A 55947-nucleotide genomic window follows, 5' to 3' on the forward strand; every position below is an offset into this window, starting at 1 on the left:
AAATGCCCCGACCGGAGGTCAGAGCGCCGAGATCTCCGCCACCAGGTCGTCGAGTCCCAGCGACCCGAGCGACAGGGCCGCCATGTGCCACGCCTTGGCGTCGAAGGCGTCACCGTGCGCCGCGCGAGCGGTCTCGCGGCCGGTGAGCCAGGCACGCTCGCCGAGCTTGTAGCCGATGGCCTGGCCGGGCATGCCGAGGTAGCGGATGAGCTCGCTGTCGACGAAGTCGGCGGGCCGGCCGCTGTGGAGGCCGAAGAACTCGCGGGCCAGCTCGGGCGTCCAGCGCTCGCCCGGGTGGAAGGGCGAGTCGGCGGGGATGTCCAGTTCGAGGTGCATGCCGATGTCGACGATGACGCGGTTGGCCCGCATCATCTGGGCGTCCAGGTACCCCAGGCGCCGCTCGGGGTCGGTGAGGAAGCCCAGCTCGTCCATGAGGCGCTCGGCGTACAGCGCCCAGCCCTCCGCGTTGGCGCTGACCATGCCGACGGTGGCCTGGTAGCGGGACAGGCTCTCGGCGACGTGCACCCACTGCGCGATCTGGAGGTGATGGCCCGGCACACCCTCGTGGTACCAGGTGGAGACCAGGTCGAAGATCGGGAAACGGGTCTTGCCCATCGTCGGCAGCCACGTACGGCCGGGACGGCTGAAGTCCTCCGAAGGACCGGTGTAGTACGGGGCCGCCGCGCCGCCGGGGGGCGCGATCCGGGACTCGACGCGCTTGACCCGGTCGGCCAGCTCGAAGTGCGTACCGTCCAGCGCCTGGATCGCCTCGTCCATCAGGCCCTGGAGCCAGTCGCGTACCTCGTCCACGCCCTCGATGGCGGTGCCGTGCTGGTCCAGGTGGGCCAGCACCTCCCAGGGGGACTTGTCGGGCAGGATCTTCGCGGCCTCGGCGACCATCTCGGCGTGGATGCGGTGGTATTCGGACCAGCCGTACGCGTACGCCTCGTCCAGGTCGAGGTCCGTGCCGTTCCACAGCCGGCACCAGCGGGCGTAGCGCTCGCGGCCCACGGTGTCGGACGTGCCCTCGGCGGCGGGGGCGTACGTGTCGCGCAGCCAGTCGCGCAGGGCCGCGTAGGCGGCGGTGGTCTCGGCGGCGGCGGCGTCCAGCTCGGCGCGCAGCTCCTGCGGCCCCTCGGCGACGAGCGCGGTGAACCAGCTCTCCCCGCCGTCGTCGCCGATCCACTCACCGATCTGGCCGATGACCGTCGACACCTGGCGCGGGCCCGCGTACAGCTTGCGGGACAGGCCCTCGGCGAGCGCGGCGCGGTAACTGTCGAGCGCGGCCGGGACGGCGCGCAGCCGGGCGGCGAGATCGGCGTAGTCCGCCGCGGAGTCGGTCGGCATGAGGGTGAACGCGTCCCGGACGCTGTGCGCGGGGGAGCTGAGGTTGCTCACCGCGCGCAGGTGCTCGTCGGCCGCGTGCACGGCGAGTTCCGCGCTCAGCCGCTCGCGCAGCAGCCGCGCGCACCGCCGCTCGGCGTCGCTCTCGCCACCGGGCCGCGCCTCCGCCTCGGTCAACCGGTCCAGCGTGGCACGGGCCAGCGCGGCCAGCGCGTCGGCGCCGGCCGGTGAGAAGTCCGGCAGGCGGCGGGCGCTGCCGGGGGCGCCGAGGTAGGTGCCGAGGACCGGGTCGAGAGCGAGGAGATCGTCGACGTAGGTGTCGGCGACCTGGCGGGGCAGAGGGCTGCTGGTGATATTGGACATGGCGCCATCCTGGTACGAGACCGGCCCTCGCGTCACCACCATTGTGTGCGTGGTGCCTTACGCCTGGCGCGTACGCCGCAGCTGGGGGCGTGTTCCCCCGCCCTCGCGCCCCGCGGAACAGCCCCGCCGGGCCCGTACGGATCGGACCGTCCGGGTCACGGCGTGGGCGGCAGCAGCGGGCCGCACGCCCACTGCTGGAAGATCAGCCGCGTCTCGACCCGCGCGACCTCCCTCCGTGAGGTGAACTCGTCGATCACCAGCCGCTGGAGATCGGTGGCACCGGTCACCGCGACATGCACCAGATAGTCGTCGGGCCCGGTGAGGTGGAACAGGGCGCGGGACTCCGGCAGCGCGCGGACGCGGTCCACGAACGGTGTGATCAACTCCCTGCGGTGCGGCCGTACCTGCACCAGAAGAAGCGCCTCCAGACCGCGGCCCAGCTTCGCCGGGTCCAGCCGCAGCTCGTGCCCGAGGATCACGCCGCCGCGCCGCAGCCGGGCCACCCGGTCGAGGCAGGTCGACGGCGCCACACCGACGGCCGCCGCGAGGTCGCGGTACGTGGTCCGGGCATCGTTCTGCAGCAGCCGGAGAATCTCCAGATCCACCGGATCCAGCGCGACGGAATCAGACATCGGGCGAACGTAGCACGGGCGTTCTTCCACGGCGCCCGGCGAGCGTTCAGCCTGGAGCACATGGAGACGACAGCAGCAACGACACCGTCCCGGCCCCGCCTGACCCTGGCCACCGAGGCCGTGCACGCCGGGCGCGAAGACCTCGCGGCCCTCGGCGTGCACGCCGTGCCGCTCGACCTGTCCACCACCTACCCGTCGTACGACAGCCGCGCCGAGGCCCGGCGGATCGACGCCTTCGCCGCCACCGGCGAACAGCTCGAAGGCCCGCCCGTCTACGCCCGGCTGGACAATCCGACCACCGCCCGCTTCGAGACCGCGCTGGCCCGGCTGGAGGGCACCGAGGCCGCGGTGGCCTTCGCCAGCGGGATGGCCGCGCTGACCGCCTGCCTGCTGGCGCGCGCCGCCGACGGGCTGCGCCATGTCGTCGCCGTCCGACCGCTGTACGGATGCAGCGACCACCTGCTGACCGGCGGACTGCTCGGTACCGAGGTGACCTGGACCGACCCGGCGGGCATCGCGGACGCGATGCGGCCCGACACCGGTCTCGTCATCGTCGAGACGCCCGCCAACCCGACGCTCGCGGAGGTCGACCTGCGGGCCGTCGCCCACTCCTGCGGCACCGTGCCGCTGCTGGTCGACAACACCTTCGCCACGCCCGTACTCCAGCGGCCCGCCGAATCCGGCGCCCGGATCGTGCTGCACAGCGCGACCAAGTACCTGGGCGGCCACGGCGACGTGCTCGGCGGCGCCGTGGCCTGCGACGAGGACTTCGCGCGGCGCCTGCGCAAGGTGCGGTTCGCCACCGGAGGAGTCCTGCACCCGCTCGCCGGCTACCTCCTGCTGCGCGGGCTCTCCACCCTTCCGGTACGCATGCGGGCGGCCTCCGCGACCGCCGCGGAACTGGCCCGGCGCCTCACCGCCGATCCCCGCGTCGGCGCCGTCCACTACCCGCGGATCGGCGGCGCCATGATCGCCTTCGAAGTCCTCGGCGACCCCCACGCCGTCATCGGCGGCGTCCGCCTCATCACCCCGGCCGTCAGCCTCGGCAGCGTCGACACCCTCATCCAGCACCCCGCCTCCATCAGCCACCGCATCGTCCCCGAGGCCGATCGCTCCCGCTCCGGCGTCAGCGAACGGCTCCTCCGCCTTTCGGTCGGCCTCGAAGACGTCGACGACCTCTGGTCCGACCTGACGCTCGCGCTCGCGTCCTCCACTACCTCGGCCGCACCCGGCGTACGTCGCATCGACGTCTGACCGCGTTCTCCGCTGACGCAGGAGGGTAGGCCGTGTTTTTAGGCGCGGGGAACCTGCGCGCTCAGCCACGATGGTGGCGGGCCTTGAAATACCGGCCCCGGAGGGGCAGTTGCTGTCGTTCTCGGGCTGACAGCCCGGTGGGGGCGGGCCGCGCAGTTCCCCGCGCCCCTGAAAAACAGGGCCCTGCGCGACGGCAGCGCGCCCTTCCCGCGCCCCTTCGGGGCGTGACCCGAGGCGTCAGGTGCGGTCCTGGGTGGTGCGGGGGAGGGGGGAAGGGGCGTCGGCAGACGCCAGGGTGGCGGTGATGACGAGGGTGCCGTCCTCGACCTGGTAGTCGAGCGGCAGCGCAAGCTCGCGCATGGCGGCGACCATGCCGGTGTTGGTCGACTGCGTGACAGCGTAAACGCTGTCACGCCCGGCCTCGGCGGCCATGGCGACCAGCTTGCGCAGCATGGCCGCACCGATGCCGCGCCGCTGCCAGCCGTCCTCGACGAGGAGGGCGACCTCGTTCTCGTCGCCGTCCCAGAGAAGGTGGCCGAGGGCGACCAGGCGGCCGGAGGCGGTCTCGACGGCGAGGGACTGGCCGAAGCGGGGGCTGAGCAGGTGGGCGAGGTAGCGGTCGGCGTCGCCCACGGGGCCGTGGTAGCGCAGGGCGAGAGTGCCGGGGGAGCAGCGCTCGTGCATGGCCAGGGCGGCTTCGCGGTCCTCGGGCCCGGCGCGGCGGATCGTGATCTCGTTGCCCTCGGGGAGCGTCAGGACGTCCTTGGCGTCGGGCGTCCTGGCCCCGAGGCGCGCGCCGAGCCGCGCGTCGAGTTCCAGCAGGGCCCGCGCCCTGGCGAACTCGGTGGGCGTGAAGGGGAGATGGTCGCGCTGGACGGTGATCGTGCCGCCCGACGGGTCGCGCAGCCGCATCACGGTGCCGTCGAGCGCGTCCTCGGCGTGAGCGGGGGCGTCGGCGGGCGCGGGCGTCGAGCGGATGGTGCAACGGCCGAACAACTGCCGCAGCGCGAGCGGCAGTTCCGCCGCGTCGAGCGCCGTACGGGTGGCCAGGGTGAGCATGCGGGTCGGGGTGTCCACCAGGTCGTGGGCGTCCGCCCGCTCCGTCCATGTGTCGGTGCCGCCCGCGGCGGTGACGGTCCGGGCGAGCGCCGTGGCGGGCAGCGCCGCAGGGGCCCGCAGCAGGAACTCGTCCACCGTGCCGTCGGCCAGCGGGTGCGTCTGAAGGGTGACGATGTCGACGCGGCTGCCCGCGAGCGCCGTGCACACCGCGCCCAGGCTGCCGGGGGCGTCGCGCACGGTCGTCCGCAGCCGCCACAGCGTCGTCTCGCCGTCGGTACGGTCGCCCGCGCGCTCGGCGCCTGCCTCGTCGGCGGATGCGTCGGCGCGTCCGTCCTCGCCCGGCCGCGGCGCGGCGGCCGGTGGCGCGTGGCCGCGCCCGCGTGCCCACCAGGTGTGGAAGCCCGCGACCGCGAGCAGCGCCGCCGCCGACATGACCAGCAGCACCCGGCCGTCGGGTCCGTGCCCCACCGTCTCGGCGATCAGGTCGGCGGTGGCCATCGCCGTGAACAGCGCGGCCACTTCGACGAATTCGCGGCGCCAGTGATGCTGACGGGATCCGGGATGGGCAGGAGTCGACTGAGACATACGTCTACCATGCCTAAGATGTGTTGCGTGATCACGAACGTTCCGTGACCGGCCGGTAAAGGACGGATCTTTTCGGTTAACTTACGTTTTCAACGTTTTTGCCGAATGCGCCCCTCTCGCGCCGGAGTGCGGCATCCATGGCCCCATGGTCAACGAGCCCCCGCGCCGCCTACGATGGCCCGACTTCACCCCGCCGCGGACCACCCGAGCCGCCCTACCCGCGCCGAAGCAGCTACCCCCACCGGCGCAGCGACGATGACTGCAGAACAGACACCGCACACCTTCCAGGTCGATCTGCGTGGCCTGGTGGATCTCCTCTCCCACCACCTCTACTCCAGCCCGAAGGTCTACCTGCGGGAACTTCTGCAGAACGGCGTCGACGCGATCACCGCCCGCCGCGCGCAGGACCAGGACGCGCCCGCCCGCGTCCTGCTGCACACCGAACCCGGCGCGCTGCGCGTCGAGGACAGCGGGATCGGCCTCACCGAGGCCGACGTGCACAATCTGCTGGCCACCATCGGACGCAGCTCCAAGCGCGACGCGCTGGAGAACGGCATCGCTTCCGCCCGCACCGAATTCCTCGGCCAGTTCGGCATCGGCCTGCTGGCCTGCTTCGTCGTCGCCGACACCATCCGCGTGGTCAGCCGCTCCGCCCGCACCCCGGACGCGCCGCCGGTCGAATGGTCCGCGCGCGACGACGGCTCGTACACCGTACGCACGCTGCCGGACGACGCCAGGACCGAACCCGGCACCACCGTGCACCTCACCGCGCGGCCCGGCGCCGCCGACTGGTTCACGCCCGAGCGGGTCACCGCCGTCACCCGCGACTTCGGCTCGCTGCTGCCGTACGACATCCGGGTGGACGACACGCCCGTCACCGACCGGCCGCCGGTCTGGGAGCGCCGCCACGCCAGTGCCGGGGCCCGCCGGGTGGAGTTGGCCAGGCACTGCCAGGAGCAGTTCGGCTTCCTGCCGCTGGACGCCATCGACCTCGACGTGCCGGTCGCCGGAGTGCGCGGCATCGCGTACGTCCTGCCCTCCGCCGTCAGCCCGGCCCAGCGCGCGGGCCACCGCGTGCACCTCAAGGGCATGCTGCTCACCGACCGCGCCGACGAACTCCTCCCGGACTGGGCCTTCTTCGTCCGCTGCGTCATCGACACCGACAGCCTGCGGCCGACCGCGTCCCGCGAACACCTCTACGCCGACGAGACGCTCGCCGCCGTCCGCGACGCGCTGGGCGAGCGGATCAAGGAGTGGCTGACGACGCTGGCCGCGGGCGAGCCGGAACGCCTCGGACACTTCCTGTCCGTGCACCACCTCGGCGTGAAGACGCTCGCTCGGCACGACCCCGACCTGCTGCGGGTGATGCTGCCCTGGCTGCCGTTCGAGACCACCGACGGGCAGCAGTCGCTCGACGAATTCGCCCGCCGCCACCCGACCGTGCACTTCACCCGTACCGTCGAGGAATTCCGCCAGGTCGCCGCCATCGCCGCCGCCCAGGGCATGGGCGTGGTCAACGGCGGTTACACGTACGACGCCGACCTGGTCGGGATGCTCCCGCGGGTACGGCCGGGCACCCCGGTCGCGGAACTGGACGCCGACACCGTCACCGCCCACCTCGACACGGTCGACCCGGCCGAGGAACTGGCGCTGTCGGGCTTCCTGGCCGTCGCCCGCGCCGCACTCGACCCGCTGGGGTGCGACGTCGTCCTGCGCACGTTCCACCCGCTGACCGTCCCCGCGCTGCACCTCGACGACCGGTCGGCCCGGCACGAGCGCGCCCGCGAGGAGGAAGAGGAACAGGCCGACGACCTGTGGGCGGGCATCCTCGGATCGCTGCGCGGCACCGCGCCCAGGGCCCGGCTGGTCCTGAACCACCTCAACCCGCTGGTGCGCAGGATCGGCGCGCTCGGCGCCCGCGACCTGGTGGCCAGCTCCGTCGAAGCGCTGTACGGGCAGGCGCTGTTGATGGCGCAGCGGCCGTTGCGGCCCGCCGACACCGCGCTGCTCAACCGGGCCTTCCTCGACCTGCTCCAGTGGGCCACCGACCACCCGGCCGGGCAGGAGGAGGGCCGATGAGGACGACGTGTCCGACCGGGCCACGGCGCGGCGTCCCGGGGAGCCCACGATGACCGGCGAGCCCACGACCGCGGCGGATCTGCGCCGGGCCATCCAGGAGAACGCGGCGGAGCCGGAGGGCGCGGCCCGCAACGCCCGCGCCGAGCGCATCGCCGAGGAGGCCGACCGCACCGGTGACCGGCCGCTGATCATCGAGGCGCTGTTCAATCTGCTCACCGCGTACAACTACAGCTCCGAGTCCGACAAGAGATTCGTGCCCTTCGCGAAGGCGCTGCGGATGTGGGACGAACAGCCGGGCGACTTCGACGAGTTCAGCGCCAAGAGCCTGCACTGGTACTTCAAGTGGGTCTCCAGCGGGATGCTCGACCAGCCGCACATCCCGCTGGCCGCCATCGAGAAGTGGCAGGCCGAGATGGAACACCGCTACCGGCTCGCCGGATACTCCGAACGCGCCGTACGGCAGGGCCAGTTCAGGATCGCCCGGCACATCGGCGACCTGCCGCGCGCCGAGGCCGCCTTCGCCGCGTGGCTGGCCGCCGACCGCGACGTGATGAGCGACTGCCACGCCTGCGAACTGCACGCCCAGGGCGGCTGGCGGGTGCGCCTCGGCGACGACCGGCGGGCGCTGGAGAGCTGGCAGCCGGTACTGGCGGGCGAGTTGACGTGTGCGCACGAGCCGCACGGGGTGCTGGCCTCCTCGCTGCTGCCGCTGCTCAGGACCGGCAGCGCCGACCTGGCCCGCGCCAACCACCTGCGCGGCTACCGGATGGTCCGGTCGATGGAGAGCATGCGGTCCGCCGTCGCCCAGCACATCGAATTCTGCGCGCTCACCGGCAACGAGGCGCGCGGCCTGGAGATCCTGGCCGCACACCCCGCGCACTTCACCGCCGCGGGCGACCCCGACAGCCTCATGGACCACCACGCCGTCACCGCGCTGCTCACCGCACGGCTCACCGCGCTCGGCCACGCCGACCGCCCGGTGCCGGGACCGGCGGGACGCGACTGGACCGCCGCCGACCTGCACACCCATGCCCGCACCCGCGCCCTGGAGTTGGCGCACAGCTTCGACGCCCGCAACGGCACACGGGCCGTCTCCGAGGCCGTACGGGAGCGGATGGCGCGCCAACCCCTGCTGGAACGGCTGCCGTTGGGAATTCGGGCGGCGCGGCTCGGCGAGGCGGCGGCCACGGAGGCGGGACCGGCCCTTCCCCCGCCGCGGGCCGACTCCGTACCGGCAGAACCCGGCGCCGACGACCTGCCGGACATGGTCGCCGAGGCGCGGCGGCTCAGCGGCGGCGGCGACCCGCGGGCCCACCAGGCGTGGGCGGACGTGGCCGCCGCCGTGGAACGGACCGGCGCCGAAGTGGACGCCGCGGCGCGCGCGGAGATCACCGACAACGCCGCGATGGCCGCGATCGGCGAACCCGTACGGTCCCGCGAGCTGTTCCTGCGCGCCGCGCGGCAGTTCGAGGACGCGCGGGAGCCGGGGGAGGCCGCGGCGAGCCGGGCCCGCGCCGCCTACGCGCTCGCGCTCACCGGCGAGGCGGACGAGGCGCTGCGGGCGGTCGAGGAGCAGTGCGCGGTGCTGCGCGACCTGCACGGCGAGGAGCGGGCCACCGCCCGCCAGGTCAGCGGCGCGGGGCTGCTGCGCTGCCGTGTCCTGCTGGCCGCCGCGGCGGGCGGCGACGACGAGGCCCGGCGGGCCGCGCTCGCGGAGGCCGCCCAACAGGCCGCCGACGTGGCCGAGTTCAGCGAGGAGCACCAGGCCGAGCCGGGGATGACCGGACGCCTCGCGGACGCCACCGTCATGCTCGGACGGCTCGCCGCGGGCCGCGGCGACGGCGAGCGGGCGGTCCGACTCCTCACCCGAGGAGCCGAGTTGCACCACGCGGCGGAACAGCCCTGGTACGCGGCCGAGCCCGAGGCGGCCCTCGCCGACCTGACACTGCGCGGCGGCGACCCCGAGACCGCGGCCGACTGCGCGCGCGCCGCGCTCGACCACGGCGCCGACGTACTCGAACCGCCGCACCGCGCCCATCTGCACCTGCTCATCGCCCAGGCGCGCGCCGCGCTCGGCGACGACGAACAGGCCGCGGCCGAGGCGCTGGAGGCCGCGACCTGGGCCGACGAGGCCGGCCACGGCGACGACATGGGCGCCACCGCCCGGCTGCTGTTCGGCGGCGCGCTGCGGCGGCTCGGCCGGGCCGAGGAGGGCGCCTGCGTCCTGGAGTCCGTCCTGCCCGACCTGGAACGCGGCGGCAACGAAGCCCAGATCGTCCAGGCCCGCTGGTGGCTCGCCGAGTGCCAACTCGACCTCGGCGAGGCCCGCGAGGCCGCCGAGCAGTTCCTGCGCGCCGCCCGGATCGCCGAGGGCTGGGACGACCCCTGCGACCACGCCATGCTCGCCAATCTCGCCGCCGACGCGCTCAACCGCGCCGGTCTGCACGACGAGGCCGTACGCGCCTACGCCCGCGCCGAGGACCTCTGGCGCGCCGTGGGCGACCCGCACGCCCTGATCCGCACCTTGCGCGCCCGCGCCTGGATCGAAGTCGGTGAAGGCCGCGGCGGCATCACCGTGGCCCGCTCCCTCATGACCGCCGCCGCCGACACCGTGCGTCAGGCACTCGAAGCCGCCGACCCCGACGACGGGACGGCCACCGGCTACCTGCGCGTGGACCTCGCCGACACCTACCGCCAGACCGCCGAGATCGTCCTACGCGCGGCGGGCGGCACCGACGGCTCCGACGACGGTCCGGGCGACACGGACGCCGTCTACGAGGAGGCCCTGGCGCTGGCCGACCTCGCCATCGCCACCCTCACCCCGCTGGGCGCCACCGCCCGCGACGACCGCACCGCCGCCACCCTCATGGCCGCCTGGCTGGAAGCCGACCTCGCCCGCCCCACCGCCGCCGCCACCCGCGCCCGTACCGTCACCGCCGAATACGCCGACGCCCAGGACCCCACGGCCGACGCCCGCCGCGCCGAGGCCGCCTCGATCCTCGATTACACCAGCGCCGACCGGGCGGACGACGAGAGCTGAGGCCGGGCTCAGGACCGCTCGTCTCAGCGCGGTGCGGCCGACTCCGCCCTGGCTAGCAGCTCGACCGCGCGAGTGATCGACTCCGGGGACAGGTGCGCGTACCCGATGACCAACCGGACGCCGGGCACCCGCGTCGGCGCGTGCTCGTAGTCGGACAGGGGGCGGAGGGTGATTCCGGCGGCGGTCGCGGCGGACAGCAGACGGGACGGGGGCCCGTAGCGCGGTGGGAGGGTGACGATGGCGTGCAGACCGGCGGCGATGCCACTGGTCGTGGCGCCGGGGAAGTGCGCGGCGAGCGCGGTGGTGAGGGTGTCGCGGCGGCGGCGGTAGAGGCGCTGGCAGCGGCGGAGGTGGCGGTCGTACTGCCCGGAGGTGAGGAAGTCGGCCAGGACGGCCTGCTCGGTGACCGGGTTGCCGAGGTCCATCGTGCGCTTGCGCGCGGCGGCGTCGGCGATGATGTCCGGCGGCGCGACGAGCCAGCCGAGCCGCAGCCCCGGGGCGAGGGTCTTGCTCACCGAGCCGGTGTAGGCGACATGGCCGGGGTCCAGGCCCTGGAGGGCGCCGACCGGCGCGCGGTCGTAGCGGAAGTCGCCGTCGTAGTCGTCCTCGATGACGAGACCGTCGACCGTACGGGCCCAGTCGGTGAGTTGGGCGCGCCGCCGCGCCGAGTACGCGACCCCGGTCGGGAACTGGTGGCAGGGCGTGACGATGGCGGACCGTACTCCGGCGGCGGCCAGCGCCGTCACCGACAGGCCCTCCTCGTCGACGGGCACCGGCACCGCCGTCAGCCCCGTCGCGCCGAGCAGTCCGCTCTGCTCGGGGCTGCCCGGGTCCTCGACGGCCGTCGCGCGCTCGCCGCGCCCGCGCAGGACGAAGCCGAGCAGGGTGTGCGCCTGGGCCACGCCGGAGCAGACCATCACCTGGTCGGGGTCCGCGGCCACCCCGCGCCGCCTGGCCAGCAACTCAGCGAGCGCCTCGCGCAGTTCGGGCAGGCCGCGCGGATCCGGGTAGCCGAAGGCGCGGTGCGGGAGCCGGGCGATCACCCGCCGGTGGGCGGCCGACCACGCGGCCCTCGGGAACAGGGAGAGGTCCGGCAGACCCGGCCTGAGGTCCGCGGGACCGCCCCGGTCGTCCACGGCGGGCATGGCCGTCGCGGCCGGTACGGGTTCGGCGCCCGCGCCCGTCACCCACGTGCCGGAGCCCTGCCGCCCGCTGAGATACCCCTCGGCCGTGAGCTGCGCGTACGCGTCGGTGACCAGGCCCCTCGACACGCCGAGGTCGGCGGCCAGTTCGCGGCTGGCGGGCAGTTGCGTGCCGGGTGCGAGCCGCCCCGAGCGCACGGCGTCCCGCAGCGCTGCCTGGAGCGCCCGCCCCCGCCCTCGCGGCGACGCCCCCGCGGAGGGCAGCAACAGCTCCCACGCGGCGGTCCACCCCTCGGGCTGAGCGCCGTGCGGCCCGCCGGCCGGCGGGCCCGCCGGGACCGCCGTCCGGGGTACGTCCGACCCGGCCGCCGCGGTCGGCGCGCCGCCCGCCCCCTCCGGGTCCGCCCCGGCACCATCCGAATTGGTCCTCTTAACTCCCATGGGAATGGACCTTAAACCGGACCGCTTGTCTCCATACCGTCGTCGTATGAACTCATCCCCACGCGCCGGCTTCCTCTTCGCCACTGTCGCCTGTGTTCTGGTCGGCGCGTCCTTCACCGCGGGCGGCGCGCTCGTGGACTATCCGCACGCGGGCGGCCAGGCGCTGCGTTACGGTTCGGCCTGTCTGCTGCTCCTGTGGCCCGCGCGCAAAGGCGCCGTGCGGAGACTGCGGGCGCTGACCGTACGCCAGTGGGCGCTGGCGGCGGGCGTGGCGGCGATCGGCATGGTCGGCTTCAACCTCGCGATCCTCGCGGCCGAGCGCACCGCGGAACCGGCGGTGCCGGGCGTGCTGGTCGGGTGTGCCCCGGTCGTGGTCGCGGTGTTCGTACCGCTCGGGGCGGGGCGGCGGCCGACGCGGACGGTCGCCGCGGGGGCCGTGCTTGTGGCGTCCGGCGCCTTCGTGGTGCAGGGCTGGGGCGGCACGGACGGCGTGGGGCTGTTCTGGTCGGTGATGGCGCTGGTGGGGGAGTGCGGATTCGCCCTGCTCGCGGCGCCGTTGGTGAAGCCGCTGGGGCCGCCGCTGCTGTCGGCGTGCGTGTGCGCGCTGGCCGCCGTGGAGGCGGGGACGCTGGGGCTGGTGACCGAGAGCCGGGCGGCGGTCCGCGTACCCACCGGATCCGAGGCGCTGGCGCTCGGCTGGCAGTCGCTGGTGGCCACCGTGATCGGATTCCTGTGCTGGTACGCGGGCGTGCAGCGGATCGGCACCGAGCGCGCCACCCTCTTCTCCGGGCTGATCCCGGTGTCCGCCGCGGTGACCGCGCCCTTGGTGGCGGTCGGCACCTTCGGGGCGGGTCAACTCGCGGGCAGCGTCCTGGTCGCGGTCGGTGTCGCCGTCGGCTCGGGAGCGCTGCGGTCCCGCCGACGGCCGCTCGCGAAGGAACCTTCCGCGAACCGGCCTCTCGCGAACCGGCCTCCCGCGAAGCCGCTTCCCACGAAGCCGCTTCCCGAGCACCGGCCTCCCGAGCACGTATCCGACCGCGATCGGCGGACCGTTCCGGCGGCGGCGGACGCCCCATAGCCGGATGGCAAAATTCCGCGCGGCCGGGAACTCCCGCTGGGGTGGGCGAGTTGTGACAGTACGGGCCGGTGCGCGACACCGGTCCGGCCAGCAGCCCCGACCGGGCGCCCCCGTCCCGGTCGGGGCGTCGTCCGCCCGGTGCCGCCGCGCGCGGCGCGTCCCGCACGGTCCCTCGGCGGCGCCGAGGGACCGTGCGGCGCGTCATCAGACCTCCGTGAGTGCTTACTTGGCGCCGAGCACCTGCTGGAGCGGGTCGATCGCGAAGTACGCCAGGAAGCACACCGACACACCCCACACCAGCGGATGCACCTCGCGCGCCTTGCCCAGCACGATCTTGATCACGACGAAGGACAGGAAGCCCGCGCCGATCCCGTTGGTGATGCTGTAGGTGAAGGGCATCACGGCGATGGTGAGGAAGGCCGGGATGCCGATGTCGTACTGCGTCCAGTCGATGGTGCGGACCTGTGCCATGAGCAGGAAGCCGACGGCGACCAGGGCGGGGGCGGCGGCCTGGGACGGGACGACGCCGGCGAGCGGGGTCAGGAAGAGCGCCACCACGAAGAGCGCGCCGGTGACGACGCTGGCCAGACCCGTACGGGCGCCCTCGCCGACACCCGCGGCGGATTCCACGTAGGCGGTGTTGGAGGAGGCGGAGGCCGCGCCGCCCGCGACGGCGGCGGCGCCGTCGATGAACAGCACGCGGCCGATGTTCGGCACCCGGCCCTGCTCGTCCAGCAGACCGGCCTCGTTGGAGATGCCGACGATCGTGCCCATCGCGTCGAAGAAGTCCGACAGCACGAGGGTGAAGACGAAGAGCGCGGCCGTGACGATGCCCGCCTCGCGGAAGCCGCCGAAGAGGCTGAAGTGACCGATCAGCCCGAAGTCGGGCGTCGACGTCACATGGTGCGGCACCTTGGGCACCGTCAGGCCCCACGCCGAGTCCGGCAGGTCGGCGATCTTGTTGACGACGATCGCCACGATCGTCATGACCACGATGCTGATCAGGATCGCGCCCTTGATCCGCCGCGCGACCAGCGCGACCGTCAGCAGCACACCGAGGCAGAAGACCAGCACCGGCCAGCCGGTGAGCGTCCCGGTCGCGCCGAGCTGCACCGGGACCGTCGTCTTCGCCGCGTCGGGGATGCGGCTCGCGAATCCGGCGTCCACGAAGCCGATGAAGGCGATGAACAGGCCGATGCCCACGCTGATCGCCTGTTTGATCGGCTGCGGGATCGCGTTCATGATCGCCTCGCGCAGGCCGGTCGCGACGAGCACGCAGATCAGCAGGCCCTCCAGCACGACCAGGCCCATCGCGTCGGGCCAGCTCATCTTGGGGGCGAGCTGGAAGGCCACCACGGCGTTCAGGCCGAGACCGGCCGCGATCGCCAGCGGGAGGTTGCCGCCGACGCCCATGATCGCGGTCATCACGGCCGCCACCAGCGCGGTGGCGGTGGTGAGTTGGGCGACCGAGAGGTGGTGCCCGAACTTGTCCGTGGCGCTGCCCAGGATGATCGGGTTGAGCACGAGGATGTACGCCATCGTGAAGAAGGTGGCGAGGCCGCCGCGTATCTCCCGGCCGGGCGTGGATCCGCGCTCCGATATCCGGAAGTAGCGGTCCAGCGGACTGGCCGCGGGTGGTGGTCCGGACGACGGCTTCTCCGCGTCCACGACGGGTCCTGACATGGTGCTCCTCTGGATTCAACAAACGGTGGAACGAGGGCGGGGCACACGGATTGTGCTCCCCGGTCGGCCGCGGCGGGTTTCCGTGGCGTTACCCCGTATCACCGTCGGGTTTCAGTCATGCCCAGGTCAACACCCGCGTCGTTTCCCACGGACATCACGAACGGCGTCTCAGCACACCGTCAACAACTCATGAACGTCTCGCGCGCCCGCCCCATAGCAGGCCGTCGCGTTCGAGGATTGGTCTTGACCAAGTTCACGAGGCGGCTCTATCTTCGAGACGTAGTAGTGCAAGGACCTTTAATAAATAGTGGTTCGGAAACAAGGCTGAACAAGCCGAGGGCGTGGCCGACAAGCCAGAGCCCGTCGCGGACCCGGTGATTGCGAGGACAGGGTGGGGACCACGCAGCTCGAATCGGTGCAGGAGCCGAAGTACTGGCACCTGAAGACCGTGCTGAACGACGCCCTCGACTCGGAGTTCGAGGTCGGTGAGATCCTGCCGAACGAGCGGGACCTGGCCGCCCGCTTCGGTGTCGCGCGTGCGACGCTCCGGCAGGCGCTCGAACAGTTGGAACTCGAAGGGCGCCTCCAGCGGCGCAGGGGGGTCGGCACCACCGTGGCACCGCCGCGGATGGGCGTGTCCGTGGGACCGGTCGCCGAGGCGTGGCCCGGCTCCGGCCGTGACTCCTGGAACACGGTGGGCTGCGTCGAGGCCGCCGCGCCCGGCCCGATCGCCGCGCTCCTCGGCACCGGCGGCGACGAGGCGGTGCACACCATCCGCCGCGAGCGCGTGATGCGCGGCCAGCACGTCGCGACCGAGCTGCTGTACGTGCCCCCGGCCTCGGTGCCCGAGCTGTCGACGATGCTCACGCCCGCCAACCACGGCCCCGCCGTCCTGCGCGAGCTGCACACGCTGGAGTTGGAGGGCGAGGACCGCTCCGTCGAGCTGGGCTCGGCCAGCGCCCAGGACGCCAAGCAGCTCGACCGGCTGCCCGGCGCGCCCGTCCTGGTCGTCACCACCCGCTACTTCTCCGAGGGCCGGGTCGCCGCCGCGTCGGTGGCCACGTACCGCGCCGACACCTGCCGGCTGACCTTCGGCGACTCGGGTGCTCTTGAGGTCACCCACCACCAGGACGACAGCCGCCAGGCTTCCTGAACCGGGCGGCTGCCCCGGCGGCGAGCGCCCACCGGTCCAGACGACCGGAGGCGCCGAGCCCGGCGGCCGTACGCCGACCCGACGTCACCATGGCGCGGTACTGATACGTCAGTGCCGCGCCAGTGACGTCTGCTCCACCGCGAAGAGCTGCTCCTCGACATGGTCCAGGGCCAGCCGCAGGGCGCCGGTCGCGATGGCCTCCTGCCCGAGCGCGGACAGCGTCACCTTCGGGGGCCGCAGACAGTAGCGCGCCAGCTCGGAACGGAGCGGCTCCAGGACCCCGTCGAGGCCCGCCGCCCAGCCGCCGACGACCACCAGCTCCGGGTCGATCGCCAGCACCAGCGCGGCGACGTCGTGCACCAGGCGGCGAAGGAAGCGCTCGACGGCGTCCTTGGCCTGTACGTCGCCCTTCTTCGCCAGCGCGAAGACCCGCGCGACCGCAGGTTCGTCGAGCGGGTGCAGCGGGGTGCCGGTGGTCGACAGCAGGTGCTCGGGCGTGACCTCGCGGCCCAGCAGGTGCAGGGCGCCGATCTCGCCCGCCGCGCCGCCGAAGCCGCGGTGCAGCCGCCCGCCGATCAGCGAACCCGCGCCGGGGCTCAGCCCGGCCAGGACGAAGACCACGTCGTCGGTGTCGACCGCGACACCCTTCCAGTGCTCGGCGACCGCCGCGACATTCGCGTCGTTCTCCACCAGCACCGGACAGCGGAAGGAGCGCTGCAACCGCTCGCCCAGCGGCAGCCCCGTCCAGCCGGGCAGCGCCGTGCTCAGCCGGACCTCGCCGTGCGCCTCCACGATGCCGGGGCTGCCCACGCCGACCGCCCACAGGGTGCTGCGGGCCACCCCGGCCTTGCGCAGCAGCTCGGCGACCGTGCCGCGGACCCGCTCCAGCCGGTCGTCGGCGGACGCGGCCTCGTCGACCTCGCGGCCGTGCGAGCCCAGCACCTGGCCGCTGAGGTCCGACAGCACCACCCGTACCTGGTGCGCGCCGATCTCGATGCCCAGCAGATGCCCGGCCTCGGCGTGGAAACGGAACCTGCGGGCGGGACGGCCCTGCTTGCGCGCGTCGGCGCCCTCGGGGGCCACCTCGACCACCAGGTCCGACTCGGCCAGGCCCTCGATGACGCCCTCGACGGTGGGCCGCGACAGTCCCGTGCTGTGCACCAGCTCGGTCAGCGTCGGGGCCTGCGCCCCGCGCAGCGCATGGAGGACGACCGCGGAATTGATCCGCCGGAGCAGGGATGGGTCCCCGCCGGTGAGCCGCCCCAACGTATGTCCTCCCAGCCTGTACCTGTGTGTGGCGGATCGTACCGGGCGCGGGCCGTCGCGGCGAGTGGTCGCCCGTACCCGCCAAGACGCGTGGCGTCCCGTAAGCGCTGACGGGACGCCAAACGTCCTACGGGGACGGTGCGCGGGAGCGGTGGAGTGCCGGTGCCGCGCGCGGCCGTCCCGCCGGCCCAGGCGGAACGGCAGGGCGGGGGGCTACGGCTTCGGCTCGTGACCCGCGGCGACGCGCAGTCGGGCGAACTCCTCCGCGAGAGCGGCCGGCGACCAGTGCGCGTTGAGGCCGCTGGGGCTCGGCAGCGCCCAGATCCGGGTCGCGCCGATCGTCCGCTCCTGCGGGCCGACCTGGGCGTGCTTGTCCGCGAAGGCCACCCGGTAGGCGGTGACGCCCAGCACGGCGAGCCAGCCGGGCCGGTACTCCTCGACCTTCGCGGTCAGCTGCTTCCCGCCCTCGACCAGCTCCCGCGCCGTCAGCTCGTCGGCCCGCGCGGTCGCCCGCCCGGCCACGTTGGTGATCCCGAGGCCGAGCGCGAGCATGTCCTCCTGCTCGGCCGGGGCGAACCGGCGCGGTGTGAAACCGGAAGCGTGCAGCGCGGGCCAGAAGCGGTTGCCCGGCCGGGCGAAGTGCTGCCCGAGATGCGCGGACATCAGCCCCGGATTGATCCCGCAGAACAGCACCCGCAGACCGCCCCCGATGACATCGTCCAGGGTGCGGTCGCGGGCCGCCGTGAGCTGTTCCGGAGTCATACGGGCTGCCGCCTGCTCGTCCTGCTCGTCCCGGTGGTCAGAGGATCGCGCCGGGGCGGTACGCGGCGGCCCGCGGGTGCGCCTTGGTGACGTCCTCGATCCGCCGGACGACCTCGGCGACCTGTCCGGCCGCCGCGCCCGTGAACGACAGCCGGTCGGCCATCAGCGCGTCGAGACCCGCCCGGTCCAGCGGGATCCGCGCGTCGGCGGCGAGCCGGTCGAGCAGTTCGTTGCGCTCGGTGCCCTGCTCGCGCATGGCCAGCGCGGACGCCACCGCGTTCTCCTTGATCGCCTCGTGCGCGACCTCGCGGCCGACGCCCGCGCGCACCGCGCCCATCAGCACCTTCGTGGTGGCCAGGAACGGCAGGTAGCGGTCCAGTTCGCGGGCGACGACGGCCGGGAAGGCACCGAATTCGTCCAGCACCGTCAGGAACGTCTCCAGCAGCCCGTCGAAGGCGAAGAAGGCGTCGGGCAGCGCGACCCGGCGCACCACCGAGCACGACACATCGCCCTCGTTCCACTGGTCGCCCGCCAGCTCGCCGGTCATCGACGCGTAACCGCGCAGGATCACCATCAGGCCGTTGACGCGTTCGCAGGAACGGGTGTTCATCTTGTGCGGCATCGCCGACGAGCCGACCTGGCCCGGCTTGAAGCCCTCGGTGACCAGCTCGTGCCCGGCCATCAGCCGGATCGTCTTGGCCAGCGACGAGGGACCGGCGGCGAGCTGCACCAGCGCCGTCACCGCGTCGTAGTCCAGCGACCGCGGGTACACCTGGCCGACCGAGGTGAAGGCCCGCGAGAAGCCGAGGTGGTCGGCGATCCGCTGCTCCAGATCCGCCAGCTTCGCGCTGTCGCCGCCCAGCAGGTCCAGCATGTCCTGCGCGGTGCCGACCGGACCCTTGATGCCGCGCAGCGGATAGCGGCCGATCAGGTCCTCGACCCGCTCGAAGGCCACCAGCAGTTCGTCCGCGGTCGTCGCGAAGCGCTTGCCCAACGTCGTCGCCTGCGCCGCCACATTGTGCGAGCGGCCCGCCATCACCAGCTCCGCGTACTCACCCGCGAGCTGCCCCAGCCGCGCGAGCACCGCGACCGTACGGTCCCTGACGTGCTCCAGCGACAGCCGGATCTGAAGCTGCTCCACATTCTCCGTCAGGTCCCGTGACGTCATGCCCTTGTGGACCTGCTCGTGCCCGGCCAGCGCGTTGAACTCCTCGATGCGCGCCTTCACATCGTGCCGGGTGACCTTCTCGCGCTCCGCGATCGAGCCGAGGTCGACCTGCTCGACCACCCGCTCGTAATCCGCGATGGCCTGCTCCGGCACCTCGATCCCCAGGTCCTTCTGCGCTCGCAGCACGGCCAGCCACAGCCTGCGCTCCAGCACCACCTTCTGCTCGGGAGACCACAAGGTGGCCAGCTCCGCCGAGGCGTAGCGGCCTGCGAGGACATTGGGGATGCGCGGCTTAGCAGTCACGTGCGGAGAGTTTACCGGGTATCCGGGCGGCCGGATTCCGCCGGTCACACGCGCCGGAGCCCTGGTCAGCGGTCCGGGGACGGGGCCGTGACCGCCGCGCGCCGCAGGTGCCCCCGGCGCCGTACCACTGCCGAGTCGACCCGGGTCTGTCGTAGGTCTGCGCCGGGCGTACGCGGCCGCCCGGACGCTTCCGCGCGTCGGTTCGCGCCCTGTCCCCGGTGATCGGCGAGGTCCCACGATCGAGGTGTGGCGATTCGCACGATTTCTGCCACATGTTCTGCTACCCGGTCACCCGGCTGTCCGGGACCGAGACGGAAGGAACACGCTCATGAGCACGTCATCAGGGGACGGACCTCCGCAGGACGAGGTCCGCGCGGTCACCACCGCCCAACTGACCCAGGTCGCCGACAACGGCATCTGGGGCACGGGCGCGAGCGTCAATCCCGACGCGGCCAACCTGGGCGAGGCGCTGGTCGCCGCGTTGCAGGGCAACACCACCCAGAACCTGCTGCCGCGCGACCTGCGCCGGCTCACCGACGACGTGCTGCGGGTCGCCACCGTCGGCTTCCCGTGGATCCGGGCCCAGGACGGGACCCGGCTGGCGGCGCACACCATCAGGCACAACTCCGCGGAACCGCGCCCGCTGGTCATCCTCCCCGCGGGCTGGACCCCGGTCGGCTGGCCGCTGTTCGAGTACGCGCACCTGACCCTGGCCCTCAAGGGCTACCACGTGCTGGCGTACACCCCGCGCGGGATCGGCCTGACCGTGAACATCCCCGGCCACGGGTACGTGGACGGCCCGTTCACCTCGGGCGGCTTCATCGACGTCGGCGGACCCAACGACTGGGCCGACGGGTCCTCGGTGATCGACTACGCGCAGGAGCACTTCGCGCCGAGCAGGATCGGATTCCTGGGCGAGTCCTACGGGTCCGGGATCAGCCAGCTCGTCGCGGCGAACGACGACCGGGTGGACGCGGTCGTGGCGCTGAGCACCTGGGGCAATCTGGCCACCAGCCTCTACCACCACGACACCCGGCACCTCCAGGCCGTGGCCGTCCTGCTCGCCCTGACCGGCGGACCCGTGGAGCGCAAATTCGACGAGGCCACCCAGCAGATCCTGGCGGACTTCCACGCGAATCAGAACATGGACGCGGTCGTGGCGTGGGGCACGGAACGCGCACCGGAGGCGTACACCGACGCCACCAACGACCGCGGTGTGCCGACCTTCATCTCCAACACCTGGCACGAGGGCCTGTTCCCGGTCAACCAGGTGCTGGCCACCTTCAACCGCCTCACCGTCCCCAAGCGGCTGAACATGTGGATCGGTGACCACGCGGTGCCGGAGGGTCCCGGACTGACCGGACCGCTGGCCGGGCCGACCGGCCCCAACCTCGCGATGGCCGAGGCGTACGCCTGGCTCGACCACCACCTGCGGGGCGAGGCGAACGACGTGCCCGACTGGCCCCAGGTCAACAACCAGATCATGTTCACCTACGAGACCCGGCCGGGCTCCGGCACAGGAGACGACACCGTCGTCACCCCGGCGCGGCGCGAACCCCGGCAGACCTGGGGCGACGTCACCGTCTCCACCGAACGCTGGTATCTGGCCAACACCGGGGCCGGCCGCCGGGACGGGTCACTGACCGAGGAGCCCGCGCCCGGCTGGTCGCGCGGGTTCATCGCCGGGCACCTGACCGAGGCCACGGCGGTGGACGGGATCGTGGCGACCGGCAAGGCCGAGTGGAACGGCAATCCGAAGACCTACGAGACGGAGAAGTTCGACCGGCAGCACCTGGCGCTGTGGGCCACCGATCCGCTCCCCGCGGGCGCGGACCCGCACGTGGCGCGCCGGATTCGCGGCATCCCCGAGGTCCGGCTGACCGTGCGCAGCTCCGCCGCGTCCACGACCCTGGTCGCGTACCTCTTCGACATCGCCGAGGACCGGACGGCGCGGATCGTCACGCACGAGCCGTACACCCTGTCCGACCTCGTGCCCGGCCAGGACACCACCGTCACCTGGCAGCTCCAGGCCGCCGCCTACGACGTGCCCGCCGGCCACCGGCTGGCCCTGGTCGTCAACAGCAAGGACAAGCTCTACTCCGACGCCGACGTCGAGGGCAGCACGACCACCGTCAGCTCCCCGCCGGGAGAGGAGTCCCACCTGGACCTGCCGCTGGGCTGACGGGCGACCCGTCGTACGGCGGATCAGTCGTCGTACGACGGACCGGCCGCCCACGGCAGCAGGTCGGGGCGCTTGGCGGGACGGCCGTCGCCGGAGGAGCGGCCGGTGAGGCGGCGGCCGATCCACGGGACGAGGTGCCGCCGGGTGAAGCGCAGGTCGGCCGTGCGGCGGGCGGTCCAGCCGGGGCGGACCGCCGGGGGGAGACCGACCGTCCAGTCGGACTCGGCGGGATGGCCGAGGGTCTGCCAGACGGCCTCGGCGACGCGCCGGTGGCCGTCCGCCGTGAGATGGAGCCGGTCGTCGGCCCACATGCGCTGGTCGCCCAGGACCTCGGCGCCGTACAGGTCGACGACCAGGGCGCCGTGGCGGGCCGCGAGGTCGTCGAGGAAGGCGAAGAGCTGTTCCATCCGGGGCAGGAAGCGGGCGGCGACCGGCCCGCGCCGGGCGGGGCTGCGCATCAGGACGAGCTGGCCGCAGGCCGGCGCGAGCCGTTCGACACAGCTCTCCAGGACCGCGCAGACCTCGTCCACGTCGCACTTGGGCCGCAGCACGTCGTTGAGGCCGCCGACCAGGGTGATCAGGTCGGCGCCCATCGCGGCGGCCACGTCGACCTGGTCCTCGGAGATCTGCCGGATCAGCTTGCCGCGCACGGCGAGATTCGCGTACCGGAAGCCCGGACCGTCCTCCGGCTCCGGCTGCTGACCGGTCCCGGTCGCGGTTCCGTCCCCGTCCCCGGTGGCGGTGCGGGAAGCGGCGGCGAGGCGGGCGGCGAGCAGGTCCGCCCAGCCCCGGTAGGACCCGTCGGGCAGCAGGTCGGACATGCCCTCGGTGAAGGAGTCGCCGACCGCGACGAAGCTGCTGTACGCGGCCGGCGTCCGCGCGCCCGCCTCCGCGCCTGCCTGTGTGTCTGTCTGTGCGTCATTCTGCATGGCGCCGGAGATCCTATGCGACCGCTCAGGAGCACCGGCAACGAGGTCGGGACCCGTTACCGGTCGCCCCGGCCGTTCAGGGGCGTCCGGGACCGACCAGCTCCTTGAGCACGTCCTCCATCGTCACCAGCCCGATGCCGCGCCCCGCGTCGTCCACGACCGCCGCCAGGTGGGCGCTGCCCGCCCGCATCGCGGTGAGGACGTCGTCCAGCGGGGTGGCGGCGCCGACGCGGGTGATGTGCCGCAGGGCGGTGCGCCGGAAGGGCGCGTCCCGCGGATCGGCGTCCAGGGCGTCCTTGACGTGCAGGTAGCCCAGGACCCGGCCGTCGGGGTCGGCGACCGGGAATCGGGAGTAACCGGAGTCGGCGGCGAGCGCTTCCAGGCCCTCGGGCGTGATGCCCAGCGGCGCGCGTACCACCCGCTCGGGCGGCACCACGATCTCGCCGATCGGCCGCCTGCCCAGCTCCAGGGCGTCCCGCAGCCGCTCGGCGGCCCGCTCGTCGAGCAGCCCCGCCGCCCCGGCGTCCACCACCATCCGGGACAGCTCGTCGTCGGAGAAGACGGCCGCCACCTCGGAGCGCGGCTCCACCCGCAGCAGCCGCAGCAGCGTGTTGGCGAACGCGTTGATCGCGAAGATCACCGGCCGCAGCGCCCTGGTCAGCCCCACCAGCGGCGGGCCGAGGACCAGCGCGGACCGCACCGGATCGGCCAGCGCGATGTTCTTCGGCACCATCTCGCCGAACAGCATGTGCAGATACGTGGCCACGGCCAGCGCGATCACGAACGCGATGACGTGGATCGCGCCCTCCGGCACGTGCACGGCGTGGAACGCCGGCTCCAGCAGGTGCGCGATGGCGGGCTCGGCGACGATACCGAGCACCAGCGTGCACACGGTGATGCCGAGCTGCGCCGCGGCCAGCAGCGGCGAGAGGTGTTCCAGACCCCACACCACGCTGCGGGCGCGGCGGTCGCCGCTCTCGGCGAGGGTTTCCACCTGGCCGCGGCGTACCGAGATCATGGCGAATTCGGCGCCGACGAAGAACGCGTTCACCACGAGGGTGAGCGCGCCGATGAGCAACTGGACGACGGTCATCGGTCACGTCTCCGCTCGGCCGTGCCCGCGGTGTCGCCGGGCGCGTTGCCGGGCGGGTTGCCCGCCGTAGCGCCGGGCGTGCCGCCCGCCGCCCTGTCCGCGGCGGCGGGGGCCCGGGCCGCCCGCGCGGGGGAGATCAGCCGGGCCCGCGACGCCCGGTGCCCACTCGCGTCGGTGACCTCGATCCGCCAGCCGTCCAGCTCGAAGGCGTCGCCGCGCGCCGGGATACGGCCGAGGCGCTGGGCCACCAGACCGGCCAGCGTCTCGTACGGCCCGTCGGGGGCGTGCAGCCCGATCCGCTCCAACTGGTCCTCGGTACGGGTCGCGCCGTCCGCGTCGTAGATCCGCCGCCCGTCCGGCGCCTCCCGCAGGAAGAGCAGGTCGGGAAGCTCGTGCGGGTCGTGCTCGTCGCGGACCTCGCCCACGACCTCCTCCACGATGTCCTCCATGGTCACCACGCCCGCCGTGCCCCCGTACTCGTCGATCACCACGGCCATCGAGCGCCGTCCGCCCAGCCGGTCGAGCAGCCGGTCGACCGTCAGCGTCTCCGGGACCAGCAGCGGTTCGCGCAGCAGCTCGGTGACCGGCACGCGCGGGCGCCGGTCGGCGGGGACCGCGAGGACGTCCTTGATGTGGGCGGTGCCGATCACCGAGTCCAGGCTGCCGCGGTAGACGGGGAAGCGGGACAGGCCGGTCGCGCGGGTCGCGTTCGCCACGTCCTCGGCGGTGGCCTGCGCTTCGAGCGCGGTGACCTGGACGCGCGGCGTCATCACGTTCTCGGCGGTGAGCTCGGCGAGGTTGAGGGTACGGACGAACAGCTCCGCGGTGTCCGCCTCCAGCACACCCTCCTTGGCCGAGTGCCGGGCCAGCGCGGCCAGCTCCTGCGGGCCGCGCGCCGACGCCAGCTCCTCCGCGGGTTCGAGGCCCATCGCGCGCAGCACCCGGTTCGCGGTGTTGTTGAGGTGGTGGATCAGCGGGTGGAAGGCGGCGGTGAAGGCGCGCTGCGGCGCCGCCACGGCCTTGGCGACCGGCAGCGGAGTGGAGATCGCCCAGTTCTTCGGCACCAGCTCGCCGACCACCATCAGCGCCACCGTGGACAGGGCGGTGCCCAGCACCAGGGCGACGGAGGACGACGCCGAGTCCGGCAGCCCCGCGGCCCGCAGCGGCCCGCGCAGCAGCTCCGCGATCGAGCTCTTGGCGAGCATGCCGATGACCAGCCCCGTCACGGTGATGCCGAGCTGCGCGCCGGAGAGCTGCACGGTCAGTGTGCGGACGGCCGCCAGCGCCGCCGCGGCGCCGCGCTCGCCGTCCCGCGCCGCGCGCTCCAGCTCACCGCGCTCGATCGTGGTCAGGGAGAATTCGGCCGCGACGAAGACGCCGCAGGCGAGGGTGAGCAGTACGGCCACCAACAGCAGAAGTGTTTCAGTCATCCGGTCACCTCGGTCCCATGATCGGCCACGACCGGGCCGACCGCTCGGTATTGGCGGTCCGGGGCCGGCCCGGTCGTCGCTCGGTGGACCGTCATGAGGTGAGCGGTTTGGTCCACCGGCGCCAGCGGGACTCGCGGGTGTACCCGGCCGCTCTCCAGGCGTGCTGCGCCCGCTCGTTGCGTTCGAGCACCATCGCGTCGCCGCGCCTGCCGCCGAGCGCGGTGAAGCGGCGTTCGGCGGCGTCGAGGAGCGCGGTCGCTACGCCCTGACGCCGGGCGTCCGGGTGGACGGCGAGGCGGTAGAGGTGGCAGCGCCAGCCGTCGAAACCGGCGATGACCGTACCGACGAGGTCGCCGTCCCGCTCGGCGAGGAGCAGGGCGCCGGGGTCGCGGGCGATCAGTCGTTCCACCCCCGCCCGGTCGTCGCTGATGCTGGTGCCCTCGGCCGCGACCCGCCAGAAGGCGAGGACGGGCAGGGCGTCGGAGGGGGTGGCGGTCCGAAGGTGAAGATCGCTCATCACCGCAGCCAATCACCGCACCGATTTCCGGGTGGGGAATTCCGGCATGCGAGATGAATGTCGTTCATGCCCTGCCAACGGTCGAAGGCCCCGATCCGTCCCCGGGGGGCGCGGGAGGTTCCCGCTGTTGCCGAGGAAGGCGCCCTTGCCGCTACTAGCGCCACGGCGCTAGCGTGGACGCATGTCGAAGACCCAGTTGAACGTTCGGGTGGACGAAGCCACGGCCGAGACGGCCCGGCAGCGCGCGTCGCAGCGCGGTATCAGTGTGAACCGCTATATCGAGGAACTCGTCCAGCAGGACGAGGGCGAGAACGGCAAGGCATTCGTCGAGGCCGCCGCCGACTTCATGAAGCGTTACGAAGAGGTCTTCGCCGAGGAGTTCGGCACCCGGGCGGCCGCCCGGGGTGAAGGCGCGCGTTGACCCTCCGTATCGACCTCGCATGGCTGCTGATGGTCGCCGAGCACTACACGCCGGGCGACCCGCAGGTGACCGACTGGGGCGCGCTCGTCGCGGCCGTCAGCAGGCACGACGCGGAGATCTTCGGCACGCCCGTCTACACCGACACCCACACCCGCGCCGCCGCCATGCTCCAGTTGCTCGTGCACGTCCCGGCGCTGGAGGAGACGAACGCGCTGTTCGCCTCGGCCGTGGCCTACGCCTACCTCGTCGCCAGCCGCCTCAAGCCCTCCATGACGCCGGAACAGGTACGTGACCTGGCCCGGCTGGTGAAGGACGGCTCGGCGCCACTGGACCGGATAGCCGACGAGCTGCGCACCTGGACGACGGAGGCGGAGCTGGGCCCGGCCGGACAGGTCGGATAGCGGCGCGCTCGCGGTCGCCCGTACGTACGGCTGCGCCCGCTCGCGGTTGCCCGTACGTACGGCTGCGCCCTGTACGGCGATGCCCCGCGCGCCTACGCCTTGTACGGCGCCGGGGCGAAGACCTCCGCGAAGGCGGCCGCGTCCCAGGTGCCGCCGAGCTGCGGGGCCAGCCAGTCGGGGGCGGCGGTGCGGAAGGCGGCGGGGGACAGGGCGCCGGCGGCTTCCGGCAGCGCGCCGAGCAGCGGCGCCTGCGCGACCTCGGGCAGGTCCGCGATGTTGCAGCGCTCGGCCAGCTCCGGCTCGGCCCGCCAGCTTCCGATGATCACACCGATGCAGTCGACCTTGCGGGCGCTGAGCGCTTCGACGGTCAGCGCCGTGCTGTTGAGGGTGCCGAGCCCGGCCGGGGCGACCAGCAGCACCCGCGCCCGCAGCAGCGCCGCCGCGTCGGCGAGGGTCGAGCCCTGCTCGTCGTAGCGGACCAGCAGCCCGCCCGCGCCCTCGACCAGCACGACGTCGTGCACCGCGGACAGTTTGGCCGCCGCCTCCGCGATGTCCTCGGGGCCCACCGGCCGCAGCCCGGCGCGGCGGGCCGCCGTCGCGGGCGCCAACGGCTCGGGGTAGCGGGCCAGTTCGGCCGCCGTCACCGGGCCCGCGAGCCTGGCCACCTCCGCGGCGTCCCCCTGCTCGCCGTCCGCCACGCCCGTCTGGGCGGGCTTGAGCACGGCCACGCTCAGCCCCTGCGCGAGCGACGCGGCGGCCACGGCGGCGGTGGCCACCGTCTTGCCGACCTCGGTACCCGTTCCGGTGATGACCACGATGGCCATGGTGTCGCTCCGTTCCTCGTTGCCGTGCCATGTCATGTCGCCGTGCCGCTCCGGGCGCCGCGCGTGTGCCCGGAGCGTACGGTCCCGGCGCGCCTCGTACCCGTGCCGGGACCGCTCATTCCGCCCAATTGGTGACGAGCGCGGTCAGCTCGTACGACGTATGCCGTACGGCGCGCGGTATGTCGGATGCCGTGCGTCTGCCGCCCGGGACGCGGCCCGGTCAGCCCGCGACGGCCGCGTCCCGTACCGCCGCGCAGATCCGCGCCACGTCGTCGTCGCCCGTCACATAGGGCGGCATCGTGTAGACGAGATCGCGGAAGGGCCGCAGCCACACCCCGGCGCGCACCGCGGCGGCGGTGGCCGCGGCCATGTCGACCGGGTGGTCGAGCTGGACGACGCCGATCGCGCCGAGCACCCGCACATCGCGGACACCGGGCAGCGCGGCGACCCCGTCCAGGCCCTCGCGCAGCCCGGACTCGATGCGCTTGACCTCCAACGCCCAGTCGTGGTCGAGCAGCAGGTCGACGGAGGCGCAGGCGACGGCGGCGGCCAGTGGATTGCCCATGAAGGTCGGGCCGTGCGCCAGCACCGGCACCTCGCCGCGCGAGATGCCCTCGGCGACCTCGCCGGTGCACAGCGCCGCCGCCATCGTGAGATAGCCGCCGGTCAGCGCCTTGCCGACGCACATCACATCGGGGCAGACCCCGGCGTGCTCGGCCGCGAAGAGCGTGCCGGTGCGGCCGAAACCGGTGGCGATCTCGTCGAAGACCAGCAGGACGTCGTGTTCGTCGCACGCCTCCCGCAGCACCCGCAGGTACTCGGGGGAGTGGAAGGACATGCCGCCCGCGCCCTGCACCACCGGCTCGACGATGACGGCGGCCAGCTCGTCGGCGTGCCGTCCGATCAACTCCCGCAGATGCGCGGTGTACACGGCGTCGGGCGCCGCGTCGAAGCCGGGCGGCGGGGCGTCGGCGAAGATCTGCCGGGGCAGCACGCCCGACCACAGCTCGTGCATGCCGCCGTCCGGATCGCACACCGACATCGGCTGCCAGGTGTCCCCGTGGTAGCCGCCGCGCCAGGTCAGCAGCCGCTGCTTGTCCGGCCTGCCCAGCGAACGCCAGTACTGGAGGCACATCTTGATCGCGACCTCGACCGACACGGAACCCGAGTCGGCGAGGAAGACATGCCGCAGCGGCTCCGGCGTGATCTCCACCAGCTTGGCCGCGAGACGTACGGCGGGCTCGTGCGTGAGCCCGCCGAACATCACATGACTCATCCGGTCGAGCTGGGCGTGCGCCGCGTCGTCCAGCACGGGGTGCCGGTAGCCGTGGATCGCCGACCACCACGACGACATGCCGTCGACCAGTTCGGTACGGCCCTCGGCGGGCGCCGCGAGCCGCAGCCGTACGCCGGAGGCGGACGCGACGACAAGCGGCTCCTGACGGCCGGGCATCGGGCCGTACGGATGCCAGACGTGCTCCCGGTCCAGCGCCAGCAGCGTGTCCGGGTCGAGCGGCGCGTCGGGCGAGGGGCAGGGCTCAGGCATTGGGCGGCAGGTCCGTCCCCGCGCCGCGTCGCCGTACCGCCACCAGATCGGGGCGCGGGCCCTCGGCGCGTACCGGTTCCGTCCGCACCGTCTCGGTCCGCACGGGCGCCGCGCTCGCGGCGGGTGCCGCGTCCTCGGCGTGGCCGCAGGGGCCGCAGCCGCCTTCGTGCGAGCCGCACACGGAGCCGGAAGCGTGGGAACCGCAGCCGGTCGCCGCCTCCGCGACGTCGGCGCGGTGCGCGGGCAGCGTGGACGTCCCCGCGCCCTCCACCTCGAAGCCCGCGTCGGCGATCATGTCGAGGTCGGCCTGGCCCGCCTGGCCCTCGCTGGTCAGATAGTCGCCCAGGAAGATCGAGTTGACCAGGTGCAGGGCGAGCGGCTGCATCGTGCGCAGGTGCACCTCACGGCCGCCCGCGAGCCGTACCTCGACGTCCGGGCAGACGAACCGCGTCATCGCCAGGATGCGCAGGCAGCGCTGCGGGGTGAGATTCCACTCCTTGGCCAGCGGCGTGCCCTCGAACGGGATCAGGAAGTTCACCGGCACCGAGTCCGGGTCGAGCGCGCGCAGTGAGAACACCACGTCCACCAGGTCCGCGTCGCTCTCGCCCATACCCGCGATCAGCCCCGAGCACGCGGACAGCCCGGCGGCCTGCGCCTGCCGCACGGTGTCCACACGGTCGGCGTAGGTGTGCGTCGTGGTGATGTCGCCGTAGGTGTTCTCGGAGGTGTTGAGGTTGTGGTTGTACGCGTCCGCGCCCGCCGTCCGCAGCCGCTCGGCCTGGCCGCCGGAGAGCAGGCCGAGGCAGGCGCACACCTCGACGTCCTCGTTCTGGTCCTTGATGGCCGCGATGGTCGCCGAGACCCGGTCCACGTCGCGGTCGGTGGGACCGCGCCCGCTCGCCACCAGGCACACCCGCTTGGCGCCGCCCGCCACCCCGGCGCGCGCCGCCGCGGCGGCCTCGTCGGGCTTGAGCCAGGTGTACTTGAGGATCTCGGCCTTCGAGCCGAGTCGCTGCGAACAGTACGAGCAGTCCTCGGGGCACAGCCCGGACTTGAGGTTGACCAGGTAGTTCAGCTTGACCTGGCGTCCGAACCACTGGCGGCGCACCTTGCCCGCGGCGGCCACCACGTCGAGCAGTTCGTCGTCGGAGGTCGCGAGGACGGCAAGCGCCTCGTCCCTGGTGGGCAGCTCGCGCCGCAGCCCCTTGTCCACGAGAGTGGTCAGCAGATCCATAGGGGCGATCCTCGCGCACGACGGCACCCGCGGCCAATGGCGGACCGCACAACTCGGGTGGCTACTGGTGTGTGCATCACCACACCCTGTGCATGTGTGCGGGCCAGTACGTTGCTGATGACGTCCGTGTGAGGGGGCGCGCGGCCCGACCAGAAGTGCCGCTGAACCGAAGTGCCACTGAAACGCTGAGCCGAAGAACCGCTGAGCCGAAAAGCCGCCGATCCGCCCGACCGGCTCGCGCACCGATCCGCCCGATCCATCGACCCGCCGACCCCAGGGACACCCGTGAAGAGCACCGACCCCGCCGACCCGCACGCCTCCGCCGGGAGCGACACCGCCGACCCGTCAGGTCCCTTCGGCTGGATCGCGGAACAGGCCAGGATCAGGCGCGAGGCCGGGCTCCGGCGGGAGTTGCGCCCCCGCCCGGCGGACTGGGAACTGCTCGACCTCGCGGGCAACGACTACCTCGGCCTGACCCGGCACCCCGAGGTCACGCAGGCGGGCGCCGACGCCTGCCTGCGCTGGGGCGCGGGCGCCACCGGCTCCCGGCTGGTCACCGGCAGCACCGCGCTGCACGCGGAACTCGAAGCGGAGATCGCCGACTTCACCGGCTTCGAGGCGGCCCTGGTCCTCGCCTCCGGCTACGCCGCCAACCTCGCCGCCGTCACCGCGCTGACCGGCCCCGACACCCTGCTGGTCTCCGATGCCGCCAACCACGCCTCACTGATCGACGGCTGCCGCCTGTCGCGCGCCACCACCGAAGTGGTGCCGCACGCCGACCCCGAGGCCGTACGCAAGGCGCTCGGCGCGCGGGCCCGGCGGGACGCCGACGCGTCCCGGTCCGGGGGAGCGTCCTCCGTCGTCGTCAGCGACTCGGTGTTCTCGGTGGACGGCGACGCGGCGCCGCTGCCCGCGCTCGCCGCGGCCTGCCGCGAGTACGGCGCCGCGCTGCTCGTCGACGACGCGCACGGCTTCGGCGTGCTGGGCGAGGGCGGGCGCGGCGCGCTCGCGGCGGCCGGACTCGCCGGGGCCCCCGACGTGGTGAGCACGGCGACGCTGTCGAAGGCGTTCGGCGCGCAGGGCGGTGTGGTGCTCGGCCCCGCGGCCGTCATCGAGCACCTGGTCAACGCCGCCCGCACCTTCATCTTCGACACCGGTCTCGCCCCGGCCGCGGCGGGCGCCGCCCTCGGCGCGCTGCGGCTGCTGCGGCGCGAGCCGGAGCGCGCCGACCGCGCGTTGCACGTGGCCCGCGCCTTCCACCGGATGCTGACCGCCGCGGAGTTGGACGCGACGGCGCCCGACGCCTGTGTGGTGTCGGTGCGCGCGCCCTCGCCCGAGGCGGCCGTCGAGTGGGCGGCCCGGTGCCGGGCCGCGGGTCTGGCCGTCGGCTGCTTCCGGCCGCCGTCCGTCCCCGACGGGGTGTCCCGGCTGCGGCTGACCGCGCGCTGCGACCTGACGGACGCGCAGGTCGCGGGTGCGGTGGACGTCATCGTCCGTACGGCGCCGCGCGGTTGACGGCGCGGCCCGCCGCCGTCCGTCCGGCGCAGGAACCGAACCGGTCCTACGCGGGGCCGAGGTCGTCCCGGCGCAGCGCCCCGACGAAGTGCGACCAGGCACCCGGTGGGAAGAGCAGCGCGGGCCCCTCCTGGTCCTTGGAATCGCGGACGGCGAGCAGCCCCGAGGCCAGTCTCGCGGTCTCCACGCAGTTGTTCGCGGCGGTGCTGTGACTGCTCCTCCGCCATGTCACGCCGGAAATCGACGCGCTCGAGGAAACGTACCCGGACTGTGCCGCCATGGTGGCCTCCTTTATGCGCCTGCGAATCGCGACATCTCCCCGGCGATCTTACTGATCAACGCGACGGACTCGTCGCGAGGAAGGGCAATGTTGCTCAATCGGGTGAAAGCGGCGCCGTAAGCGGTGATGTCTTCTTTTCGATCGACGTAGAGACTACTCGTCAAATGATCGATAACAACCACGTCGAGATCAGCGATGCGCGGAAATGAGAAGATAACGAACGAACCCGTAACTCCTATGTGGCCTCCGGCACCGAAGGGCAGCACCTGGAGCCGGATCTGCGGCAGCGCGGCGGCGCGTTCCAGTGACCGCAACTGATCGGACATGACCGCGGGGCCGCCGACCACGCGGCGCAGCACGGCCTCGTCCAGCACGGCCCACAGTTCCAGCGGCTCGTCCTGGCGCAGCACCGCCTGCCGGGCGATCCGCACGTCGACCAGTGCGCCGGCCTCGCTCCGGGTCAGATGCGGCATGACGTCGCGGGTGAGTGCCCGGGCGTAGGCGGGGGTCTGGAGCAGGCCGGGCACCACGCTGTTCTCCATCGAGCGGGCCCGGCTGGCACCCGCCTCCAGGCTGATGAAGTCGCGGTACTCCACGGGCAGTACGTCGCGGAAGTCCTGCCACCAGCCGCGCTGTCTGCCCTGACCTGCCAGCGTGCCCAGCAGGTCGCGCAGATCGCGGTCGCGCACCTCGTAGACGTCGAGCAGCACGTCGACGTCCTCGGCGCTGACGCTGCTGCGGCCGGTCTCGATACGGCTGACTTTCGACTGGTGCCAGCCGGCCGCCTCGGCGACCTGCTCGCTGGTCATTCCGGACAGGTCGCGGAGTCGGCGCAGTTCGCCGCCGAGCTTGCGTCGTCGTACGGCGGGGACCCGTTCCATGGCCTCTCGCACCTCCTGAAGTGAGGGATGCCGGTAGTCGGGCGGTCATTACGACAGTGTGCCGACCAAATGCGTATCCACGTAGCAGAGTTCACCGATTTGAGCGACAGATATATGCATTGCGCGGTGGACCGTCCGAAACGGCGGCACGATTAGTGGCAGTCTGGCGCGAACCAGCCACTTCCGGGCGTGGCCCGGAGAGCCCGCGCCGATACCCCGGTCCGCGGTGGGATGGGAAAGGAACGATGTCGCCATGGCAGATCTGCAGGAAGCTTCCGTCACTCTGCCGAGCGACCCTGCCTCGGTACCGGCGGCCCGGCGCTACGTCTGCGCCCGACTCGCCGAATGGGGACTGCCGTCGGACGCCCCCTCGGTCGACGCCGTGCGCCTGATCGTCTCCGAGCTGGCCACCAACGCGGTGCTGCACACCTCGGGGATGTCGCCGACCTTCACCGTGGACGTGCGTCTCGAACGGCAGGAGCAGTTGCTGATCGGCGTGACCGACAGCCACCCGCGCTGGCCCCAGCGGCTGCCCGCGGCGGTCCAGCAGGACAACGGGCGCGGGATGGTGATCATTCGGCATCTGGCGGCGGAGTCCGGCGGCAGGCTGCGGATCACGCCGACCGACGAGGGCGGCAAGACGGTCTGGATCACGATCCCCTGGGCGGTCCCGGTGGCCTGAGCGACGGGCGCTGTTCACGGGCGCGTCGGCGGCACCAGCAGCGCCTCGGCTCCGACCGGTGCGAAACCGGCGGCGAGGAAGGCCCGCACGCTGGCCGCGTTGCCCGGGGCGATCTGGGCCCACAACGGCGCGCCGTCCGGGACGAGATGACGGGCCGCGAGGGCGAGAAGGCGGCCGAGGCCCTTGCCGCGGGCGTCCGGGTCCACCTCGACGGCGGTCTCCCAACGGCCCGCCACACCGCGGCCGATGAGGACGGTGCCGCCGGGCGCGGTCCAGGCCCGCACGTCGTCGCGGTGCTGGAGCGCCCGCACGATCCGCGGATGGGAGCGGTCGGTGGTCTCGGTGAGGGGGAGCGGGGGCGGGCCCGGCAGCGGGGCGGCCAGGGCCAGCAGGTCGAGGTTGTTGACCACACGGCCGGTGCGGGCGCAAAGAGCGGTCAGGAAAGGCGGGTTGAGCGGAGCGGACAGGTCGTCGGGCGGGAGCAGGGCGCGGAGACCGGCACCGGTGCCTTCGGACGCCGGGCATTCGGCCGTACCCGCCGTACTCCCCGTACTCGCCGTCCCCGACGCGTCGGCGATGTCGGCGAAGACCACAGTGTGGGCGGTGAAGGCGATGACTCCGGCGTCGCGGGCCGACGGCTGGGCGACGAAGGTGACGGTGCCGTCGGCGGGCGGGAAGTCGCCTCGCGCGGCGGCGTCCAGCAGGGACCGCAGGGAGGGCCCGGCGCGGTGCGCCGCGGTGGTCGGCGAGCTCATCCGACCATCCTCTCAGCCGTCCCGTACGCGGCCGGACGCGCCTACGATCGGGTGACATGCGGCCGATCGCGGGGCCGGTCCCGCGAGTCTGTGCGTCATGATCAAGAACCGAGTCCGGTCGCTTCTCACGACCGGCGCGCTGACCCTGACCGCCGTACTCGCCGCGCAGACCGCGGCCACGTCGGAGACCGCGTCGGCCGTCGCCTCCGGACCCCTGTCCCCCGCGGCGCCCACCGCCCTGTCCGCGCCCTCCACGTCCCTCGTGCCCCGTCCCGCCCCCGCGGGCGACGACGGCTGGTGCCCGGTGGTCCACGACCCGCTGTTCGCCGCCGCCGACCGCAGCGTCGACGTCGAGCGCATCACCCCCGAGCCGTCCTACCGCCGCACGTGCGGGGAGCTGTTCCGCTCGGACGGCCGCGCCCCCGCCGTGGTCTTCCAGGAGGGCTTCCAGCCCAAGGCCGCGCAGGACGGGCAGTACGACCTCGCGGCGTACGTGCTGAAGAACCAGCCGTCGCCGTTCGTGAGCACCAGCTACGACCACGACCTCTACAAGCAGTGGAAGCCCGGCTTCAACTACTACGTGGACGCGCCCGGCGGCATCGACGTCAACGCCACGATCGGTGACACCCACAAGTGGGCCGACCAGCACGAGGTCGCCTTCCCCGGGGGCCTCGCCCGGCGCTTCATCGTCGGCGCCTGTCCCGTCGACAAGGCGACCAAGGACGAGGACCTGGCCGGCTGCGTACGCAACCCGTACTACGTGCCGTGGCGCGGGATTCCGGCGCCGCGTCCGCTCGCGCCGGTGCTGCTCCCGGCGGGCTGACCGTCCCTGATCCGGCCGGGGGAGCCGCACCCCCCGGCCGGACCGGCTGTCCACGCCGCTGAAGGGGGTGCGGCGGGTCGCCCCGTCGCACCCGAGCCGCCGGCCCGCACTGTTCTACGGCTCCGGGCCGCTGTTCGGGCCGGACGACGGCCGGGCCGCGCGGCGGCGAGTGCCCACCGCTCCACGGACCGTATACGCCGTACGGGCGCGATACGCGGCGCGGCCGGAATCGGCCGTCCGGGTCACGCCACCCGCCCGTACCAGACGGCGCTGGTCCAGATCCTTTCCAGCCGGACCCTGGCGCCGGTCTTGGGGGCGTGCCAGATCCGGCCGCTCCCGGCGTAGATCCCGACGTGGTAAATGGACCGGCCGGTGTGGAAGAACACCAGGTCACCGACGCGGCGGGCCCCCGACGAGATGTGCCGGGTGCTGTTGTACTGGGCGGCGGCGGTACGCGGCAGCTTCTTGCCCGCGCGCTTGAACGAGTACAGCGTCAGCCCCGAGCAGTCGAAGCGGTTCGGGCCGGTGGCGCCCCACTGGTAGGGCGAGCCTTTCTTCGACGCCGCCACGTTCAGGGCCTTCACGCCCATCGTCGCGGCCTCGGCCTGCTGGGCGGTGCCCGGCAGCAGCGCGGGCAGTGCGACCGCTGTGGCGGTGAGCACGGAGGCCGTCCCGAGCCGGGACAGCCGTCCGGAGATGCACTTGAGCGCGAACATGCGCAACCCTTCGTCATCAGCCTCCGAAGGATGACCTGTCGGGTTCGGGCTGGCGAAGATGCCCGGCCGCGTGGTGCGGCTTCACCCCAAGGGACGGCTCCGGCGCTGTGCCGTGACCGACCCGTCGTACCTGGGTCCTCCGCTCCCGCCGGTGCACTCATGTCGACCTGACGTCCACGCGGCGGCGGGACTGGGCGTCCGCGTGGACCGCCCCGCCACGGCGGCGGGGGCTTGTCGTCACTACGGATGGTGACGCACAGAACCGGCCACAGCCGGGCGGGAAACGCGCGGTGTGAGTCAGGTCACGACTCACCTATTCGGGTGGACACCGGGGTGAATCACCCGGTCCGCGCCCCCGGTCGCATCATCTGACCTGCGGATATGTGACGGACGATGGGCGGTTTTGGCCGGTGCGCGCAATTCGGCCGGAGAGCATGAATCGGCGGTGAATACGCCGATGGGATGAGCCCCTTTGGTGCAGTGCCGACGGTTTCGGGCGCGCAGAGTGACCGCGCTCACACCTGGCTTGCGTCGGCGTGCCGCGCGAGCTCTCCGTCGGCGGACCGCACGAGGCTCACACCAACGGGCCGCACGGGCCGCACGGGCCGCGCTGTCCGCACCAGCCTCACGCGGGCGGCGGCCCCGCGGCCGGATCGGGCGCCAGCGCCACCAGCCCCGACCGCCGCTCGCCGTCCAGCACCCGCAGGGCGCGGGCCAGTGTCGCGTGGTGCAGTTCGGTCTCGCCCCGCATGTGCATCACGGTCAGCGCGTCGCGCAGCGCGGTCGCCCGGCCCACCAGCGCCTGGGCGGCCCGCAGGGCGCTGTAGGTGTCGGCGGTGCGGGACGGATTGATCCGGCCGAGCAGATCGACGACCTCCAGGTAGGAGTCGATCAGCTCACCCTCGGAGCGGGTGAGCGCCGGAAGCGGCGGCAGTTCCGGGACCACCGCGGGTCACCGCAGGCCGTACGCGGGGCCGTTGGTCTTGCGGCTGGTGGTCAGCTTGTCCACCAGCCCGTAGGCGACGGCCTCTTCGCCGTCGAGGACCTTGTCCCGCTCGATGTCGGTACGGATCCGCTCGATGTCCCGGCCGGTGTGCCGGGCCAGCAGCGTCTCCAACTGCTCGCGGGTGCGCAGCAGTTCGTTGGCCTGGATCTCCAGGTCCGAGATGGGCCCCTGGACCACCTCGCCGAGCGACGGCTGGTGGATCAGCACCCGCGCGCCCGGAGTGATCATGCGCTTGCCCGGCGCGCCCGCCGCCAGCAGCACGGCCGCGGCCGAGGCGGCCTGCCCGATGCAGACCGTCGCCACGTCGCAGGTGACGAACTGCATCGTGTCGTAGATGGCGGTCATCGCCGAGAACGAGCCGCCGGGCGAGTTGATGTAGAGGTTGATGTCCTGCTCGGGGGCGGCGTTCTCCAGGTGGATGAGCTGGGCCATCACGTCGTTCGCCGAGGTGTCGTCGACCTGGGTGCCCAGGAAGATGATCCGCTCCTGGAGCAGCTTGGAGTACGGGTCCATCGTGCGGACGCCGTTGCTGCTGCGTTCGGTGAACTCGGGCAGGACGTAGCGGGCGGTGGGACGGAACACGGCGTGCACCTCCGGGCGGATCTGGGCGCAGGAACTGGCCACAGGTCAAAATGTACAGGACGTACATCTCGTTATGATGGGGAGCATGACCCATGACGTCCCGGTGACACAAGCGCGTGCCGAGCTCGCGGAACTGATCAACCGCGTGGTCTACGGCGGCGAACAGGTGGTGCTGACCCGCCACGGCAAGCCGCTCGTCGCCCTGGTGTCCGCCGCTGACCTGCAACGACTGCGTGATCTCGACGAGCAGGCCGAGGAGCAGGTGATCAGTACGGTCTCCGCCGTCGGCTCCCGTACGTCCGCCACGGGCGAACGCCGACGGTTCGGCATCGCGGCCGAGCACCGGGGTCACCAGACCGGCGACCGTCGTCCGTAACAGCGACCGCCGCCCGTAACAGGGGTTAACGCAGTCGAAACCGCGTCGAACTAATCTCGCGGGTTCTGACGACTGTGAGGTGTGGCTGTGCAGTTGACCCCCCACGAGCAGGAACGCCTGCTCATCCATGTCGCCGCGGACGTGGCGGCCAAGCGGCGCGCCCGCGGGCTGCGGCTCAACCACCCCGAGGCGGTCGCGCTCATCACCGCGCATCTGCTCGAAGGGGCCCGCGACGGCCGCGGCGTCTCGGAACTGATGGAGTCCGGGCGCACCGTGCTGACCCGCGCCGACGTCATGGACGGCATCCCCGAGATGATCCACGACGTGCAGGTCGAGGCCACGTTCCCCGACGGCACCAAGCTCGTCACCGTCCACCAGCCGATCGTCTGACGGGCAGGAGCGCCATGATCCCCGGAGAGATCCTCAGCGCGGACGCGCCCGTGCCGCTCAACGCGGGCCGTCCGGTGACCCGCCTCACCGTTCTCAACGCGGCCGACCGGCCCGTCCAGGTCGGCTCGCACTACCACTTCGCCGAGGCCAACCCCGGTCTGGAGTTCGACCGCGCCGCCGCCCGCGGCCTGCGGCTGAACATCGCCGCGGGCACCGCCGTACGCTTCGAGCCCGGCATCCCCGCCGAGGTCGAACTCGTGCCGATCGCCGGACAGCGCGTCGTGGCCGGGCTGCGCGGCGAGACCGCGGGGGCGCTCGATGGCTGACCTCTCGCGGGCCGTATACGCCGACCTCTACGGCCCCACCACCGGGGACCGGGTCCGGCTGGCCGACACCGACCTGCTGATCGAGGTCGAACGCGACCTGGCGGGCGGGCCGGGACTCGCGGGCGACGAAGCCGTCTTCGGCGGCGGCAAGGTGATCCGCGAGTCGATGGGCCAGGCGCGCACCAGCCGCGCGGAGGGCGCGCCCGACACCGTCATCACCGGCGCCGTCGTCCTCGACCACTGGGGCGTGGTCAAGGCGGACATCGGCATCCGCGACGGCCGGATCACCGCGCTGGGCAAGGCGGGCAACCCCGAGACGATGGACGGCGTCCACCCCGACCTCGTCATCGGCCCCGAGACCGAGATCATCGCGGGCAACGGCAAGATCCTCACCGCGGGCACCATCGACGCGCACGTCCACTTCATCTCGCCGACGCTGCTGCCGCAGGCCCTGTCGGCGGGCGTCACCACCGTCATCGGCGGGGGCACGGGACCGGCCGAGGGCACCAAGGCGACCACCGTCACGCCCGGCGGCTGGCACCTGGCGCGGATGTTCGCGGGCCTGGAGGCGTACCCGGTCAACGTCGGGCTGCTCGGCAAGGGCAACACCGTCAACCAGCGGTCCATGCACGACCAACTGCGCTCCGGAGCCGTCGGGTTCAAGATCCACGAGGACTGGGGCGCCACCCCCGCCGCCATCGACGCCTGCCTGACGGTCTGTGAGCGGACCGGCGCCCAACTGGCCATCCACACCGACACGTTGAACGAGGCCGGATTCGTCGAGGACACCCTGGCCGCCATCGCGGGCCGGGGCATCCACGCCTACCACACCGAAGGCGCGGGCGGCGGGCACGCGCCCGACATCATCACCGTGGTCTCGCAGCCGCACGTGCTGCCGTCCTCGACCAACCCGACCCGGCCGCACACCGTCAACACCGTCGAGGAGCACCTCGACATGCTGATGGTCTGCCACCACCTCAACCCGTCGGTCCCCGAGGACCTCGCCTTCGCCGAGTCCCGGATCCGCCCGTCGACCATCGCCGCCGAGGACGTCCTGCACGACCTCGGCGCGATCAGCATCATCAGCTCCGACTCACAGGCCATGGGCCGGATCGGCGAAGTCGCCCTGCGCACCTGGCAGACCGCGCACGTGATGAAGCGACGGCGCGGCGCGCTCCCCGGCGACGGCGCGGCCGACAACCACCGCGCCCGCCGCTATGTCGCCAAATACACCATCAACCCCGCGGTCGCGCAGGGCCTCGACCACGAGATCGGCTCCGTCGAGGCCGGGAAGCTCGCCGACCTGGTGCTGTGGGAACCGGCGTTCTTCGGAGTCAAGCCGCAACTCGTCATCAAGGGCGGGCAGATCGCCTACGCCCAGATGGGCGACGCCAACGCGTCCATCCCCACCCCCCAACCCGTGCTTCCCCGGCCGATGTTCGGCGCGGTCGGCGCCGCGCCCGCCGCCAACTCCGTCAACTTCGTCAACGAGGCGGCGCTGGAGGACGGCCTGCCCGAACGCCTCGGCCTCGGCAAGGAGTTCGTGCCGATCCGCAGTACACGCGCCGTGACCAAGGCCGACATGCGGGAGAACGACGCGCTGCCGAGAGTCGAGGTCGAACCCGACACGTTCACCGTACGGATCGACGGCGAGGTCGTGGAGCCCGCGCCCGCGCCGGAACTGCCCATGGCCCAGCGGTACTTCCTCTTCTGAGACCATGACCCCGACGACACCGCCCCCTACGACACCGCCCCCTACGACCACGACACCCGCCGCGCGCGCAGCCCTGCTGCTGCTCGCCGACGGCCGCTTCCCGGCCGGCGGCCACGCGCACTCCGGCGGCGCGGAGGCCGCGGTCGCCGACGGCCGGGTGCGGGACGCGGCGACCCTGGCGGACTTCTGCCGGGGCCGTCTGCACACCACTGGACTGGTCGCCGCCGCACTGGCCGCGGCGGCGACCTTCGGCCTCGACCCGCTCGTCCTCGACGCGGCGGCCGACGCCCGCACCCCCTCGCCCGCCCTGCGCACCACCTCCCGCAAGCTCGGCCGCCAGCTTCTGCGCGCCGCCCGCGCCGCCTGGCCCGCACCCGCGCTCGACCAGCTCGCCGCCGCCCGCCCGCGCGGCGCCCACCAGCCCGTCGTCCTCGGCGTCACCGCCCGCGCCGCCGGCCTGCTCCCGCAGGACGCGGCACACGTCGCCGCCTACGAGTCCGTCAGCGGGCCCGCGACCGCCGCCGTACGGCTGCTGAGCCTCGACCCCTTCCACGCCGCGGCCGTACTCGCCCGGCTGGCACCGTGCGTCGACGAGGCGGCCGCCGCGGCGGTGCTCGCCGCCGAACGCGCCCTCGCCGAAGGCCCGGACGTGCTGCCCGCCGCGTCCGCGCCGCTGCTCGACCTTGCCGCGCAGGACCACGCCGCCTGGCCCGTACGCCTCTTCGCCTCGTGATTCGCCTCCTGACCCGCCTCCCGATCCGCTTTCCGATCCGCAGCCTGATCCGCCTCCCGATCCGCAGCCTCATCCGCCGCCCGGTTCCGAACGCCGTCCGCACCAACGGAGTTGACCATGCATCTCGACCACCCCGAGACCTTCCCCGAGCGGTACGCGCACTCCTCGCCCGCCGTCCGCGCCGACGGCAGGCGGCGCGCGCTGCGGATCGGCCTCGGCGGCCCGGTCGGGTCCGGGAAGACCGCGACCGTCGCGGCGCTGTGCCGCAGACTGCGCGACGACCTGTCGATCGCCGTGGTCACCAATGACATCTACACGCGCGAGGACGCCGAATTCCTGCTGCGCAACGCGGTGCTGCCCGCCGAACGGATCGCCGCCGTGGAGACCGGCGCGTGCCCGCACACCGCGATCCGGGACGACATCTCCGCGAATCTCGAAGCCGTCGAGGACCTGGAGGACGCGGTCGGCCCGCTCGACCTCATCCTCGTCGAGTCCGGCGGCGACAATCTGACCGCCACCTTCTCCAAGGGACTGGTGGACGCGCAGATCTTCGTCATCGACGTGGCGGGCGGCGACGACATCCCCCGCAAGGGCGGCCCCGGCGTCACCACCGCCGACCTCCTCGTGATCAACAAGACCGACCTCGCCCCCTACGTCGGCGCCGACCTCACCCGCATGTCCCGCGACGCCGCCGCCCAGCGCGGCGACCTGCCGGTCGTCCTCACCTCCGTCGCCGCCCCCGACGGCGTCGCCCCGGTCGCCGCCTGGGTGGGCGACCGCCTGGCCGCCTGGGCCGCCGTCCCCGCGACGACGGCGTGAACGACGTGGCGGTCCGCGACACCGCGCGCGGTGTCGTCGCCACGGCGCGGATCGTCGCCGCCCCCGACGGGCACGGCGGTACGGCGCTGCCCGTGCTGGCCGGTGACGGACCGCTGGCGCTGCGGCGCAGCCGGGTCGTCGGCGGCGCCGACGGCGAAGGGGCCGGGGTGATGGTGGTCGGCGCGATGAGCGCGCCGCTCGGCGGCGACCGGCTGCGGATCGAGGCGGAGGTGGGGCAGGGCGCACGGCTCGCGGTGGGGTCCGCCGCGGCCACGGTGTCCCTGCCGGGGCGGGACGGCGGGCGGGCGACGTACGACGTGCGGCTGACCGTACGGGCCGGTGGCGCGCTGCGCTGGCTGCCCGAGCCGGTGATCGCCGCCCACCGCAGCGACCTGCGGATGACCACCCGCGTGGACCTCGGCCCCGGCGCGCGCCTCCTGCTGCGGGACGAACAGATCCTCGGCCGCCACGCGGAACCCCCCGGCCACCTCAGCACCCGGCTGACCGCCCACCTCGACGGCCGCCCGCTCCTGGACCAGGAACTCCGCTTCGGCCCCGGCGCCCCCACCGGCTGGGACGGCCCGGCCGTCCTCGGCCGCTACCGGGCAGTCGGCCAACTCCTGCTGATCGAACCCGGCTTCGCCGACCTCCCGGCCGTCGCCCGCACGCTGCTCGCCGACCCCGCCGAAGGCCGGGCGGCCGTCACCCCGCTCGCGGGCCCCGCCGCGTTGATCACCGCGGTGGCCGCGGACGGCCTGCGCCTGCGCCGTCTGCTGGACGCCGGTCTGGCGGCCGTCCGGGCCGCGAGCGCCCCGGCCGACTAGAGCCTGTCCGGCGGATCACGAACGGCCCCTTCGGTGCCTGGCACGCCCGCCCGCCGCGTTACCTGAATGCCCGCACAGCTCCGCTGTGCGGGCATCCCGGCGCCCGGAGCGCGACCAGCGCAGGCCCGGGGGAACGGCCGTCACCCGTGCGGCGGCAGCCACCTCACGCCCAACTCGTCCGCAGAATCACACTTTGATGAAGAATCACCCGCCTGGCCTGTTCACAGGCGACTCACAGGGGAAAGGATTCGCTCCGCAGCAACTGTGACCACCGTGGCCACAAGCCACGGACCAGGAGGGGAGTTTCCGCCTTGAGACGCACGATCGTGCTCGTCTCCACCGGCGCCCTGATCGCGGGCGCCATCGCAGCCGCCCCGGCGGCCACCGCACAGTCGCACGACCAGCCGTCGAGATCGGCGCGGTCCGTCACCGTACCCGAGTCCGTCGGCGTGGTGATCGCCGCCGCGAACGCCGCCCGCAAGGGCATCGACTGGGCGGCCTGCCCGGCGAGTTGGAACATTCCGTCGCCGATCACCTGCGGCTATGTGACCGTGCCCGTCGACTACGGCAAGCCGTTCGGCGCGACCGTCAAGCTGGCCGTGGACCGGGCGGGCAACACCGGTACCCCGGCCGAACGGCAAGGCGCGCTGATCTACAACCCGGGCGGTCCCGGCGGCTCGGGACTGCGCTTCCCGGTCCGGGTCACCACCTCCTCCGCGCTGTGGGTCAAGACGGCGAAGGCGTACGACTTCGTGGGCTTCGACCCGCGCGGCGTCGGCCACTCCGCCCCGATCTCCTGCGAGGACCCGCAGGAGTACGTGAAAGCTCCCAAGGCCGACCCGGTGCCGGACAGCGAGGCCGACAAGCTCGCACAGCGCAAGCTCGCCGCCGAGTACGCCGACGGCTGCCTGGAGCGCACCGGCGCGCGGACGCTCTCCCAGATGACCACGCAGAACACCGCCCGCGACCTGGACGTCATCCGCGCCGCGCTGCACGAGAAGAAGCTCAACTACCTGGGCGTCTCCTACGGCACGTACCTCGGCGCGGTCTACGCGACGCTCTTCCCGACGCACGTGCGCCGGTTGATCGTGGACAGCGTCGTCAACCCGGCGCAGGACCAGATCTGGTACCGGAACAACCTGGACCAGGACGTGGCCTTCCAGGGCCGCTGGGACGACTGGGAGGCGTGGGTCGCGACGTACGACTCCGTCTACCACCTCGGCGACACGCCCGCGAAGGTCGAGCAGAAGTGGCTCGCGCTGCGCGCCGCCGCCAAGAGCCACCCGATCGGCGGCGTCGTCGGGCCGAACGAACTCCTCGGCTTCTTCCAGAACGCGCCCTACTACGACTCGACATGGGCCACGGTCGCGGGCGTCTGGAGCCGCTACGAGGCGGGTGACACCCAGGCGCTGCTCGACGCGGCGGCGCCCGACCTGTCCGACACCGCGGGCAACATCTCGGCCGAGAACAGCAACGCCGTGTACACCGCGGTGGAGTGCACCGACGCCAAGTGGCCCACGAATTGGCGCACATGGGACCGGGATAACACCGCGCTGCACGCCAAGTACCCCTTCCTGACGTGGGAGAACGCCTGGCTGAACCTGCCGTGCGCCACCTGGGGCGTCAAGCAGCAGCGCCCGGTGGACGTCCGCTCGCACCACGGGCTGCCCGCCGTGCTGATCGTGCAGAGCACCAGGGACGCGGCGACCCCCTACACCGGGGCGCTCGAACTCCACCGCCGCCTGGCGGGCTCCCGCTTGATCACCGAGAAGGACGCGGGATCGCACGGCGTCACCAACCTGGTGAACCCGTGCATCAACTCCCGTGTCGAGAGCTATCTGTTGACGGGCACGGTCGACGCCCACGACGTGGTGTGCGGACCCCACGCCGCACCCGTCCCCGCCGCGCCCTAGGGCGAGGAACCCGCGAGACCGCGTACGGGCGGTCCACCCACCTTCACGGTGCGGTGGGCCGCCCGCCGCGCGTCCGGCGTGACGGCCGCGCCGCCACGGGGCGACGACGACCGCGGTACGGCTACGGCCGCTTCGCGGCGGTGTCGGTGAAGGCGGCGGCGAAGGCCGCACGGGTGGGGGAGTCAGCGCGCCGGTCCAGGACCGCGAAGACGGCCTGGTCGAAGGCGCCCACGAAGCGGCCGTCGCCGGTCAGCAGCCGGGCGAAGGCGGCGGCCACCCGCGCCGGGTCGTTCATGAAGACCCCGCAGCCCCAGGCGCCCAGCACCAGCCGCCGGTAGCCGTGTACGGCGGCCACCTCCAGGACCCGCTCGGCGCGCGCGTCGAGGGCCGCTCCGACGAGGGGCACGCGCTCGGGCGTCGTGCGCGCGATGACCCCGGCGTTCGGCGCGGGCGAGGTGAGGAAGCCGACGGTGTACGGCACGTCGAGCAGCGTGCCGCTGTCGTCGCGGAAGACCGGCACGGCGGGGGAGTGGATGACGCGGTCGCTGTAGAAGACATCGGTGTCCGCCCGGTGGTGGGCGTAGAACTCGGGCGCGCGCAGCAGACAGGTGTAGAGCGCGGAGGAACGGCACAGCGCCTCCTCCTGCGCCTGCGCTCCCTTGACGTAACCGCCGCCGGGGTTGCGTGCGGAGGCGAAGTTGAGCACGGCCACCGCGCCGCCCGCGGCGTCTGCCGCGACCAGCCTGGCCGCCGCCTCCATGCTGCTCTCCGGCGTCACCTCGCAGCGCACGGGCCCGTCGCCCCACGCTCCCTCGCCGGGGACCGCGACCGGCGCGGGGCCGTACATCCTGGTCCCGTCGGCCGCCGCCGCGACGGCCTCGCCGAGCGGGACGTACCGTCCGGCCGGGGAGTCGTACCCGCCTTCCGCCGCGATCCGCTGATTCTCCGTGGCGATGTTCCGCAGACGAGCACTCATGCCCAGGACGGTAGGGCGTGTACGGGCTCCGGCGCGAGTGAATTCGGGCGGTCGCGGCGGCCGTCGGGCCGATCCGTACGGGCTGATCCCGGACTTCGTACGGCTTCGTCCGGCCTTCCGGCCGGCTTCTTGCGGGCGGCGGTAGACGCGATATATCGTGAGTCGCGTTCCGTTTCCCTGGGAGGTAGTGCCGTGTCCGAGCTGTCCCCGAAGGCGCGTTCCGGCGAGCCGAGGATGCGGGCGTCCGACGACGAGCGCGACCGTACGGCGGCGCTGCTGGCGGAGGCATTCGCCGCGGGCCGGCTGACCGCCGAGGAGCACGCCGAGCGGATGGAGGCGGCCTACGCCGCCAGGACCCGCGGCGACTTGGCGCCGCTCACCGCCGACCTGCCCGCCCCCGCGCCCGGCGCCCCGCTCGCCTCGCCCGCCGACAACGAGGCGGTGCGGGCGCTGTTCAGCAAGGTCCGCCGCTCGGGCCAGTGGCCGGTGCCGCCGCACACCGTCGTACGGGCCAGCTTCGGCGCCGTCGTGATCGACCTGCGGCAGGCGGTGTTCACCCGCCGCGAGGTGGTCATCCAGGCCGACTCCTTCTTCGGCAAGGTCGAGGTCATCGTCCCCGACCACGCGCAGGTCTACGACGTCGGCACGGCGCTGTTCGGCAAGCGCTCCCAGCACGGCCGCCGCAGCGACAAGAGCGGCGTGGACGGACCGGTCGTACGGATCACCGGACGCTCCGTCTTCGGCCACGTCCGGGTGATGCGCCGCTTCAAGTGGCCCTGGCGGGACGGCCGCTGACGCCGCGGCGCGGACCGGGCGTCACGCCCCGCGCCCGGCCAGCCAGCGGTCCTCGGCCGCGTAGTCGAACCAGTCGCCGTGCTCCGACAGCCGCGCGGGCAGCGGGAACACCTCGCGCCAGTCCGCCTTGTCCAGCTCCGCCGCCAGCCAGGCCACCGTCCCCGGCAGCGACTCCTCGTACGAGGTGACCGCGCGGTAGCCCAGTTCGCGCTCGGCCGCCGACATGTCCAGCACCATCGGATACGGCATGCCCCACGGAGTGTCGCCCACGGTCGGCTCCGGCGGCGGCCCGTCCACCAGCACGGTCTCGCTGGTCACGCCGAGCGCCCGGTCCACCGCTGCGGAGATCTCCGCGACGGTCGGCACCCGCGGATCACCCGCGTTGAGCGCACGGGAGCCCGGCTTCGCCGCCGCCAGCCGGACCAGCTCGGCGATGTTCGACGCGTGCACCGGATGGAACCGGCTCCTGCCCCCGTACGCCAGCACCCGCACCGGACGGCCGTCCAGCGCGCGTTTGACGAAGTACATCTCACGCGGCAGCGGACTGTGCGGGCCGTGGATCGCCCCGGCGCGCAGCAGCGTCGACGGCAGCCGCTCGCCCGCCTCCAGCAGCGTCCGCTCCAACTCGACCTTGCGGGTGCCGTACGTCGAGGGGCCCGGCGCGACCGTCGCGCAGGTCTCCGGGAGCGGCACCGGAAAGCGCGGGGAGCCGTCCGGCTCGGCCTGCGTGTCGAAATTGCGGCCCGCCTCGTCCTCGTACACCGCCGCGCTGGAGATCACCACCGCGGAACCGATCCGGTCGGACAGCGACAGCAACTGCCGCGCGTCGGCGCCGTCGTAGGCCACACAGTCCAGCAGGACGTCGCAGCCGTCGCCGAGCGCCGCGGCCAGCGCGGCGCTGTCCGAGCGGTCAACCCGGACCGTACGCACGCCCGGCGGCCACCCCTCGTCCGAGCCGCCGCCGCGCGAGGCGGCCGTCACCTGCCAGCCGTCCGCGGCCAGGGCGCGTACGGCCTGCCGCCCGATCTGTCCAGAAGCGCCGATCACGAACGCGGTTCCCGTCATGGTGAGGACGCTATGCGGGCGGGCACCGCGCGGACCAGAGGGGTTCGCCCTGCGCGGATTCGCCCTCGGCGCAACCCCGGCAGCGCGAGAAGGAGCCCCGGCAGCGCGTGGCGGGGTCCCGGCAGGGCGCGGCGCAATCCCGGCGGGGCGGGAACAGGCCCCGGATCAGGACGACTTGCGGCGCAGCCGCCCCCCGGTGCCGCCCTGCGCGAGCGCCGCCTGCTCGGCCTTCACCTCGCCCGCGTACCGGTCCACGTACTCCTGCCCGGACATCGCCATGATCGCGTACATGATCTCGTCGGTCACCGACCGCACCACGTACCGCTCTTCCTCCATGCCGAAGAAGCGGCTGAAGTCCAGCGGCTCGCCGAAGCGGATGGTGACCCGGCCGATCCGCGGGAACTTCCGTCCCGGCGGCTGGAGTTCGAAGGTGCCGAGCACCGCGCAGGGGATCACGGGGGCCTGGGCGCGCAGCGCCATCAGCGCGACGCCGGTCCTGCCGCGGTACAGCCGCCCGTCGTGCGAGCGGGTGCCCTCCGGGTAGATGCCCAGCAGCTCGTCGCGCTCCAGGACCTCGATCGCCGCGGTGACGGCCGCCTGCGACGCCTTGCCGCCCGACCGGTCGACCGGGATCTGTCCGACGCTGCGGAAGAACGCCGCCGTCAGCCGCCCCTTCAGACCGGGACCGGTGAAGTACTCGGCCTTGGCCAGGAAGGTGATGCGGCGCGGCAGGATCGCGGGCATCACGAAATGGTCGGTGAACGACAGGTGATTGCCCGCGATGATCGCCCGGCCGCTCTCGGGGATGTTCTCCATCCCCTCGATCCGGGGCCGGAACATCAGCCGCAACAGCGGCCCGAGGACCACGTACTTGAGCAGTCGGTAGAACACGGTGGCTGCCTCCCCTGACCCGTCCCGGTGCGCCCGGAGAGCGGTGCCCCGATCCTCGGTGCCCCGGCAGAGTAGTGCCCGCGCCCCCGCCGCGCGAGCCCGGAGCACGCCCGCGACCCGCGCCTTTGCCCGGCCCGGGGCGTACGCACGGTTCTCCGGTCAGTGCCCGGCCGGCTCCGACTCCTCGCCCTGCCCGGCGTGTTGGGCCGCGCGCGGCATCAGGAAGGCCACCAGGAAGGCGGCGGCGAGCCCGCCCGCCGCCATCAGCAAGGTGGCCACGGCCGCCGCGCCCATGCCGTGTCCGGTCCGGGCGAAGAAGGCCGTGCCCAGGACGGCGACGCCGATCGAACCGCCGAGCTGCTGCACCGCGTTGAGCACCCCGGAGGCGGAGCCGGTCTCCTGGTCGGACACACCCGCCAGCGCGATGTCGAAGAACGGCGCCATCACCACACCGAGTCCCGCGCCGCTGACCAGCAGGGACGGTACGAGCTGCCAGCTCGTCACGGAGTCGCCCGCCAGGCGCACGGTCAGCGCCACCGCGCCCACGGACAGCGCGGTGAGCAGCAGTCCGCCCTGTACGGCACGGCGGCCGTAGCGCGGGCCGAGCCACATGCCGGACAGCGTCGCGCCGACGGCGGAGCCGAACGCCCAGGGGATCATCGTCGCGCCCGCGTGCAGGGCGCTGAAGCCGAGCCCGTACTGGAGGTAGAGGGTGACCACCAGCATCAGGCCGGTCAGCGCGGCGAAGAAGACCAGGCCGACGGCGAGGGAGCCGGTGTAGCCGCGGTGCCGGAACAGCCCCGGCTCGATCAGCGGCGAGCCGCCGCGGGCCCGTACCGACTTCTGGTAGCGCGCGAAGAGGACGAGGACCGGTACGGACGCCGCCATGCAGAGGTGACTCCACAGCGGCCAGCCCAGGTCGCGGCCCTGCACCAGCGGATAGACCAGCAGCAGAACGGCGACGCTGAGGATGCCGACACCCGGCGCGTCGAGCCGGGGCGGCCGTGGGGCGCGGCTCTCCGGCAGTACGCGCAGGGCGGCGGCGAAGGCGACGAGCGCGATCGGCACATTGATCAGGAAGATCGCCCGCCAGCCGGTGCCGAACAGATCGGCGTCGGTCAGGAAACCCCCGAGCACCGGACCGGCGACCGCCGCCAGACCCATCACCGGCCCGAACACGCCGAAGGCGGCGCCCATTTCGGCCGGCGGAAAGACCTCCCTGATCAGGCCGAGGCCCTGCGGCACCATCATCGCGGCGAACGCGCCCTGCGCCGCCCGCATGCCGATCAGCATGTCCGCGGAGCCCGAGCAGGCGCACAGCAGCGAGCAGACCGCGAAGCCCGCCACCCCGATCAGGAACATCCGGCGGCGGCCGACGATGTCACCGAGCCGCGCCCCGGTGATCATCAGGACGGCGAAGGCGAGGGTGTACGCGGCGGCGATCCACTGGATACGGGTGGAGCTGCCGCCGAAGTCCGCCTGGATCGAGGGCGAGGCCACGCCGACGATCGTGGCGTCCAGCAGGTCCATCACCTCCACGGCCAGGACCACGGCGAGGGCGAGCCAGCGCAGCCGCGCACCGCCGGCCGGGGCCGCGTCCGGCTCCGACGCGCGATCCGGGTCCTCGGTGAGGGTCGATGCGGTCACGGTGATTCCTCCGGGCGGTGGCGGGACGACGCGCTGAGAACGAACACTGTTCTACTTACGAACACTGTTCGCGTCAAGTACGATGTTCGCAGCAGCTGTCCCTGGAGGTTCCACCGCCGTGACCGAGATCCCCGCCCCGCCCTGGGGGCCGACCCGCAAGCGCGCGCCGCGCCGCGTCCTCAGCCAGGACGGGATCATCGCGGCGGCCCTGCGGATCGTCGACACCGAGGGCATCGACGCGATGAGCATGCGCCGGGTCGCCCAGGAGCTGGGCACGGGAGCGGCCTCCCTCTACGCGCACGTCGCCGGGCGGGACGAGCTGATCGCCCTGGTCCTCGACCGGGTCAGGGCCGAGATCCACTGCCCGGTCCCCGACCCCGAGCGGTGGCAGGAGCAGGTGAAGGACGTGATGCGGCAGGCCCGCGCGGCGCTGGCCGCGCACGGCGACCTGGCCCGGCTCTCGATCGAGATCGGCGTCCCCACCGGCGAGAACGCGATGCGCACGGCCGAGGGCGTGCTCGCCATCCTCGCCGCGGGGCGACTGCCCGTGCAGGTCTGCGCCTACGGGGTCGACGCGCTCGCGCTGTACGTCACCGCCGCCGCAGCCGAGGAGGCCGCCCTCGCCTTCCGCACCGGCGTCACGACGGCGGGCAAGGACGACTTCCTGGCCCAGGTCCGCGACTACTACAAGAGCCTGCCCAGCGGGCAGTTCCCCGTCATCACCGGCATGGTCGACGAGCTGATGCGGGACGTCGGCGACGAACGCTTCGAATTCGGCCTCGACCTGCTGGTCTCCGGCCTCGCCCGGCACGCGGTCCCGGCGGCGGGGGAGTAGGCCACCCGCGCAGATCCGGCCGCCCGCCCGTATCCGGCCGCCTGCCCAGATCCGGCCGCCCGCCCGTATCCGTATCAGGCCGGTCGGCCGCCCGCACGGCCCGGGGCTCGCTCAGCCGGCCCGCTCGTTCGGCGCGCCCGCACACTCAGTGCGGCTCCCGGATCGCCGCCGCCCCCGCCGTGCACAGGCCCAGCACCACCCAGCCGAACCACAGCCAGCCGTTCGACCCCAGTGCCACGGTGTAGGCGACCACCGCTACCAGAAACGCCACCGTGGTCAACGCCATCGCTTTCACGGAACCCGGCATCGCACGCCTCCCTTCCGCAGGCGCGTGCGCGCACCCGCCGACGAGGCGGAAGCCGTATCGCGGCCCTTCCTTCATGGTGACCCCACGGGCACCCCGTGCGCCACCACGCCTCTCGGCCCGCCGCGTGCCAGGCCGCTCACCACTCCCCGTCGGTCACCCGGCCCGGATCGTCGCCCAGGTGCTCGACCTGCTCCGGCTTCGGCGGCGCCCACGGCTGTTCGTCGTCGCCCAGCCAGTCACCGACCGGCCTGACCCCGGTCAACGGCTCGGTGGCGGCCAGATCCTCGCCGTCCGCGTCGTAGTAGTCGAACCACGGCAGCCCCGCCGCGTTGTACGCCGCCCGGTCCACCGGGGACGCGGGCGCCGGTTCGCCGGTGATCTCCCGCCACTGCGGGGCCGTCGCCAGATGGACGAAGACCCGGCCGGACGGCTTCTTCCGCCAGTCCTGCGCGGGCCGCTCGTCGCGGTACACCTCCTGGCGCATCCGGCCGCCCGCGCCGAGCCCCATCGCGGGCGCCGACCTGGCCGCCATCGGTGCGGGCGGCGGCACGGGACCCCCGCCAGGGGCCATCGACGGGAGCGCGGGTCCGCCGTACCCCCCGCCCGCCTGCGCCGACACACCCCACGGCCCGTTCGTCGTCACCGTCCTGCGGCTCTGCTCGGCGCGCCAGCGCGCCAGCGGCTCCTCGCGCAGCTCGAACACCTGGAGCTGCACCCCGCCCCAGACCTCCTCGCCGGAGACCTGCCCCTCCACGGTCGCCCCGAGCCCCAGGGGCACGGCCACGAACTGCCGGATCGTGCCGGGGCCCGAGTTGATGCCGTCCAGCCACGGCTGCCGGGGCAGCACCACGTAATTCTGCGGATCGCGCGACAGCCGGTCGCTCCACGGCCGACCCGACACCGCGCACACCTTCCCGACACCGACCTGGAGGGCGGCGGGCGCGGCCGAGGAGAAGCTGAGCCACATCGCCTCGCGCTGATACACCGGCAGCAGCACCCCGCCGTGCGCGCGCCACCGCTCCGGAGTCCGCCCGGCGAAATCGCCCACGCGGCGCAGCGGGAAGGAGCCCAGGCCGGGCGGCAGCGGGTGCGTGCCCTTCTCGGGCAGCCGCAGCGTCCGCATGAAGCGGACCGTCACCCCGCCGGGCAGCTCCAGCGCCGCCCCCGAGATCCGTACCTGTTCGCCCATCCCGGGCCCCCCTCCGTCAGCCGCGACCGCGCGCCTCCAACGATGCCAAATACGCGTTGTACGCGACGAGTTCCGCGTCACCGTCGCGGTCCGCGGCCCGGTCGCCGCGCCGTGCCTGCCGCTGCTCGGAGGTGTACCACTGGAAGAGCAGCGCCACCAGCACGACGACCGACGGGATCTCGCTGAACGCCCAGGCGATGCCGCCCGCCGCCGTCTGGTCGCCGAGCGCGTCGATGCCCAGCGAGGCGGGCGGGTGCTCGAAGGTGGTCAGCATCGGCTCGCTGGCCATCATGACCGCGATGCCGAAGAACGCGTGGAAGGGCATCCCCGCGAACAGCTCCAGCATCCGCATCACATAACCGGGCCGGTGCGGCCCCGGGTCGACGCCCATGATCGGCCAGAAGAACAGCAGACCCACCAGCAGGAAGTGCACCATCATCGCGATGTGCCCGGTCCTGGTGTGCATCAACGTGTCGAAGATCGGCGAGAAGTACAGCCCGTACAGGCTCGCGATGAACAGCGGGAGCGTGAAGGCCGGGTGCGTGATGATCCGCAGATACCGGCTGTGCAGCAGCTTCACCAGCAGCTCGCGCGGTCCGGTGCGCCCGCGCTCGGCGGCGGGCAGCGCCCGCAGCGTCAGCGTCACCGGGGCGCCCAGCAGGATCAGGATCGGCGAGAGCATGCTCAGCACCATGTGCTGCACCATGTGCACGCTGAACATGACCATGCCGTAGTCGTTGAGCTTGGTGCACATCACCAGAGCGACCGTCAGCACCCCTGTGACGAACGCCACGGTACGGCCGGGCGACCACGAGTCGCCGCGCCGCCGCAGCCGCAGCACACCCCAGCCGTAGAGGACCAGCGCCACCAGGCAGCCGATGAGGAAGAACGGATCGCCGCCGCTGAACGACAGCCCCCGGCCGAGGGTGAACGGCGGCAAGTCCATGTGCATGCCGTGTCCGCCGTGGTCCATCCGTCACTCTCCTGTCGCGCCGGGCCGCGTGCTGCCGGTCCGGCCCGTGCTCCGATTCGACCCTTGTGCCCGCTCCAGAGTAGAACCGCCCCCGGACGCCGATTCGGCCGGGGGCGGGGAGCGCCGACGCACGTGGTCGGAGCACGTCATGAAGCGTCAGGACACGCCACTCACAGCACGCACTCGGCCTCGACGTACCGCTCGGCGGGCACCGTCTTCAGGTGCTCGACGGCCTCCCCGAGCGGGACCAGCGTGATGTCGGTGCCGCGCAGCGCCGTCATCATGCCGAACCGGCCCTTGTGGACGGCCTCCACGGCGTGCCAGCCGAAGCGGGTGGCGAGAACGCGGTCGTACGCGGTGGGCGTGCCGCCGCGCTGGACGTGCCCGAGGATGACCGGCCTGGCCTCCTTGCCCAGCCGCTCCTCCAGCTCGACCGAGAGCTGGTTGGCGACGCCGCTGAACCGCTCGTGGCCGTAGATGTCGGTCGCGCCCGACGTGAAGTCCATGGTGCCCTCGCGCGGCTTGGCGCCCTCGGAGACCACCACGATCGCGAACTTCTTGCCCGCCTCGAAGCGCTGGCCGACGACCCGCGCCAGCTCCGACACGTCGAACGGCCGCTCCGGCACCAGGATCGCGTGCGCGCCCGCCGCCATCCCGGAGTGCAGCGCGATCCACCCGGTGTGCCGCCCCATGACCTCCACGATCAGCACCCGCTGGTGCGACTCGGCGGTGGTCTTGAGCCGGTCCAGGGCCTCGGTGGCCACCATCACGGCGGTGTCGAAGCCGAAGGTCACGTCCGTGGACGCGATGTCGTTGTCGATGGTCTTGGGCACACCGACGATGGGCAGGCCCGCGTCCGACAGCAGCCGGGCCGCCTTGAGGGTGCCCTCACCGCCGATCGGGATGATCGCGTCCAGGCCCAGGTCGGCCACGTGGCCCCTGGCCTGTTCGACCCCGCCGCGCAGGTGGGCGGGCTGGACCCGCGAGGAGCCGAGGATCGTGCCGCCGCGCGCGAGGATGCCGCTCACGGCATCGAGGTCCAGCTTGCGGTAGTCGCACTCGAGCAGGCCCTTCCACCCGTCGTGGAAGCCGATGACCTCGTCACTGTGGTCCACCACGGCGCGGTGCACCACGGACCGGATGACGGCGTTCAGCCCGGGGCAGTCGCCGCCGCTGGTCAGCACACCAATACGCATTGCTCTCGTTACTCCCGCAACTCGACCGGACGGCCGGACCCCGTCGTCCGGATGGATCGCAGCCAGCTTACCGAGAGCGGCTGTCACGCCTCCACGGCGACCGAACTGCGGACACCTGACGATTACTCAAACTCCGGGGAACGCCTGCGCAGCGTGACGGACCCACCTCGGACCCCCGCCGACGCACGACGCCCGCGCCCTCCTGCGAGGACACGGGCGCGGTACGGGTCAGGCGGGTCGGAACGGTGTCACGCGGGCTGTACGGCCGCCGCGATCCGCTCGGCGCGCAGCGCCTCGAACCACTGGTCGTCGACCGGCGGCAGCGCGTTGACGTCCAGCGCGAGCTTGATCAGCAGGTCGGCGATCTGCGGATTGCGGGCCATCACCGGACCGTGCATGTACGTGCCGAAGACCGTGTCGTTGAAGGCGCCCTCGGTGCCGTCCCCCGTGCCGTTGCCCTTGCCCATCCGCAGCCGGGCCAGCGGCCTGGCCTGCGGGCCGACATGGGTGACGCCCTGGTGGTTCTCGAAGCCGGTCAGCGGCGGCAGATTGAGGTGCGGGTCGATGTCGGCCAGGACGTCGCCGACGCACCGCTCGCCCTCGCCGCGCACGCTCACCACGTCGAGCAGGCCGAGGCCCGGCTCGGGGCGGCCCAGGTCGTTGACGAACTCGTGGCCGAGGATCTGGTAGCCCGCGCAGACCGAGAAGACGATCGCGCCGTTGGCGACCGCGCGGTTCAGCCCGCCGTCGCGGCGCAGCCGCTCCGCGGCCAGCCGCTGCGGGCGGTCCTCGCCGCCGCCGATCAGATAGATGTCACCGGACGTCGGCACCGGCTGGTCGGAGCGGACGTCGACCCGGGTGACCGGCACCCGGCGCTGCTGGGCGCGGCGCTCCACGACCAGCGCGTTGCCCTGGTCGCCGTAGGTGCTCAGCAGGTCGGGGTAGACCCACACCAGGCGGAGGCTGGACTCACTCATGCGTGCTTCTCCTTGTCCGTCGTCAGCAACGTGACGCGATGTGACGCGACGTGGTCGCGGTCAGTTGCCGACCCGGCGGCGCAGGTCCTGGAAGGCGGTGTAGTTGGCGATGGCCTCGATCCGGCCGGGCGGCGCGGAGCGCACCGCCTCGTCGAGGTTGGCGCAGACCCGGAACTGGAGCCCGGCGACCTCCAGGCGGACCGCGAGGTCCAGCTTGCGGTCGCCGATCACCATGATCGGGTGTCCGGCCAGCCGGGTGTAGTCCACGTCCCACAGCCAGGAGGTGTCGGTGCCGTCGGCGCCGCGCGCGTTGACCGACAGGATCACCGGGGTGGGCGGGCCGTCGATCAGGGAGAAGGTCTCCAGCCAGCCGGCCGGGTTCTTCGCCAGCAGCAGCCGCAGTTCGCGCTGCTGGAAGCTCACCACGTCGTAGCGGCCCGCGACCGCCTGCACCGCGTACATCCGCTCCAGCGCGACCTTGGGGTCGATGCCGAAGGCCGCGGCGGCGGCGGCCGAGACCGCCGCGTTCGACTTGTTGGCGCGGCCCGGGAGCTGGAGGTGGATCGGCCAGGCGGAGCCGTGCGGGTCGATCACGTGGTCGCCGGACAGCGCCCAGGTCGGGGTGGGGCGGCGGAAGCCGCACTCGGCGCAGAACCAGTCCTCCGACGGGCGTTGCAGGACGCCGCCGCAGGACGGGCACGACCAGGCGTCGTCCTTCCACTCCTGGCCCGCCGCGACCCACACCACGGTCGGGCTGGAGGAGGCGGCCCAGGTGATCAGCGGGTCGTCGGCGTTGGCGATGATGATCGCCTCGACGCCTGCCAGGCCCTCG

The 55947-nt window shown here is 73.1% G+C and carries 52 protein-coding genes and 1 riboswitch (1 of these 53 cut by a window edge); of the genes, 21 read left to right on the forward strand and 31 right to left on the reverse strand.

Going from position 1 to position 55947, the window contains the following annotated elements:
* Positions 1-18: 18 nt before the first annotated feature.
* The gene (locus ACIP4Z_RS23490; RefSeq protein WP_391045192.1) at positions 19-1707 is read right to left on the reverse strand and encodes a DUF885 family protein; all 1689 of its coding nucleotides are present in this window, start codon (positions 1705-1707) and stop codon (positions 19-21) included.
* Between the two features lie 155 nt (positions 1708-1862).
* Positions 1863-2339, reverse strand: a complete 477-nt coding sequence (locus ACIP4Z_RS23495) for an Lrp/AsnC family transcriptional regulator (protein WP_355341262.1) — start codon at positions 2337-2339, stop codon at positions 1863-1865.
* 60 nt (positions 2340-2399) lie between these two features.
* Here ACIP4Z_RS23495 and ACIP4Z_RS23500 point away from each other — a divergent pair, with 60 nt between their 5' ends.
* The gene (locus tag ACIP4Z_RS23500) at positions 2400-3593 is read left to right on the forward strand and encodes a trans-sulfuration enzyme family protein (protein WP_401311108.1); all 1194 of its coding nucleotides are present in this window, start codon (positions 2400-2402) and stop codon (positions 3591-3593) included.
* A gap of 237 nt (positions 3594-3830) precedes the next feature.
* Here the strand turns inward: ACIP4Z_RS23500 and ACIP4Z_RS23505 are convergent, their stop codons facing one another.
* On the reverse strand, positions 3831-5237 hold the full coding sequence (locus ACIP4Z_RS23505) for a GNAT family N-acetyltransferase (protein WP_401311111.1): 1407 nt from the start codon (positions 5235-5237) through the stop codon (positions 3831-3833).
* Between the two features lie 255 nt (positions 5238-5492).
* Between ACIP4Z_RS23505 and ACIP4Z_RS23510 the strand changes: the two genes are divergently transcribed.
* Together ACIP4Z_RS23510 and ACIP4Z_RS23515 are read left to right on the forward strand one after the other, a co-directional pair.
* Positions 5493-7316, forward strand: coding sequence for an HSP90 family protein (locus tag ACIP4Z_RS23510; protein ID WP_401311114.1), 1824 nt, complete (start codon positions 5493-5495; stop codon positions 7314-7316).
* A gap of 49 nt (positions 7317-7365) precedes the next feature.
* A complete protein-coding gene (locus ACIP4Z_RS23515; RefSeq protein WP_401311117.1) occupies positions 7366-10356 on the forward strand; it encodes a tetratricopeptide repeat protein in 2991 nt (996 codons plus the stop codon).
* A 23-nt stretch (positions 10357-10379) separates the two neighbouring features.
* On the opposite strand, the gene ACIP4Z_RS23520 is transcribed toward ACIP4Z_RS23515, so the two are convergent.
* Positions 10380-11939 (reverse strand): PLP-dependent aminotransferase family protein, encoded by a 1560-nt coding sequence (locus ACIP4Z_RS23520; protein ID WP_401311120.1) that lies wholly within the window; start codon positions 11937-11939, stop codon positions 10380-10382.
* Positions 11940-11985: 46 nt separating this feature from the next.
* Here ACIP4Z_RS23520 and ACIP4Z_RS23525 point away from each other — a divergent pair, with 46 nt between their 5' ends.
* Complete coding sequence (locus tag ACIP4Z_RS23525; RefSeq protein WP_401311123.1) at positions 11986-13017, forward strand: DMT family transporter; 1032 nt, start codon at positions 11986-11988, stop codon at positions 13015-13017.
* A gap of 222 nt (positions 13018-13239) precedes the next feature.
* Here ACIP4Z_RS23525 and ACIP4Z_RS23530 read toward each other — a convergent pair whose 3' ends face one another.
* The gene (locus tag ACIP4Z_RS23530; protein ID WP_391045172.1) at positions 13240-14700 is read right to left on the reverse strand and encodes a solute carrier family 23 protein; all 1461 of its coding nucleotides are present in this window, start codon (positions 14698-14700) and stop codon (positions 13240-13242) included.
* Positions 14701-15091: 391 nt separating this feature from the next.
* On the opposite strand from ACIP4Z_RS23530, the gene ACIP4Z_RS23535 reads away from it, so the two are divergent.
* Positions 15092-15853: a GntR family transcriptional regulator gene (locus ACIP4Z_RS23535; RefSeq protein WP_355341238.1), complete on the forward strand. Its 762-nt coding sequence runs from the start codon at positions 15092-15094 to the stop codon at positions 15851-15853.
* A 108-nt stretch (positions 15854-15961) separates the two neighbouring features.
* Here the strand turns inward: ACIP4Z_RS23535 and ACIP4Z_RS23540 are convergent, their stop codons facing one another.
* The 3 genes from ACIP4Z_RS23540 to purB all read right to left on the reverse strand — a co-directional run bounded on the left by ACIP4Z_RS23540 (position 15962) and on the right by purB (position 19352).
* Positions 15962-17119 carry an ROK family protein gene (locus tag ACIP4Z_RS23540; RefSeq protein ID WP_355341235.1) on the reverse strand — a complete coding sequence of 386 codons (1158 nt, stop codon included), beginning with the start codon at positions 17117-17119 and terminating at the stop codon, positions 15962-15964.
* Between the two features lie 213 nt (positions 17120-17332).
* Entirely contained in the window at positions 17333-17881 is a 549-nt protein-coding gene (gene mug, locus ACIP4Z_RS23545) for a G/U mismatch-specific DNA glycosylase (protein ID WP_401311128.1), read from the reverse strand.
* Between the two features lie 37 nt (positions 17882-17918).
* Entirely contained in the window at positions 17919-19352 is a 1434-nt protein-coding gene (gene purB / locus ACIP4Z_RS23550) for an adenylosuccinate lyase (protein ID WP_355341229.1), read from the reverse strand.
* A 328-nt stretch (positions 19353-19680) separates the two neighbouring features.
* Between purB and ACIP4Z_RS23555 the strand changes: the two genes are divergently transcribed.
* Positions 19681-21534 (forward strand): CocE/NonD family hydrolase C-terminal non-catalytic domain-containing protein, encoded by a 1854-nt coding sequence (locus ACIP4Z_RS23555; RefSeq protein WP_401311132.1) that lies wholly within the window; start codon positions 19681-19683, stop codon positions 21532-21534.
* A gap of 23 nt (positions 21535-21557) precedes the next feature.
* Here the strand turns inward: ACIP4Z_RS23555 and ACIP4Z_RS23560 are convergent, their stop codons facing one another.
* The 4 genes from ACIP4Z_RS23560 to ACIP4Z_RS23575 all read right to left on the reverse strand — a co-directional run bounded on the left by ACIP4Z_RS23560 (position 21558) and on the right by ACIP4Z_RS23575 (position 25503).
* Positions 21558-22463: an SGNH/GDSL hydrolase family protein gene (locus ACIP4Z_RS23560; RefSeq protein WP_401311135.1), complete on the reverse strand. Its 906-nt coding sequence runs from the start codon at positions 22461-22463 to the stop codon at positions 21558-21560.
* A gap of 76 nt (positions 22464-22539) precedes the next feature.
* Entirely contained in the window at positions 22540-23556 is a 1017-nt protein-coding gene (locus ACIP4Z_RS23565) for a hemolysin family protein (protein ID WP_401311137.1), read from the reverse strand.
* Positions 23553-24986 carry a CNNM domain-containing protein gene (locus ACIP4Z_RS23570; protein WP_391161985.1) on the reverse strand — a complete coding sequence of 478 codons (1434 nt, stop codon included), beginning with the start codon at positions 24984-24986 and terminating at the stop codon, positions 23553-23555. The genes ACIP4Z_RS23565 and ACIP4Z_RS23570 overlap by 4 nt, the downstream gene beginning before the upstream one ends.
* A 91-nt stretch (positions 24987-25077) precedes the next feature.
* The gene (locus ACIP4Z_RS23575) at positions 25078-25503 is read right to left on the reverse strand and encodes a GNAT family N-acetyltransferase (protein ID WP_355341214.1); all 426 of its coding nucleotides are present in this window, start codon (positions 25501-25503) and stop codon (positions 25078-25080) included.
* A 181-nt stretch (positions 25504-25684) separates the two neighbouring features.
* Between ACIP4Z_RS23575 and ACIP4Z_RS23580 the strand changes: the two genes are divergently transcribed.
* Positions 25685-25924, forward strand: coding sequence for an antitoxin (locus tag ACIP4Z_RS23580; RefSeq protein WP_355341211.1), 240 nt, complete (start codon positions 25685-25687; stop codon positions 25922-25924).
* Entirely contained in the window at positions 25921-26325 is a 405-nt protein-coding gene (locus ACIP4Z_RS23585) for a fic family toxin-antitoxin system, toxin component (protein WP_355341208.1), read from the forward strand. Before ACIP4Z_RS23580 ends, ACIP4Z_RS23585 begins: the two co-directional genes overlap by 4 nt.
* 92 nt (positions 26326-26417) lie before the next feature.
* Here the strand turns inward: ACIP4Z_RS23585 and bioD are convergent, their stop codons facing one another.
* The 3 genes from bioD to bioB all read right to left on the reverse strand — a co-directional run bounded on the left by bioD (position 26418) and on the right by bioB (position 29929).
* Positions 26418-27149: a dethiobiotin synthase gene (gene bioD, locus ACIP4Z_RS23590; RefSeq protein WP_355341205.1), complete on the reverse strand. Its 732-nt coding sequence runs from the start codon at positions 27147-27149 to the stop codon at positions 26418-26420.
* Positions 27150-27369: 220 nt separating this feature from the next.
* The gene (locus ACIP4Z_RS23595) at positions 27370-28695 is read right to left on the reverse strand and encodes an adenosylmethionine--8-amino-7-oxononanoate transaminase (protein ID WP_391045151.1); all 1326 of its coding nucleotides are present in this window, start codon (positions 28693-28695) and stop codon (positions 27370-27372) included.
* Positions 28688-29929: a biotin synthase BioB gene (gene bioB, locus ACIP4Z_RS23600; RefSeq protein WP_401311144.1), complete on the reverse strand. Its 1242-nt coding sequence runs from the start codon at positions 29927-29929 to the stop codon at positions 28688-28690. The genes ACIP4Z_RS23595 and bioB overlap by 8 nt, the downstream gene beginning before the upstream one ends.
* Before the next feature lie 285 nt (positions 29930-30214).
* Here bioB and ACIP4Z_RS23605 point away from each other — a divergent pair, with 285 nt between their 5' ends.
* A complete protein-coding gene (locus tag ACIP4Z_RS23605; protein ID WP_401311147.1) occupies positions 30215-31444 on the forward strand; it encodes an 8-amino-7-oxononanoate synthase in 1230 nt (409 codons plus the stop codon).
* A 46-nt stretch (positions 31445-31490) separates the two neighbouring features.
* On the opposite strand, the gene ACIP4Z_RS23610 is transcribed toward ACIP4Z_RS23605, so the two are convergent.
* Complete coding sequence (locus tag ACIP4Z_RS23610) at positions 31491-31724, reverse strand: DUF397 domain-containing protein (protein ID WP_355341196.1); 234 nt, start codon at positions 31722-31724, stop codon at positions 31491-31493.
* Positions 31725-31735: 11 nt separating this feature from the next.
* Entirely contained in the window at positions 31736-32605 is an 870-nt protein-coding gene (locus tag ACIP4Z_RS23615; RefSeq protein WP_355341193.1) for a helix-turn-helix transcriptional regulator, read from the reverse strand.
* A gap of 253 nt (positions 32606-32858) precedes the next feature.
* On the opposite strand from ACIP4Z_RS23615, the gene ACIP4Z_RS23620 reads away from it, so the two are divergent.
* On the forward strand, positions 32859-33287 hold the full coding sequence (locus tag ACIP4Z_RS23620; protein WP_355341190.1) for an ATP-binding protein: 429 nt from the start codon (positions 32859-32861) through the stop codon (positions 33285-33287).
* Positions 33288-33301: 14 nt separating this feature from the next.
* Here ACIP4Z_RS23620 and ACIP4Z_RS23625 read toward each other — a convergent pair whose 3' ends face one another.
* On the reverse strand, positions 33302-34042 hold the full coding sequence (locus ACIP4Z_RS23625; protein ID WP_401311152.1) for a GNAT family N-acetyltransferase: 741 nt from the start codon (positions 34040-34042) through the stop codon (positions 33302-33304).
* A gap of 97 nt (positions 34043-34139) precedes the next feature.
* On the opposite strand from ACIP4Z_RS23625, the gene ACIP4Z_RS23630 reads away from it, so the two are divergent.
* On the forward strand, positions 34140-34865 hold the full coding sequence (locus tag ACIP4Z_RS23630; protein ID WP_391045140.1) for an ADP-ribosyltransferase: 726 nt from the start codon (positions 34140-34142) through the stop codon (positions 34863-34865).
* A 242-nt stretch (positions 34866-35107) separates the two neighbouring features.
* Here ACIP4Z_RS23630 and ACIP4Z_RS23635 read toward each other — a convergent pair whose 3' ends face one another.
* The 3 genes from ACIP4Z_RS23635 to ACIP4Z_RS23645 all read right to left on the reverse strand — a co-directional run bounded on the left by ACIP4Z_RS23635 (position 35108) and on the right by ACIP4Z_RS23645 (position 37169).
* Entirely contained in the window at positions 35108-35581 is a 474-nt protein-coding gene (locus ACIP4Z_RS23635) for a C40 family peptidase (protein ID WP_355341181.1), read from the reverse strand.
* 3 nt (positions 35582-35584) lie between these two features.
* Positions 35585-35713: riboswitch (cyclic di-AMP (ydaO/yuaA leader) on the reverse strand.
* A 493-nt stretch (positions 35714-36206) separates the two neighbouring features.
* The gene (locus ACIP4Z_RS23640; RefSeq protein WP_188285530.1) at positions 36207-36527 is read right to left on the reverse strand and encodes a hypothetical protein; all 321 of its coding nucleotides are present in this window, start codon (positions 36525-36527) and stop codon (positions 36207-36209) included.
* Between the two features lie 6 nt (positions 36528-36533).
* Complete coding sequence (locus tag ACIP4Z_RS23645) at positions 36534-37169, reverse strand: ATP-dependent Clp protease proteolytic subunit (RefSeq protein ID WP_188285535.1); 636 nt, start codon at positions 37167-37169, stop codon at positions 36534-36536.
* 85 nt (positions 37170-37254) lie between these two features.
* On the opposite strand from ACIP4Z_RS23645, the gene ACIP4Z_RS23650 reads away from it, so the two are divergent.
* The 8 genes from ACIP4Z_RS23650 (at position 37255) to ACIP4Z_RS23685 (ending at position 44264) form a co-directional block, all read left to right on the forward strand.
* A complete protein-coding gene (locus ACIP4Z_RS23650) occupies positions 37255-37545 on the forward strand; it encodes a type II toxin-antitoxin system Phd/YefM family antitoxin (RefSeq protein ID WP_188285531.1) in 291 nt (96 codons plus the stop codon).
* Between the two features lie 87 nt (positions 37546-37632).
* Positions 37633-37935 (forward strand): urease subunit gamma, encoded by a 303-nt coding sequence (locus ACIP4Z_RS23655; protein WP_355341177.1) that lies wholly within the window; start codon positions 37633-37635, stop codon positions 37933-37935.
* 14 nt (positions 37936-37949) lie between these two features.
* Complete coding sequence (locus tag ACIP4Z_RS23660) at positions 37950-38261, forward strand: urease subunit beta (protein WP_355341174.1); 312 nt, start codon at positions 37950-37952, stop codon at positions 38259-38261.
* Positions 38254-39975 (forward strand): urease subunit alpha, encoded by a 1722-nt coding sequence (locus ACIP4Z_RS23665; protein WP_401311158.1) that lies wholly within the window; start codon positions 38254-38256, stop codon positions 39973-39975. The genes ACIP4Z_RS23660 and ACIP4Z_RS23665 overlap by 8 nt, the downstream gene beginning before the upstream one ends.
* A gap of 4 nt (positions 39976-39979) precedes the next feature.
* Complete coding sequence (locus ACIP4Z_RS23670) at positions 39980-40708, forward strand: urease accessory protein UreF (protein WP_401311161.1); 729 nt, start codon at positions 39980-39982, stop codon at positions 40706-40708.
* A gap of 117 nt (positions 40709-40825) precedes the next feature.
* Complete coding sequence (gene ureG / locus ACIP4Z_RS23675) at positions 40826-41527, forward strand: urease accessory protein UreG (RefSeq protein ID WP_188282479.1); 702 nt, start codon at positions 40826-40828, stop codon at positions 41525-41527.
* A complete protein-coding gene (locus tag ACIP4Z_RS23680) occupies positions 41524-42351 on the forward strand; it encodes an urease accessory protein UreD (RefSeq protein ID WP_391045132.1) in 828 nt (275 codons plus the stop codon). Before ureG ends, ACIP4Z_RS23680 begins: the two co-directional genes overlap by 4 nt.
* A gap of 311 nt (positions 42352-42662) precedes the next feature.
* Entirely contained in the window at positions 42663-44264 is a 1602-nt protein-coding gene (locus ACIP4Z_RS23685) for an alpha/beta hydrolase (RefSeq protein ID WP_401311165.1), read from the forward strand.
* A 121-nt stretch (positions 44265-44385) separates the two neighbouring features.
* On the opposite strand, the gene ACIP4Z_RS23690 is transcribed toward ACIP4Z_RS23685, so the two are convergent.
* Positions 44386-45240, reverse strand: coding sequence for a TIGR02452 family protein (locus ACIP4Z_RS23690; protein ID WP_391045129.1), 855 nt, complete (start codon positions 45238-45240; stop codon positions 44386-44388).
* A 192-nt stretch (positions 45241-45432) separates the two neighbouring features.
* Here ACIP4Z_RS23690 and ACIP4Z_RS23695 point away from each other — a divergent pair, with 192 nt between their 5' ends.
* On the forward strand, positions 45433-46035 hold the full coding sequence (locus ACIP4Z_RS23695) for a DUF1707 domain-containing protein (protein WP_355341153.1): 603 nt from the start codon (positions 45433-45435) through the stop codon (positions 46033-46035).
* Positions 46036-46056: 21 nt separating this feature from the next.
* Here the strand turns inward: ACIP4Z_RS23695 and ACIP4Z_RS23700 are convergent, their stop codons facing one another.
* The 3 genes from ACIP4Z_RS23700 to ACIP4Z_RS23710 all read right to left on the reverse strand — a co-directional run bounded on the left by ACIP4Z_RS23700 (position 46057) and on the right by ACIP4Z_RS23710 (position 49638).
* A complete protein-coding gene (locus tag ACIP4Z_RS23700) occupies positions 46057-47100 on the reverse strand; it encodes an NAD-dependent epimerase/dehydratase family protein (RefSeq protein WP_401311169.1) in 1044 nt (347 codons plus the stop codon).
* A 165-nt stretch (positions 47101-47265) separates the two neighbouring features.
* The gene (locus ACIP4Z_RS23705) at positions 47266-47991 is read right to left on the reverse strand and encodes a lysophospholipid acyltransferase family protein (RefSeq protein ID WP_355341148.1); all 726 of its coding nucleotides are present in this window, start codon (positions 47989-47991) and stop codon (positions 47266-47268) included.
* Positions 47992-48150: 159 nt separating this feature from the next.
* Positions 48151-49638 carry an MFS transporter gene (locus ACIP4Z_RS23710; protein WP_401311172.1) on the reverse strand — a complete coding sequence of 496 codons (1488 nt, stop codon included), beginning with the start codon at positions 49636-49638 and terminating at the stop codon, positions 48151-48153.
* 118 nt (positions 49639-49756) lie between these two features.
* Here ACIP4Z_RS23710 and ACIP4Z_RS23715 point away from each other — a divergent pair, with 118 nt between their 5' ends.
* Positions 49757-50473: a TetR/AcrR family transcriptional regulator C-terminal domain-containing protein gene (locus ACIP4Z_RS23715; protein ID WP_391045120.1), complete on the forward strand. Its 717-nt coding sequence runs from the start codon at positions 49757-49759 to the stop codon at positions 50471-50473.
* A gap of 145 nt (positions 50474-50618) precedes the next feature.
* Here ACIP4Z_RS23715 and ACIP4Z_RS23720 read toward each other — a convergent pair whose 3' ends face one another.
* The 6 genes from ACIP4Z_RS23720 to ACIP4Z_RS23745 all read right to left on the reverse strand — a co-directional run.
* The gene (locus tag ACIP4Z_RS23720) at positions 50619-50780 is read right to left on the reverse strand and encodes a hypothetical protein (protein ID WP_355341139.1); all 162 of its coding nucleotides are present in this window, start codon (positions 50778-50780) and stop codon (positions 50619-50621) included.
* Between the two features lie 136 nt (positions 50781-50916).
* Positions 50917-51969, reverse strand: a complete 1053-nt coding sequence (locus tag ACIP4Z_RS23725; protein ID WP_401311176.1) for a hypothetical protein — start codon at positions 51967-51969, stop codon at positions 50917-50919.
* Between the two features lie 16 nt (positions 51970-51985).
* Complete coding sequence (locus tag ACIP4Z_RS23730) at positions 51986-52942, reverse strand: cytochrome c oxidase assembly protein (protein ID WP_391045115.1); 957 nt, start codon at positions 52940-52942, stop codon at positions 51986-51988.
* A 170-nt stretch (positions 52943-53112) separates the two neighbouring features.
* Positions 53113-54138 carry a 6-phosphofructokinase gene (locus ACIP4Z_RS23735; protein ID WP_188282470.1) on the reverse strand — a complete coding sequence of 342 codons (1026 nt, stop codon included), beginning with the start codon at positions 54136-54138 and terminating at the stop codon, positions 53113-53115.
* 248 nt (positions 54139-54386) lie between these two features.
* Positions 54387-55115, reverse strand: coding sequence for a type 1 glutamine amidotransferase (locus ACIP4Z_RS23740; protein WP_188282469.1), 729 nt, complete (start codon positions 55113-55115; stop codon positions 54387-54389).
* A gap of 60 nt (positions 55116-55175) precedes the next feature.
* A protein-coding gene (locus tag ACIP4Z_RS23745; protein WP_355341129.1) for a MurT ligase domain-containing protein crosses the window boundary here: on the reverse strand, positions 55176-55947 show its 3' portion. 467 nt of this gene lie beyond the right edge of the window; 772 of the gene's 1239 nt are visible here — the last part of the coding sequence; its start codon lies off the right edge, out of view; its stop codon occupies positions 55176-55178.

It is taken from the genome of Streptomyces sp. NPDC088910, from assembly GCF_044749865.1.
In the GTDB taxonomy this organism is placed as follows: domain Bacteria; phylum Actinomycetota; class Actinomycetes; order Streptomycetales; family Streptomycetaceae; genus Actinacidiphila.

Excerpts from the sequence above, each read along its gene's own strand:
- ACIP4Z_RS23625 (WP_401311152.1), bottom strand. The coding sequence starts at position 34,042 with ATGAGCTCGCCGACCACCGCGGCGCACCGCGCCGGGCCCTCCCTGCGG.
- ACIP4Z_RS23555 (WP_401311132.1), top strand. The coding sequence starts at position 19,681 with ATGAGCACGTCATCAGGGGACGGACCTCCGCAGGACGAGGTCCGCGCG.
- ACIP4Z_RS23505 (WP_401311111.1), bottom strand. The coding sequence starts at position 5,237 with ATGTCTCAGTCGACTCCTGCCCATCCCGGATCCCGTCAGCATCACTGG.
- ACIP4Z_RS23530 (WP_391045172.1), bottom strand. The coding sequence starts at position 14,700 with ATGTCAGGACCCGTCGTGGACGCGGAGAAGCCGTCGTCCGGACCACCA.
- ureG (WP_188282479.1), top strand. The coding sequence starts at position 40,826 with ATGCATCTCGACCACCCCGAGACCTTCCCCGAGCGGTACGCGCACTCC.
- ACIP4Z_RS23700 (WP_401311169.1), bottom strand. The coding sequence starts at position 47,100 with ATGACGGGAACCGCGTTCGTGATCGGCGCTTCTGGACAGATCGGGCGG.
- ACIP4Z_RS23630 (WP_391045140.1), top strand. The coding sequence starts at position 34,140 with ATGATCAAGAACCGAGTCCGGTCGCTTCTCACGACCGGCGCGCTGACC.
- ACIP4Z_RS23580 (WP_355341211.1), top strand. The coding sequence starts at position 25,685 with ATGTCGAAGACCCAGTTGAACGTTCGGGTGGACGAAGCCACGGCCGAG.
- ACIP4Z_RS23615 (WP_355341193.1), bottom strand. The coding sequence starts at position 32,605 with ATGGAACGGGTCCCCGCCGTACGACGACGCAAGCTCGGCGGCGAACTG.
- ACIP4Z_RS23565 (WP_401311137.1), bottom strand. The coding sequence starts at position 23,556 with ATGACCGTCGTCCAGTTGCTCATCGGCGCGCTCACCCTCGTGGTGAAC.
- ACIP4Z_RS23620 (WP_355341190.1), top strand. The coding sequence starts at position 32,859 with ATGGCAGATCTGCAGGAAGCTTCCGTCACTCTGCCGAGCGACCCTGCC.
- ACIP4Z_RS23660 (WP_355341174.1), top strand. The coding sequence starts at position 37,950 with ATGATCCCCGGAGAGATCCTCAGCGCGGACGCGCCCGTGCCGCTCAAC.
- ACIP4Z_RS23665 (WP_401311158.1), top strand. The coding sequence starts at position 38,254 with ATGGCTGACCTCTCGCGGGCCGTATACGCCGACCTCTACGGCCCCACC.
- ACIP4Z_RS23595 (WP_391045151.1), bottom strand. The coding sequence starts at position 28,695 with ATGCCTGAGCCCTGCCCCTCGCCCGACGCGCCGCTCGACCCGGACACG.
- ACIP4Z_RS23730 (WP_391045115.1), bottom strand. The coding sequence starts at position 52,942 with ATGGACCACGGCGGACACGGCATGCACATGGACTTGCCGCCGTTCACC.
- ACIP4Z_RS23650 (WP_188285531.1), top strand. The coding sequence starts at position 37,255 with ATGACCCATGACGTCCCGGTGACACAAGCGCGTGCCGAGCTCGCGGAA.
- ACIP4Z_RS23690 (WP_391045129.1), bottom strand. The coding sequence starts at position 45,240 with ATGAGTGCTCGTCTGCGGAACATCGCCACGGAGAATCAGCGGATCGCG.
- ACIP4Z_RS23575 (WP_355341214.1), bottom strand. The coding sequence starts at position 25,503 with ATGAGCGATCTTCACCTTCGGACCGCCACCCCCTCCGACGCCCTGCCC.
- ACIP4Z_RS23520 (WP_401311120.1), bottom strand. The coding sequence starts at position 11,939 with ATGGGAGTTAAGAGGACCAATTCGGATGGTGCCGGGGCGGACCCGGAG.
- ACIP4Z_RS23490 (WP_391045192.1), bottom strand. The coding sequence starts at position 1,707 with ATGTCCAATATCACCAGCAGCCCTCTGCCCCGCCAGGTCGCCGACACC.
- ACIP4Z_RS23725 (WP_401311176.1), bottom strand. The coding sequence starts at position 51,969 with ATGGGCGAACAGGTACGGATCTCGGGGGCGGCGCTGGAGCTGCCCGGC.
- bioB (WP_401311144.1), bottom strand. The coding sequence starts at position 29,929 with ATGGATCTGCTGACCACTCTCGTGGACAAGGGGCTGCGGCGCGAGCTG.
- ACIP4Z_RS23510 (WP_401311114.1), top strand. The coding sequence starts at position 5,493 with ATGACTGCAGAACAGACACCGCACACCTTCCAGGTCGATCTGCGTGGC.
- ACIP4Z_RS23720 (WP_355341139.1), bottom strand. The coding sequence starts at position 50,780 with ATGCCGGGTTCCGTGAAAGCGATGGCGTTGACCACGGTGGCGTTTCTG.
- ACIP4Z_RS23525 (WP_401311123.1), top strand. The coding sequence starts at position 11,986 with ATGAACTCATCCCCACGCGCCGGCTTCCTCTTCGCCACTGTCGCCTGT.
- ACIP4Z_RS23570 (WP_391161985.1), bottom strand. The coding sequence starts at position 24,986 with ATGACTGAAACACTTCTGCTGTTGGTGGCCGTACTGCTCACCCTCGCC.
- ACIP4Z_RS23670 (WP_401311161.1), top strand. The coding sequence starts at position 39,980 with ATGACCCCGACGACACCGCCCCCTACGACACCGCCCCCTACGACCACG.
- mug (WP_401311128.1), bottom strand. The coding sequence starts at position 17,881 with ATGACTCCGGAACAGCTCACGGCGGCCCGCGACCGCACCCTGGACGAT.
- ACIP4Z_RS23515 (WP_401311117.1), top strand. The coding sequence starts at position 7,366 with ATGACCGGCGAGCCCACGACCGCGGCGGATCTGCGCCGGGCCATCCAG.
- ACIP4Z_RS23740 (WP_188282469.1), bottom strand. The coding sequence starts at position 55,115 with ATGAGTGAGTCCAGCCTCCGCCTGGTGTGGGTCTACCCCGACCTGCTG.
- bioD (WP_355341205.1), bottom strand. The coding sequence starts at position 27,149 with ATGGCCATCGTGGTCATCACCGGAACGGGTACCGAGGTCGGCAAGACG.
- ACIP4Z_RS23560 (WP_401311135.1), bottom strand. The coding sequence starts at position 22,463 with ATGCAGAATGACGCACAGACAGACACACAGGCAGGCGCGGAGGCGGGC.
- ACIP4Z_RS23500 (WP_401311108.1), top strand. The coding sequence starts at position 2,400 with ATGGAGACGACAGCAGCAACGACACCGTCCCGGCCCCGCCTGACCCTG.
- ACIP4Z_RS23610 (WP_355341196.1), bottom strand. The coding sequence starts at position 31,724 with ATGGCGGCACAGTCCGGGTACGTTTCCTCGAGCGCGTCGATTTCCGGC.
- ACIP4Z_RS23735 (WP_188282470.1), bottom strand. The coding sequence starts at position 54,138 with ATGCGTATTGGTGTGCTGACCAGCGGCGGCGACTGCCCCGGGCTGAAC.
- ACIP4Z_RS23635 (WP_355341181.1), bottom strand. The coding sequence starts at position 35,581 with ATGTTCGCGCTCAAGTGCATCTCCGGACGGCTGTCCCGGCTCGGGACG.
- ACIP4Z_RS23495 (WP_355341262.1), bottom strand. The coding sequence starts at position 2,339 with ATGTCTGATTCCGTCGCGCTGGATCCGGTGGATCTGGAGATTCTCCGG.